Raw genomic sequence first — 56,444 nt, forward strand, 5'->3', positions numbered from 1 at the left:
AATCGTCTCATCCGACGCCGCCAGACCGTCCGCCAGACTCAACTGACCCAAAACACGATCCGCCATCCCGAATCTCCCTGCTCCAACCTTCACCACAGAATCACCGTTCGGCTTCTGTGCAAAGGTCTCACAAGGGGAGAAGGTGGCCGAGCGAAGCTCGGTCGGATGAGGGGTGTTCCAGGGAACGCGAACGCCTCATTCCTTCCAACACCCCTCAACCGTCTCGGCGCTGCGCGCCGATCCACCTTCTCCCACAAGGGGAGAAGGAAAAAAGGGGCGGTCATGGCAGCGTTTCGCCGTCGAGGATCCGGGCATAGAGATCGAGATAGCCCTTTGCGGTGCGGGAGATTGGAAATCGGTCGACGGCAGAGTCCCGGCAGCGCTGCGGGGAAAGGCCGGCGATCGCGTCGAGGGCCGCAGCAAATTCCTCATCGCTGTCGAAGAACCGTCCGGTGTCGTCGTCGACGATCTCGGGCATGGCGCCGCGCCGCGTTGTCAGCACCGGCGTTCCGCACAGCATGGCCTCGACCGGCGCCATGCCGAACGGCTCTTCCCAGGCGATCGGGTTGAGAAAGGCCTTTGCCGCGCCCAGCAGGCGCTGTTTTTCGTCGCCGTCGACGACCCCATGGAAGCGAAAGCGGCTGCCCAGGCTCTTGAAGAAAACGCCATCGCGCCGAACCTGGCTGCGTAGCAACAGCCGCCAGCGCGAGCCACCGGCGATATCGAGGGGAAAATCGAATTTTTTCGCGAGATCGACCGCACGGTTCAGATTCTTGCTGGCGCGCGAGATGCCGGCGAGAAACAGAAGGCGATCGTTCTTCGAACCGGCCAGGCGGTAGGTGTCAGTCGGAAAGCCATTGTAGACGAAGGTCTTCCTGCCGTGGTTGCGCGCGTGGCTGGCGCTGACGAAACTCCAGTTTGGCTGCGGCCTGGGCTTTTCCGGGGAAAAGCCGTGCGCGGTATTGAGGGTCGGGAAGGGAACGTCGAGAAACCAGCTGTGAAAGTGGACGATATCGGCGTCCGCGGGGATGGCGGCCCGGCATTGCGCTTCCGAAGACGCATGCCGCACCTCGCAAAGCGGGTGGCTCGAGTCGGGATCGACAATCAGCACGACACGATGGCCAAGCCGGGCAAGTTCCGACGCCAACCAGTCGACCTGGCGCTGGGTGCCGCCATAGCCCCTGGAGGGGATGGTTCCGGTCACCGCCAGTGCGATGCGCATCAGCTTGGCCCGCCAGTTTTTTGCTTGACCATGATCTTACCCAAAAACCGGTTTCCACTTTTTGGGATCATGGTCTGTCCGGCTCGACCTTCAGCGGCGAGCGCGGATGCAGCAGCAGCAGGATCGTCAACAGGCTGCAGACGATGCCGATCGCTGCGATGAGGACGGCATCAAGCGTCGTCCAGCCGGCGCCTTCGAGCGGCTTGGCGTTGAACAGGGCGAAGGAATTGTAGCTTTGCTGGTGCGAAATCAGCAGGAAGCCGGTCAGATTGTTGCCGAGATGAGCGCCGAAGGCCGCGCCGAGATTGCCGGTGACATAGACCACAAGCGTCAGGAGCAGCGCAAAAGCGGCGATCGCGGCCAGAACGCAGGCGTTGATGGCGGCCGTCGAGCTTGGGCTCCAATGCATCGAGGTGAACAGAAGTCCTGGCAGCAATGCCCAGATGAAGGGGTTTTTAAACCGGTTGGCCAGGCCCCTGAGGAGATAGCCGCGGAACAGCACTTCTTCGGACGAGGTCTGCAGCAGGGTCAGCGCAGCGATCGGGATCAGGAACAGCAGCCAGGACGACAGGCCGATCGCACCGCGCGCAATCTCGGGCTGCAAGAGATAGAGCAGGATTTCGGAGAGCAGCGATGTGGTCAGCACCGCGGCCAATCCCTTGAGGAATCCCGAGCGCGAAACGCGGCGGCTGGTGCCGATCAGCGCCATCAGCGGCTCGCGATGGACCCAGCGCATGGCAACCCACAGGCCGAGCCAGATTCCGGCAAAGGAAGCGAGCGCGGCGAGGATTCCGGCGGGTGAAGCCATGAAATTCTGCACCGCCCCTCCTTCTATCGGGGCCGATGATGCCTGCCAGATAACAAAAAGATAGGCGCCGCCGAACAGCACGGCGACGGTTGTCGCGACCCAGAACAGGATGACGATCGCCGTTCCGAGCAGCAGGCGCGGCAGGGTCGTCTTGGCGTTGGGAATATGCCGGTAACGCTCGAAAGCGGTTGGATCGATCGTCACGCGGGTTCCTTGCCTGATGCATCGGGTCGCATGATCTAGAGCATCGGACCCAAAAGTGGAACCGTTTTTGGGAAAATTCGGTGCTCAAAAAGCTGGAGCGGCAGCACGCCGCTCCAGCGCGAAGCTCTGGATGAAACGACAGCGACGGCCGCCGTTGGTTCTTGCCCGGCGGCCGGCTGGTTGCTTGGTTATGTCAGCGCTCGACGTACATGATGCGTCGGGTGCCCGGATCGACCAGCGCCGGCTGGCCGTTCACATAGACATAGCGGTAGTCGTAATCCGGAATCTCGCGCAACTCGACGGTATCGGGCAAGGTCGCGCCCGTAACCACCTCGCCCTCGAGATAGACCGGGTCGAGCCGGTTCGTATCAATATAGGTGCGGACCTCGGCCGGCGGTCGCCTGATCGGCTCGATCGGCTCGCCAGCGACGATCGCTCCGGTATAGGTATCGTCATAGTCCATGTCGGCGGGCGCTTCGACGATGGCGATGCCTGCGTCGGCCGGGCGCCGGGTCAGGACAACGTCGTTGCCGCCGAAATCGGCCGTCACGTAGTCGGAATAGATCCAGCCCTGGCCATTGGCCTCCGCAATGGTGCACCATTTGCTGTTTTGGATGCAGCCCTCGAGGGTTGCCGACTGACCGGCAGCGAGCGTGCCGATGACCGGGTATTGCGGGCCGGGGCCGGCGCGCACGTTGAGATCGGCGACAGCCGAGACGGCGGTATCGGCCAAGGCTGCGCCCGACATGGCGACAAGCGCTCCAGCGACAGCAGGAAGCAGTATGCGTTTCATGATTTCGCTCCGTTTTCGTAATCCCTCGCGAACGAAAACGAAACAAGGCCTCATGCGTTCCGGCTAAAATGCCTCGGCCGGCTCACGTTTTGTTCCAGTTTCTTTCGCTACACCGGTCAGGAGTTCATGGACGAAAGCCAGCTTCTGTGCGGTCACCTCGGAGATGACGAAGGGATAGAGGTCCGGCAGGCCCATGCAGCGGTTGATCGAGTTGGACGCTTCCGACAGCACCAGCCAGCGGGCCAGGATCTTTTCGAACGGTTCAGGAACGGCGGCGGGTTCCGACGGCGCCGGTTGCAGCTCGCCGCCGGTGTCGCCCCGCGACAGGTCGTTGGCCTCCACGGTTTCCAGCCGGCCGAGCGGGAAATTCAGCGCATGCACCATCTCCAGCGTGTCGGTGATGTGCAGATGGTGCGCCCATGTCTCGGCCCAGTCCTCCCAGGGATGGGACGTGGCATAGGCCGAAATGTGGCCCTGCTGCCAGTCGGGCACAGCACCATTGGCATGGTAGGCCTTCAGCGCCTGCTCGTAATCGACGCGGTCGTCGCCGAACAATGCGCGGAAGGCGCTGAGCCGTTGCGGGTCGTCGCGGATCAGGCGGTCCCAGTAGTAGTGGCCAAGCTCATGGCGGAAATGGCCGAGCAAAGTGCGGTAGTTCTCGCCCATCTCGACGCGCCGTCTTTCGCGCTCGGCCGAATCCGCCTCGGCGACATTGAGCGTGATCAGGCCGTTGCCATGGCCGGTCAGGATACGTCCGCCACCCGGACCGCCGCCGATCGGATCGGCGAGGAAGTCGAAGGCGAGGCCGACCTCGTCGCCGGCATTCCGCTTGGGTGCGACCGGCAGTCCGGCAGCGAGCAGTGAATAGATTGCCCGCTTCTTTGCCTCTTCGACGCGGATCCAGCGACGGCGGTTGCCATCGACCGAAAGGTCCGGGATCAACTGGTTCAGCATGCAGGCGCGACAGAAGGCATGACCTGGTTCCGCCATCCAGTTGCAAGCGCACTCGTCGGCATTGGTGCACTGGAAAACGCCGCCGGTGCCGGACAAGACGAAGCGCGCATGCCCGGGATCGTACAGCACGGAGCTGGCGCAGTTCAGGCACTGGGCGTTCTCGAAGTAGAGGCGGTGCCCGCAATGCGGACAATCGAAGAGCTTCATCCCAATCTCAAATCATCAGGTCTTAGATCGTCAGGCCCGGATATAGTGCGGAGCGGCATTTCGCCCAAACGCCCGTCAGCGGCCGGCGTTCCTGCCGATGCTATTTTGCCGCAAGCTGGGCGGCGACCATTCTCGCCACCGCCTCGCCCGATAGCCTGGCGCCGCCGCAGGTCTGCATCAGCGGGCCGGCCAGATGCTCGCCGGCGAAGAAGATTTTTTCGGCCACCGGCTGCATCAGCGTGGCGCGCGCCCGCGAACGGCCGGGCCGGGCCGCCGCATAGGCGCCGCGCACGAACCGCTCGCCGCCCCAATTGGTCATCATGGCGCGCCCGACATGTTTTCTGACGTCGCCGCCGAAAATGGCGCACAGCCGGTCGACGACGAAGTCGACGCCTGCCGCCTCGCCCGCCGCCGACATCTCCCAGGCGAAATCGCCGCCGACGAAGCCGACCATCAGGTCGAGGTCGAAGGGAAAGCAAAGGAAGTAGATGTCGTGCCGGGCCAGCCGCTCGATCAGCAGGTCATCGAACGGCTCAAGCCCGAGCCTTGTGCCCCTGATCTCCACAGGCAGCTTGGTCAGCATGCCCATCGGCAGGTCGAAGAAGGCAGCGAAATGCGTGTCGGGCAGCGCCGGCGCGAATTCGATCTCCTCGAAGGCGAGCACCGCCGGCGAGGCGGTGACGATGGCCGCCTTGGCGCGAATGGTGCCGCGATCGGTGACGCAGGCGACGCCAGGCACATCCCAGAGGATTTTCCGCACCGGCGTCGACAGCTCGACCGGCACGTCGGCGCCAAAACGGGCGACCAATGCGCCGAACCCCTCCTTGGTGAAATAGTTCGGCTCGAGATCGGCGGCGGCCTGAAAGTCGCGGATCGATATCTCGTCCTCGTCGGCGCCGAAATCCATTGGCCCGGCGAAGGTGGCGGCGGCGCGCGGCGCATGGCCCCTGGCCAGCAACGCCGAAAGGCGGTCGTCGTCGCCATCCCTGACCTCATGCGCCGCCAGCAGCTCGAACAGCCTGATATCGGCCGCCTTCATTGCGGCCTCTTCGTCCTCGCTCGCCTTTCGGTCGCGATAATAGAGATGATCGATATTCATGTCGTGATGGTGAAGCGTCCAGCGAGCAGCTTGCGCCTCGGGAAAGTAGGGATTGCGGTCGGCCGCATGCAGCCAGGCGCAGCCGATGTCGAAAGGGACGCCGAAATGCTGATCGCTGGTCCAGGCGCGGCCGCCGATCCGGTTCATCGCTTCGAACAGCTTGAAAGAAAGGCCGGCTGCACGCAGGGTCTTGGCGGCGGAAAGTCCCGCCGAGCCAGCGCCGATGACCACGACGTCAACGTCTTCCATGAATATTCCAGCCCCCGCCACAATAATTACTTGATCGTAAGCAAGTTCTCCGGCATTCGCCAGCGCTGCGGCGGGGATACGTAAACGACTTCTTAGCGCATCGGCCCGAAAATCAGGATCGATTTTCAGAAAGCACGATGCGCAGATTAGAGTGTCAGAGCGTACTGCGTCCAAGTGGACGAACGCCGCTCCAACAGTGACAAGCGAGCGTTTCGCTGGCAAATTCGTATTTGGGACGTGATCCAGGCAACCAGGAGAGCAACATGGCATTTCTTGCCAAGGGAAAGATTTACGCAGCGGCAGCATTGATGATGCTTGCGGCGGCAACAGGTGCGCAGGCCGCCCAATGCGGCAAGACGAGTGCGGGCTTCGAAGCGTGGAAGGCAGATTTCGCCGCGGAGGCTAGGGCCAACGGTGTAGGCTCGAAGGGTCTAGCCGCTCTGGCTCGCGCGACCTACGCAACAAAGACGATCGCCGTCGACCGCGCCCTTCATAAGGCTTTCAGCGGCTCGGTGGAAAGTTTCATGAAGCGCCGTGGCGGATCCGCGATCATTGCCAAGGGCCGTGCGCTGAAGAAGTCGAACGCGGCGCTGTTCGACAAGATCGAACGGACCTACGGCGTACCGCCGGGTGTGTTGCTCGCCATCTGGGGTATGGAAACTGGCTTCGGCGCCTCCATGGGCAAACAGAATACGGTCTCTGCCATTTTAACGCTTACCTATGATTGCCGCCGTCCGGAGTTCTTTTACCCGCATGGCGTTGCAGCCCTGAAGCTGGTTGATCGCGGAGCGTTGAGCGCCTCGTCGGTCGGTGCCGCTCATGGCGAGATTGGCCACACGCAGTTCCTCCCCGGAAACGTTTTGAAGTATGGAGTCGGCAACAAAAATCTGCGCGACAAGAGCACTGCGTTGGCTTCCACTGCCAACTTCCTCAAGGGTCATGGTTGGCAGGCCGGCGCGGGTTATCAGGCGAATATGGGCGCAATTGCTGGCTGGAATTCCGCGAGCGTCTATCAACAGGCCATCGCCCGCATGGCCACGGCGATCGATGGCGATTGATAGAAATCTCTATTCGACGGAAAGCCCGGCCATGGCCGGGCTTTTTTGTTGATGTTCTAAGGTTACGACTGCCGCCGCTCGGCGGCACCCGGGATGACGGCGCGAAGCAGAGGAGCTAATTCGGCGAGCCGAGCGCCTTGTCCATCGCTTCCATGACCTCGGCCGGCCACGTGGTCCGCGCCGGCCATGCGTCCGGCTCGGGCTTGTCGCCGCGGCGGGCGAAATAGAGCTTTTGGTTGGCCGGATCGACCGCCATGAAGCCGTCATTGCCGCCGCAATCGTGCGGCACGCAGCCGCTGGCATAAAAGGCGCCGCCCGAGGCGGTCTTCTCGGTGCCGCCGCCGACCAGCAGGCTGGTCGCCATGTCGGGCATGTCCTTGCCGAGCAGCTTTTCAGCCGCCTTGTAGACGGCCTCATTGCGGAAGGCGTCGATGATGTTGTCGTATTTCGCCGGATCGATATCCTTCCAGCCGGTGCCCGGTTCCGGCATGTAGGTGAGATTGCCCGAGGTCGACAATCCGCCCGTAGGCGACCATTGCAGCGTCGGTTTCGAAGCTCCCGGCAAGAGATAAGGCACGAAATAGATGGCGCTGTCGGACACCGCGGCCGGCGGCGCGCCGCATTCGTCCTGCTCGACCGTGATGCTCTGGATCATGCCGCCTTCCGGCTTCCACACGATCACCTTGGCCGGGCCGCATTGATTGCCGCCGTCGCCGACATCGACCAGCGCCACGTTGATGCCGCCGACCTCGACAATCCTGTCGAAGAAGACGTCGTAGTTGCTCGCCAGCTGCTTGCCGTCATAGGCCAGCACCTTCTCGCCATACTCTTCCTGCTGGGTGATGGTCAGCTGGCCGCCCTCGAACGGGACCGGTGCTTGGCTGTCATCTTCGGCTAGCGCCGCATTGCTCGACGCGCCCTGGTCGGCGGCCCCGCCGGACGAATCGTCAGCCGGCACGAGCACCATGTCGGTCTGTGCATGCGCGCCAGCCACCGGCGTCAGAATCCACGCCAGCGCGCAGGCGCCGGCAAGAAGCGAGCGTGTCATGACTGTCCCTCCGTTCAGCCGCCACAAACCCGGCCTGCCGCAGCCGGGGTCATCGTACCGTTCAGGCCCAGGGACGCAGCTCGGCGTTCTTCTTCTCGAACGAGGCGATGGCGTCGGCCTTCTCCATGGTCAGGCCGATGTCGTCGAGCCCGTTGAGCAGGCAGTGCCGCTTGAAGTCGTCGAGGTCGAACGTGACCACGCCGCCGTCCGGTCCGCGGATTTCCTTGGCTTCCAAGTCGACCGACACCGTAGCGTTAGAGCCGCGCGAAGCGTCGTCCATCAGCTTCTCCAGATCCTCCGGGCTGACGGTGATCGGCAGGATGCCGTTCTTGAAGCAGTTGTTGTAGAAAATGTCGGCGAACGAGGTCGAGATGACGCAGCGTATGCCGAAATCGAGCAGCGCCCACGGCGCATGCTCGCGCGAGGAGCCGCAGCCGAAATTGTCGCCGGCGACCAGGATCTGCGCCTTGCGATAGGCCGGCTTGTTGAGCACGAAGTCCGGGTTTTCCGAACCGTCGTCCTTGTAGCGCATTTCGGCGAACAGTCCGCTGCCGAGCCCGGTGCGCTTGATCGTCTTGAGATAATCCTTGGGGATGATCATGTCGGTATCGACATTGACGATCGGCATCGGCGCGGCGACGCCGGTGAGCTTGGTGAATTTTTCCATGGTCTTTGCCCGTCTTCTTTTCGCTGCGGGGGATGTGTTGGCGCCCGGTTTACACAAAGAGGCGGGCAAATAAAAGGCAGCTGTCTTCGCTCGTGGTCCGGAACACAAGATCGGCACCAAACAGCTTCAAAACCGCCGCCCTATGGTGCACTTTCACCGGCATGACAACGCGGTCCAAAATCCTCTACGCCAGAGAACCAGCCCTCGACGCTGCCGAGTTCCGCCGCGTGCTGGTGGAATCCGGCCTCGGCGCCACTCGGCCCATCGATGACGAAGCCCGTTTGAAGACGATGCTTGCCAGCGCGGATATGGTGTTGACGGCGCGCCTCGATGCGCCTGGCAAGCCGCTGATTGGCCTCGTCCGCGGCATCACCGATTTTTCGTGGGTGTGCTACATTTCCGAGCTCGCCGTTTGCAAATCGGCGCAAGGGCTCGGCATCGGCAAGGGCCTGCTCGACGAAGTGCGGCGGCAGCTCGGGCCGTCCGTCGCCATCTCGCTGATTTCCGTGCCCGACGCCGTCGGCTTCTACGAGCGGATCGGCATGAAGCGCATGCCCGACGCCTTCTGGTTCGGCCGCGAGGGTTGACGGCCTGGCTAGGCCTCTGCACCGCAGCATCGCCTGTCGCGATCCTTCGCGCCCCCCTCTGTCCCTCCAGCGGCAAAAAGGACCGTCGCGGCGCACCCGCCCTTCTTGCTAGATCACATTCAATTCCCGAAAAGCCCGCCCTTCGGCGACACGGCTGTATCCAAACGCCGTGCAATCCACCGTGCGGTAGCCGCCATGCACGATCAGCTCGGCCAGCGCCTTGCCGACGGCCGGCGCCTGCTGCAGGCCGTGACCGGAAAAACCGTTGGCGAACAGGAAATTCTTCACCTCAGGATGCGGGCCGATCACCGCGTTCTGGTCGAGCGTGTTGTAATCGTAATGGCCGGCCCAGGCGCGTGTCGGCTTGATCGCCTCGAAGGCGGGAATACGGGTGGCCAGCACCGGCCAGATCACCTCTTCGAACAGCGGCCAGTCGGGCTCGAAATCGCCAGGATCGGCAGGACCGTCGCCCTCTTCCGGTTCGGCGCCGCCGGTGATGTAGACCGAGCCCTCTGGCCGGACATAGATGCCTGAGGGATCGACCAGCAGCGGCATGTCGGCATATTTTTCGCGTGCCTCGAAGACGAACACATTGCGCTTGCGCGGCTCCACCGGCAGCGCCAGCCCGGCCATATCAGCCACCTGGCCGGCATTCGGCCCGGCGGCGTCGATGACTATGCCGGCCTCGAGCCGCTCGCCATTGCCGAGGCTGACGCTGGTGACACGATCGCCCTGGCGCTCGATGCCGGTCACATCAGCGGTGATGAAATCGATGTTTTTGCCCCGCAGCGCCTTGCGGAACAGCATCAGCATGGCATGCGCGTCGAACCAGCCTTCGCCGCTGCGGCCATAGGCGCCGGCGGTGATGCCCTCGGCCGACAGCCATGGGAAGCGACGCACCAACGCATCCGCATCCTCAAGCACGATGTCGGCGCCCTCGGCCATCTGCGCCTCGTGGTTGGCCCGCAGAATCGGCAGCCCGTTCTCGCCGGCAAGGATGAGATAGCCGCCTTCGCGAAAGCCGATATCGGCATCGGCTCCGAATTCTTCCGTCAGCCGTCTGAACAGCTTCAGCGTGAACTGAGACAGGCGGATGTTCTCGGGAATCGAAAACTGCTGGCGAATGGAAGCGCAGGACAGCGTCGTTGCCGCATGGGCGAATTGCGGGTCGCGCTCGACCAGCGCGATCGAGCCCGAAAATCCTTCCCCGCGCAGATAATAGGCAATCGAGGAGCCGACGATGGCTCCACCGATGATCACGACGTCGTAGCGCACTTTTTCGCTTCTCCAGTTCTAGAGCATGATCCCGAACGCCGGTTTTCGGAATCAGGCTCCAATTCATACAACCGGCAGGATGATCTCGAAGCGCGTGCCGCGCTCGGAGTCAACCAGCCGGATCGTGCCATCATGCGATTTCAGGAGGGCCAGCACGATGCCGAGGCCCATGCCGGTGCCGCCTGAATCGCGGCGCGTGGTGAAGAATGGCTCGAAGATGCGGGCCTGGTTGCTGGGCGAAATGCCGGCGCCATCGTCGCTCACCTGGATCGTTGCCTTGCCGTCCGCGCTCGCCGCTGTCATCGAAACCAGCGTCGCGCCATGCCGCGCCGAATTGTCGATGAGATTGGCCAGCACGATTGCCGCGTTCTCGGCCGAGATGCGCAGGCCGGTATCACCGCCCGCCTCGATACGAACCGCCAGCCTGTCTTCGGCCGGCAGCAGCGCCAGTGCGCCACCAAGCGACGTGCTTTCGCCGCTGGGGGCAAGATTTTCGGCGCGCGCCAGGTCGAGCAGGCGGCGCACCAGAAGGTTGAGCCGCACGGCATCGGTGACGATATTGTTCGAGAACCGCCGCCGCTCGGCCTCATCCATCGCGCTGCCCGAATCGCGCAGCAGCTCGGCCGCCCCCTGGATCGCCGTCAGCGGCGATTTGAGCTCGTGCGAGACATGCGTGGCGAAGGTCTGGATGCTGTCCGAGCGCGCATGCAGCTTTTCGGCCATGTCGAGAAAGGCGGCGGACAGCGCTGCCATCTCGCTTGTGCCGTGGTGGTCGAGCGGCCTGATCGCCTCGCGGTCACCTGCGGCGATGCGCTTCGTGCGTTCCATCAGCGCGTAGATCGGCCGGCTGACGGTGCGCAGGAAGACAAGCGCGATGAGCAGCGTGCCGCCGAGGATGGCGATCGCCGCCAGCACCACCTTGCCGCGCTCGCCATAGAGGTGCTTGACGATGTTGTTCGGCGTTCGCGACAGGTAGACCACGCCGGCGACCTTGCCGGCGACCGCGACCGGCAGGGCGACGAAAACGCGGACTCTCGTGCCGCGGCTCACCGAGTAGAGCGATGGCGGCGGCTCGTCGGAGATCCTCTGCCTGAGCGCGCTGGCGTAGCGGCCGACAAGTGCTGCGTGAACCTCCTCGACGGCGCTGAGCGACATGCCGACCTCTTCGCGTCCGGCGATGACGACGCCTTTTGCGTCGAGCAGCCGGAAGCCGGCAAGCGTGGTTTTCTGCGTCTCGGCAAGAATGCCCGACAGCCGTGCCCCTACCGCTGAGAAGGCGGGATCGACGATGGCGGCAGTGGCCACAGGCCGGGTCGGCTGAACGGAGTCAGAGGCAAGATCGAGGCGCGGCTCGATCGGCCGGTAGGGAGAGTTCGGATCGCTGGCACTGGCGGCAGGCACGGCCGCTCCGAGCTTCTCGGCCGGGATGCCGGCGTCGCGGACCTCTTGCGCATAGATGGCGGCAAGGGCGGCACCTTGCGCGATCAGCTCGGCCTCGGTCTGGCGGATCAGCTGGTTCTCGTAGAGCCGGAAGAAGAACAGGCCGACCAGCGGCAGCGCCATCACCATGATGAGGATGGCGACAACGATGGTGGCGAGGCGCGGCCGCCATTTGCTGCCAATCCATTTTTGGGCGCTCACGCGCCGCACCGGCCCAGCCGGAAGCCGACGCCATGCACGGTCTCGATCGCGTCCGTGCAGCCGGCCGCCGCCAGCTTGGCGCGGATGTTGCGGATATGGCTGTCGACGGTGCGATCGGCGACATGGATGTTGGCTGCATAGGCATTGGCCATCACCATGTCGCGGCCGAGCACATGCGCCGGTCGCGCCAGAAACCCTTTCAGGATCGCGAATTCGATTCCCGTCAGCACCAGCGGCCTGCCATCGAAGCTGGCGGCGTGGCTGGCCGGCACCAAAGCCAGCCTGCCATGCGAGAACTGCCTGTCGTCGGTCTGTTCCGCCTTTGTCGGACGGGCGCGTCGCAGGATGACATTGACGCGGGCGACCAGCTCGCGCGGGCTGAACGGCTTGGTGACATAGTCGTCGCCACCCATTTCGAGGCCGAGGATGCGGTCGATCTCTTCATCGCGCGCGGACAGGAACAGCACCGGCACGTCCGATGTGTGCCGCAGCCGCCGGCAGACCTCCAGCCCGTCCATCTCCGGCATGCCGATATCGAGCACGACAAGATCGGGGGCGCGGCGCTCGATCGCCAGCAGGGCGGCGGCGCCGTCGGACACGGCAACCGTCTTCATCCCGGCCTTTTCGAGCGCAAAGCAGATGATCTCGCGGATGTGCGGATCATCGTCGGCGACCAGAATGTGATGCGGCATGAATCAGCGGCCCGGCACGAAGGGTTCGGAGCCCTGAGGAACCACGAACGGGATACGTGTGTCGAGAGTGCGAAGCAGCCGCCAGTCGCGAAAGCTCCAGGCGCGCCAGTTTTCTTGGCGCGCGCGATAGTGGGCCTCGTCCTGCCCAAGCAACCGGACGAGTTCGCGGTAGGAGGAAACGCTGGCCGCATTCGTCTTGCCCTGATGCTCGAGGAAGCGATCGAGCGCCGGCCAGGCGCTGGGACCGAGCGAACGCAGATACCAGAAATCGAGCTCAGTGCCCTGGCCGGTCATTTCGAATGAGTGCTCGACATTGTAGTTGGCGATCAGCGCCGCGAAGTTGATGAAGCAGCAGGCATAGAGCGTCACCGAAAGCGTCAGAAGATTGGCGGAAAGCAGCCATTCGTTGGATTTCTCGAGCGCGATGCGGGCGATGATCAGGGCAAGGCCCGCCGCCACCAGCCCCATCCAAGCGAAGGCGGCGATGCGCCAGTAGGTCAGCGCATAGACCCCGATATAGAGGTCGAGCCGCAGGATCGACGAGACGACCAGCATGATGTTCTGCGCCACCCAGATATAGACCAGCCGGCGGATGAGCGGATCGCCGGAGGTCGTGCTGCCCGGCCGCAGCGCTGCCAGGACGAAGCCGGCGGCGAGCAGCGCCGTGACGATCAATGGATAGGCGCCGCGATGCGCATAGGCGGCGTAGGTCAGCCCGTCGGGAAGGGCGATGCCGCCCCACAGATAGGTGGCGTCGAGCGCGGTCTGCATCGCAAACAGGATGTTGAAGACGACCAGCGCGCGAAGAATGGCGGCCTTGCCGAAGATGATGTCCTCGATTGCCGTGACGGGTTTTGTCGTCGTCACCCGGCCGACAGGCACAGGCAACACCACACGCGGAATGCGACGGAGAACGCGCGGCAGGCGCGGACGCAAAAAGGCCCAGACACCGGCAAGCACCAACAACCAGAAGGCCAACCGCGGCAGCTGGATGAACTCGAGCAGTGCGAGGAGATCGATCAGCGACAGCCAGTATTCGACAACCGGATTGGCGGCGCCGAACAGCGCGAGAAACACGGCACCCAACGTCAACGGCATGACCCAGACGGCGATCGCCGCAAAGCGGATGCGCCGCCGGCCAAGCCGCCGCGCCGCCTTGCGCCAGCGAAGGAAATCGTGGACGAACCGCAATGGTGCCGCGAGCAGGAAGAGCGCGACCTGGCCGGCAATGCGGGCAAGCCCGTGCCGCAGCCGGCCGACCAGCGAAAGCGCAACGACGGCCATCGCCGCCAGCCCGATCGCGACAGACAGCGCGCTGACATTTTCAATGAGCGGCAGCAGCGCCACAAGCAAGGCGGCAAGTCCGAGCCACAGGCCGCGGGCGCTGAGCGCCGAAGGCTGGATGGCCGCGGCTGCGGCGGCAAGCGTAATGCCAAACAGGAAAAGCGTGATGCCGACGGGCTGGCCGTAGAAGAAGAAATCGGCCAGCGCGGCAAGCAGGACCGCAACGCCGAAGCGCGCGCAATAGCTCGGCGCGGCCGTGAGCAACGATGTCATGATCGGACTTTCTCAGCGGCTTTGATCCGGCCGGCATATCTGGGCAGAGATTTGGGGATGAAGGGGAAGAGGGTCGCCGAAGTGCCGGGTGGATCGACGAGCCACCAATCTTCGCTACGGAGCCGGTAAGGCAGCGACCAACGGGAATTTGTTTGCTCTTGCATGCCGCCCTTTTCGCCGGCCGAAATGCGGGCAGCGAGGCGGGATGCGAGGAGATTTTCGGGAGTTTTATGCAGTTTTTGTGCAGGCCAAGACGGCTTGCCTCGACCGGCCGCAGGCGGCATAGATCTGGTATGACGACCGAAACCTACCGCCCGCGCCGCTCGGTGCTCTACGTCCCGGCTTCGAACGACAAGGCACTGGCCAAGCTTCCGTCGCTGGCCTGCGATGCCGTCATCATCGACCTCGAAGATGCCGTCGCCCCGGCCGACAAGGTTTCCGCGCGCGAAAAACTGGCCGGCATCTTCGCCGATCGCCCCAGCCGCCGCTGCGAGATGGTCGTGCGCATCAATGCGCTTTCCAGCGAATGGGGCGCCGACGATTTGCTGGCTGCGGCACGCTGCGAGCCCGACGCCATCCTGCTGCCCAAGGTCGACACACCGCGCGATGTCCTCGAACCCGGCGACGTCCTCGACGACAATTTCGCACCGGACGCGGTGAAACTATGGGCGATGATCGAAACGCCCAAGGCACTGCTCAACATCGGACCGATTGCCGAGCTTGGCCGCGATCCGGCCTCGCGGCTGGTCTGTTTCGTTGCCGGAACGAACGATCTGGTCAAGGAAACCGGCATTCTCGCCACGCCCGACCGGCGCTATCTCACACCGTGGCTGATGCAGATGGTGCTCGCGGCGCGCGCCGGTGGCCTTGACCTGCTCGATGGTGTCTTCAATGATTTTCGCGACCTGGACGCTTTTGCGCGCGAATGCGGGGAGGCAGCCGCCATGGGGTTTGACGGCAAGTCGCTGATCCACCCGGCTCAGATCGAGGCGGCGAACCGGGCCTTTGCGCCATCTGCCGAGGCGGTGGCCGAGGCGCGCTCGGTGAAAGAGGCCTTCGCGCTTGCCGAAAATGCCGGCAGCCAAGTGATTGCGCTGAATGGAAAGATGGTCGAGCGGCTGCATCTGACACAGGCCGAAAAACTGCTGGCGAAGGCGGCCGCCATCGGGGCATGATTGGCAACTCACGACAGGAATGAAAAATGAAACTCTACCGCTTTCTGTCCGCTCCGGACGATTCCAGCTTCTGCCACAAGGTAACCGCGGCGCTGAACAAGGGCTGGCACCTGTTCGGCTCACCGACCTATTCCTACGACCAGGAGGCCAAGGCCATGCGCTGCGGCCAGGCCGTGGTGAAGGATATCGAGGGCCAGGAATACGGGCCCGACACCAAGCTCAGCGACTGGTAGGGCGCTGACATCGCTCGTCCTTCGTCATCCTAGTAAAACAAGCTTATCCTGCTGTCCGAGTGAACAGTTCTTGGCGAAAGCCGGAACGGCAGCCAACGGCGGCGCGCACGACCCGATCAGCGCCAAAAATGCAAGTCTGGCGCACTTTCCAATGCTAGTCGTCGCATCGCTGTCGGCCGCGAAAGGCGAAGCAAGCTCTATGACGGGCCGGCGTAGCTGTCCATTGTTTCCCTCGCGGTGCTATTAGTCGTGTTGCCGAGGGCGACCAATCACCGAAAGGCGTCTCCGACAGAAGCTGATCCCATGTCAGCTTGCTAAGTGAACAGTTTTAAAACTGTCCCCGGGTTTCCCTGACGGCGGAAGGCCCGGCATCAAATGCTACGATTCCGAAACCGAATCGAAATAATTTCGCGGCTATGAACGCCGATGGGCGCGCATTTGAGGGGTGGATTGCCATGAGGTTGAGGTTCGAATTGCGGTCGGCACTGGCCCGGATCGTCAGCGCCATGGCGACATCCTGCTATGGTCGTTTTGTCCATTCCCGCGCCGCGAACCTTTCCATCGTCATGGCGCTGAGCCTGCTGCCGTTGGTCGGGGCGATCGGGTTTGCGATCGACTATACCAACGTCCTCCGCGAAAAGAATGAGTTGCAGGCCCTTCTTGACGCCGCCCTGCTGGGGGGCGCGGCGCAGGGCGCCACCTCCGCCGAGGCCACGGCGACGTCCCTGTTCAGCGGGTTCATCGCCGGCAGCCCGGATTTCGCGGCCGACCCGGACCTGAAGGCCAACATGTCCATCAAGCTGGACAACAGTACGCTCTCGGGCAGCGCGACCTACAGCTACCCGCGCTTGTTCCCGTTTGTCTTGGGCGACCCGACCGTCAACGTTCGCGTCACGTCCGCCGTCAAGATGGCCACGTCGGCCGTCCCTTGCATCATCGTCCTTGCGAATAACCCGCAGGCGCTGCTGCTCAATAGTGGCGCCAACGTGGATGCCGAGTCCTGCGTGATCGACGTTCATTCTACCAGGGACCCGGCCTTCATCATGAATGCCGGCGTCACCATGAACATCAGCAAGCTCTGCGTGAAGGGCACGAAATACATCAAGAACGGCGGTACGCTGTCCAAGCTGGAGACGGCATGCGCCGTCACGGCGGATCCCTATGCCGGCGCCATTCCTGAGCCCGCCGTTCCCTCGGCCTGCACCACATCCGGCGCGCGTGACGGACAGACGCAGACCTTGAACCCGGGACTGCACTGCTGGGTGAACTTCAATGGCAGCCCTACCATCACGTTCAATCCGGGCCTTCATATCATCAAGGGACCGATGATCATCAATTCCGGCGCCAAGGTCATCGCCGAAGGCGTCACCTTCTACTTCCCGGATACCGACAGCATGATCCAGGCCAACGGCGCCCTCACAATCACGGCCTCGGCCCCGAGCAGCGGTGCCTACAAGGATATCCTGATGTTAGAAAAGACGAGCGATCCCGCCAACAACGCCAACAAGCGCCAGTATGTGTTCAACGGCTCGAACGGCGAGTCTCTGACTGGGATCATCTATCTGCCCAACCGGGACGTCACCTACAACTCGACCACGAACATCACCTCCAGCAAGATCTCGATGGTCGTGAACACCATGATCATCAACTCCGCCAACTGGAAATTCAGCGGCATCGCCGGCCAGTCGGCGAAGATCTATCTCTCACAGTGATGCGCGCCGGCGCAAATGACGCCGAACCGGAGCAGGATAGCGGCGACGAAGCGTGGGCCGTTACTCCGCCGCCTCTTCGATCCGCTCCATATCATCGTCCGACAGGCCGAAATGATGGCCGATCTCGTGGATCAGCACATGGGTGACGATGTCGCCCAGCGTCTCTTCGTTCTCGGCCCAGTAGTCGAGAATGGCGCGGCGGTAGAGCGTGACGCGGTTCGGCCCCTCGCCGGTCTGCGGATTCCAGCGTTCGGCGATCCCGCGCCCCTCGAACAGGCCGAGCAGGTCGAAGGGCGTTTCTAGCGACAGATCGTCCATGATCTCGTCGGTCGGGAATTCGGCGATCTGGATGACGATCTCGCCGGTCAGCTTGCGAAATTCCTCCGGCAGATGGGCGTAAGCCTCCAGCGCCAGGAACTCCATTTCCTCCATCGATGGCGAAAGCTGGTCGTGCCAGACACGGGTCTTGTAGATGCGGGCCATGCTTTGTCCTTCTGATCCCGGCATATAGGCTTTCGAGCCGAAATCGGCAAATGGCCGGGTTGCCGTCCACACGCGGACAGGAATAAATTCCCCATGACTCCGCTTGACTCTTCGGGCGCCCTCTGGAATCTATTAGAACATAACAGGAACAATTGTGAGTGGAAGCTGACCGTCATGGCGACAAGCGCCGTGGCGCGGGAGACTGTTTTTGCCCTGCGCCGCCAGATCGCGAAGATCGAGGGAACGCTGCCCGAGCGCCTGGAGGCGCCGGCCGGCGCAGCCCCCGTTGATGCGGATGTCACACCCCAGAATCCAACAGCGGATGTCACACCCCAGGGTCTAACAATCGTCCGCCGCGGCCTCGCCGTGGCGCCGCCCGATGCGTTTCTGCGCACCGGCGCCGAGGGTCTCGATACCGCGCTCAGCGGCGGCCTGCCGAAGGCGGCGCTGAGCGAGATCCATGGCGCCGCGACCCGTGATGCCGGGGCCGTCGCCGGCTTCGCCCTGTCGCTCGTCAGCCTGATTCTCAAACAGGGGCCGCGATTGCCGGTCCTGTGGATCGGCACCGCGGAAATCTTCCGGGAGGCGGGCTTCCCCTATGCCAGAGGGCTTCACGCCGTTTTCGGCATCGAGCCGGAGCAATTGCTGTTTTCCGAAGCGCCAAAACTCCTCGACGCGCTGTGGATCGCCGAGGAGGCCGCCCGGATGACGGCGCTCGCCGCCGTCATCCTCGAAATCCGCGGCAGCCCGCAGCGGCTGGATCTCACCGCGACGCGGCGGCTGCACGCCCGGGCGCAGAATGCCGGCCGGCCGGTCTTCCTGCTGCGCCAGGCCGGCGAGGCAGAGCCTACGGCGGCACCCGTTCGCCTCATCCTGTCGGCGGCGCCGTCGGCATCCCGCCAGACGATCGCCGGGCCACTTGCCGGCTCGATCGGCCGTCCCGCCTTCACCGTCAGCATCGGCAAGAGCCGCACGGCCTTGCCAGGACAATTCACACTGGAGTGGAACCCCGATGAACACAGTTTCGAAGAAAGACGGGGCGAGGAAAGAAGGGCAGCGAATTCTGTCCCTGTGGTTCCCGCACCTCGCCGCGGAAAGGGTCCTGCGGCAGCGTCTGGGGCGGTCCTGGCGTTCCCGGCCGTCGGATCACCTGCCGCTGGTGATCAGCCATCGCCAAGCGAACGCGCAGCGCATCGCCGCCCTCGACGAGCGGGCTGAGGCGCTTCACCTGAAGCGCGGCATGGGCATAGCCGACGCGCGCGCCATGCATCCGTCGATCGACGTGGTGGAAGCCGATCCCGAGGCCGACCGCCGCCTGCTCGAAAGTCTTGCCGACTGGTGCGACCGCTACACCCCGCTGGTGGCGCTCGACGCAGCCGATGGCCTGTTCCTCGACGTCACCGGCTGCACCCATCTTTTCGGCGGCGAACGCTCGATGCTCGACGACATCCTGTCGCGCTTTTTCTATCAGGGTTTTGATGTCCGCGCCGGCCTTGCTGCCACGCCAGGTGCTGCCTGGGCGGCAGCGCGGTTTGCCAGTGACCGCATCGTCCCCGGTGGCGAGGAGGAGGCGCTTCTCGCACCCTTGCCGCTGGCGGCGCTGCGCATCGAGCCTGATATCCGCGCCAGCCTGGAAAGCGTGGGCCTGCGCACGGCGGGCGCCGTCATGGCAGCCCCGCGCGCGCCGCTCGCCCGCCGCTTCGGTGTCTCGCTGCTTTTGCGTCTCGACCAGGCGCTCGGCCGCCTCGACGAGGCGGTGTCGCCGCGCCTGCCGGTCGCGCCGCTTTCGGTCGAACGCCACCTCGCAGAACCCATCATGCTGACCGACGAAATAGAGCGGCTGGTGAAAATGCTGGCGACGACTTTGAAGGTGGATCTCGAGCGCCACGGCGAAGGCGCAAGAAGGCTGGCGCTGCTGCTCTTCCGCGTCGACGGGGCCGTCAGCCGGATCGCCGTCGGCACGTCGCGGCCGCTGCGCGAGCCGCTGCTGATCCAAAAATTATTTCACGAAAGGCTAGCCGCGCTCGAACAGGACATCGATGCCGGCTATGGCTTCGATCTCGTGCGCCTCTCCGTCCTGTCGGCCGCCGCCTTCGACATGCAGCAGGCCGATCTCGCCGGCGAGACGCGCGATGACGGCGCCGATATTGCCCTTTTCGCCGATCGCATCCGCGCCCGGCTCGGCGACAGCGCGGTTTTGAAACCGGTTGCCGTCGAGAGCCATCTGCCCGAGCGCGCCGTCGCCACGCTTCCCTTCGCGGAGGCGCCGCAAAGGGTCTCTCCGCCGAAGAAGCCGGACAAGATACAAGACACTAAGCCTGGCTTCCGGCCGGAACGCCCCATCCGGCTGTTCCGTTCGCCCGAACCGATCGAGGTCCCGGCCACCGAAATGCCTGAGGGACCGCCCATGAACTTCCGCTGGCGGCGCGCGCTGTATCGGGTCGCGCGCGCCGAAGGGCCGGAACGCATCGCCCCGGAATGGTGGCGGGAGGCGGCGGGGCAGGAAGACGCGCCGACCCGGGATTATTTCCGCATCGAGGATAGCGACGGCCGCCGTTACTGGCTCTACCGCCAGGGTCTCTACGGCGCCTCTCAAGTCCCGCCGCGCTGGTTCATGCATGGGGTCTTCGCATGAACGCGCTGGCGGCCGTTCCCTATGCCGAATTCGGCATCCAGTCGAATTTCTCGTTCCTGCGCGGCGCCTCGAAACCGGAGGAGCTGGTGGTCGCGGCAAAGTTTTTGGGATTCTCGTCGATCGGGCTTGCCGACCGCAACACGGTGGCCGGTGTCGTGCGCGCCTGGCAGCAGGCCAAGGTGGAAGGCCTTTCCTATCATCCCGGCTGCCGCCTGGTTTTTTGCGACGGCACGCCCGACGTTCTCGCCTATCCGCAGGACCGCAAGGGCTGGGGCCATCTCTGCCGCATGCTGACGCAAGCCAATATGCGCGACGAAAGCGAAAAGGGCGCACCGCTTCTCTATCGCGACGACCTTTTCGAATGGGGCGATCTCATGTCGCTGGCGATCCTGCCGGATCTGTCGGCGCCAGATGATCTTAAAATGATTAGTCGGCTCAAGGATCGTTTTGGCAAGGCTTTGCGGCTTGCCGTTTCGCCGGATTATCACGGCAACGACCGCTTCCGCATCGAGCAGGCAGCTTCCATGGCTGAGGCATCGGGCATTCCGCTGATGGCGACCAACGACGTTCTTTACCATACGTCCGAACGACGCCGGTTGCAGGACGTGCTGACGGCGATCCGCCTCAACGTGCCTGTTGCCGAAGCGGGGCTGGAACTGGCGGCCAATGCCGAGCGCCATTTGAAGCCGCCAATGGAGGTGGCCCGGCTTTTCCGCAGACATCCGCAGGCACTGGCGGAAACGCTGCGCTTTGCCGGCGAATTGAGCTTCTCTCTCAGTGACCTCCAATACAACTATCCCGACGAACCGACGGAATCGGGCCTCGGGCCACAGGCCGAACTGGAAAGGCTGGCTCGAGAGGGAGCGGCGATACGGTACCCTTCAGGCGTTCCCTCCGATGTGACAAAGCGCATCCAGGAAGAGCTCGCTTTGATCGAGCGCCTGAATTACGCGCGCTATTTTCTGACCGTCTACGACATCGTCAAATTCGCCCGCAGCCAGGGCATACTCTGCCAGGGGCGCGGCTCCGCGGCCAACTCGGTGGTCTGTTATTGCATCGGCATCACCGAAGTGGGCCCCGAGCGGATCGACTCGCTTTTCGAGCGTTTCATTTCCGAGGAAAGAAACGAGCCACCTGACATCGATGTCGATTTCGAGCATGAAAAGCGCGAAGAGGTCATCCAGTACATCTACTCGAGATACAGCGCCAAGCGCACCGCACTTGCCGCGGCCGTCGTCAGCTACCGGGGCCGGTCGGCGATGCGCGAAGTGGCCAAGGCGATGGGCCTGTCGGACGATATCAGGAGCGCGCTGTCCAGTTCGATCTGGGGTTGGTCGACCTCGGAGCTCGGCGAAAAGGAGACCAGGGCCGGCGGCCTCGACCAGACCGATCCATCGACAAGGCATGTGATCGAATGCGCCAACGAGATCATGGGCTTTCCCCGTCATCTGTCGCAGCATGTCGGCGGCTTCGTCATCACCAGGGACCGGCTCGACGAGATCGTGCCCATCATCAAAACGGCGATGGACGAGCGCAAGATGGTCGAGTGGGACAAGGACGATCTCGACGCGGTGAAAATCCTTAAAGTCGACGTGTTGGCGCTCGGCATGCTGACCTGCCTGCAGCGCGCCTTCAAGCTCTTGGAAGACCATTATGATGATGCGCGGGATCCGTATGGCCGACCCTATGTGCTGGCCACCCTCCCTGCCGAGGACAAACATGTCTACGACATGATCTGCCGCGCCGACACGCTCGGCGTCTTCCAGATCGAATCCCGCGCCCAGATGTCGATGCTGCCGCGTCTCAGGCCGAGAACATTCTATGACCTCGTCATCGAAGTGGCGATCGTGCGGCCGGGCCCGATCCAGGGCGACATGGTCCATCCCTATCTGCGCCGCCGGCAAGGCAAGGAAAAACCTGAATATCCCAGGCCGGAACTGGAAGAGATACTCGGCAGGACGCTTGGCGTGCCACTGTTCCAGGAACAGGCGATGAAGATCGCCATCGTCGCCGGCGGCTTCAGGCCAGGCGAGGCCGATGAATTGCGCCGCGCCATGGCCACTTTCAAGCGCACCGGCACGATCGGCAATTATCGCAAGCGGATGGTCGACGGCATGGTTTTGCGGGGCTACGAGAGAGACTTCGCCGAGCGCTGCTTCAAGCAGATCGAGGGATTCGGCGAATACGGCTTTCCCGAAAGCCATGCCGCTTCCTTCGCCCTGTTGGTCTATGCCTCGTGCTGGTTCAAGACCTTCTATCCCGACGTGTTCTGCGCCGCGATCCTGAACTCCCAGCCGATGGGATTTTATCAGCCGGCTCAGCTTGTTCGCGACGCGCGCGATCATGGCGTCGAAATCCGCGACGTCGACGTCAATTTTTCCGGTTGGGATTGCGCGCTGGAGGAGGAGCCTTTCGATCAGGCCCGCATCCTCGAACGCCATGCCCAGATGCGTGGCGTCATCCGGACCAATCATGCCGTCCGGCTGGGTTTCCGCCAAGTCAAAGGTCTGTCGAAGGAGCGCATGGAGGTGTTTGTCGCCAGACGCAGCGATGGCTACGCATCCGTTCGCGATGTCTGGCTGCGTTCAGGCCTCTATGTCGATGAGATCGAGAAACTGGCGCAAGCCGACGCTTTCCGTTCGCTTGGTCTCGACCGCCGCGACGCCCTGTGGGCGGTCCGCGCCCTCGACGGCAGGAGTGCCGCCGAGACCCTGCCGCTGTTCGACCGGCCGGCGGTCCGTTTGCGCGACCTTGAACCCGAAACCAGGCTCCCGACAATGCCGCTCGGCGAGCACGTCGTCCACGACTACCGTTCGCTCGGCCTGTCGCTGAAGGCGCATCCGCTTGCCTTTCTGCGCCAGCGGCTGGATCGTTCCGGCGTCACGCCCAATGCGCGCCTCCCCTCCGTGCCGGATGGCAGGCGGGTCTCCGTCGCCGGCCTGGTGCTCGTGCGGCAGCGCCCAGGCACTGGCAAAGCGATTTTCCTGACGCTGGAAGACGAGCAGGCGGTCGCCAACGTCATCTTCTGGGAAAGAACCTTCAATCGCTACCGGCCCATTGTCATGGGGGCGCGGCTGGTCCGTATCACCGGCAAACTGCAGTCGGAATCGAACGTCATCCATATCGTCGCCGAAAAGGTCGAGGATCTGACGCCCTGGCTGTCCGTGCTTTTGGAGGAGAGGCCCGATGTACCTGTCGTGCAAAACGACCGGCAGGATATCGCGGCGCTATCGGGGAAGGCAGAAAAGGTCATGCCCAAGGGGCGCAATTTTCAATAGGGGATACCGGTGCGGCGGTGCACAATCTTGCGAAATGTCGGCGCGAAAGATCACTACAGTTCAGGACGGTCCGCCCAGGCGCGGCGGCGGCAATCCGTCGTCGAAGGGGAGCGAGCGCGCCTCCGAAGGCAGCATGATCGGGATGCCGTCACGCACCGGATAGGCAAGCCGCGCGAGCCTCGAGATGAGCTCGCCGCGCTCCGGATCCCAGGTAAGCGGGCCCTTGGTCAGCGGGCAGGCCAGCAACTCCAGCAGCTTGGGATCGACATTGGCCTTCTTTCCGTCACGCCCATCCACCATTCGGCCCGTCCTCTCACCAGCATTTAAGCTTCGCGCGGCTCTTCCTTCTCCCCTTGTGGGAGAAGGTGGCCGAGCGCAGCTCGGTCGGATGAGGGGTGTTCCAGCTTGGCACCGATAGCGCTCTGGCCAGCACCCCTCAACCGTCTTGGCGCTGCGCGCCAATCCACCTTCTCCCACAGGGGGAGAAGGAAGAGCCTCCTACTGCAGGCTCGACCCGAAATCCTCGTTTTCGCGCGCCAGCGCCATTTCGGTGATGGCGATCAGCGTTTCGGCGCGTGTCTTCAGGTCCGCCGCTTCGAGCAGCGCCTGTTTCTCGGCCGGCCCGTAGGGAGCCATCATCGACAGCGCATTGACCAGCATGGCATTTTCGGCGCGGCTGACGCTTTCCCAGTCGGCTTCGAGTTCGTTGGCCTGCAGATAGGCACGAAATGCCTTGAGCAACGCCGGCCGGTCGATCCCGGCCTCCGCCTGATCTTCATCGAGATCGGTGAGAAAGGGAGCAAACCGGCACTGGCGGAAGGGCGTCTTGACCGCGAGCTCCTGCACGATGCGGAACCGGCACACGCCTTGCAGCGAAATCAGGTAACGGCCGTCGCCACTCTCAGAAAGCGCAATGATGCGCCCGGCGCAGCCGACATTGCAGAGTTCAGGCTCGCCATCGGCGCGCCGCGCGCCGTCGAGGCTGGGCTGTATGATGCCGATCAGCCGCGATCCGGCGATCGCCTCATCCACCATCTCCAGATAGCGCGGCTCGAAGATGTTGAGCGGCATGCGGCCTCCCGGCAGCAGCAATGCGCCTTCAAGGGGGAAGATCGGTACCGTCGACGGCAAATCCGTATCGAGCCGGTAATGCGCGTTTCCCGCCTGCACTTCGGTCCTCCGCTCGCTTCGTCGAGAAGCGCATCAATCCGCCCGCCGATCGCAACCTGGCGTGTAAATCGTCAGGAAGCGAAAAACGGATCGGGTCTGGCCCCTAATCTGGCGCAGCCGCCGCCGACCGCAAGGCCGCCAGGCAAAAACAGCTTGATGCGCGCTCAGGAAAACAGCAGCGACGACAATTTGCGCCGTGCAGCCAGAGTTGCTTCGTCGGTCATCCCCCATGCCTCGAAGAATTGCAGCAATTGCGTCTTGGCGCCGTCGTCGTTCCACGAGCGGTCGGCCTTGACGATTGCCAGCAGATTGTCAGCCGCCGCCATGCGCTCGCCATTGGCGTTCTGGATCATGGCAAGATCGAACCGTGCCTGATGGTCCCCGGGGTTCTCGGCCAGCCGACGCTCGAATTCGGCCGGATTGCCAAGTGCTGCTGCCTGTGCGGCAAGCGCCATCTTGGCGCGCACCGCGGCCAGCGGCGGCGCATCCTTCTTTGCTTCCGGCGCCCGCGCCAGCACGGCTTCGGCGCCCTCGGCATCGCCGGCCTCGAACAGCAGATCGCCAAGCCCGGCAATGGCCTCGATCGTCTCCGGCGCCTGTTCCAGGACCGCGTCGTAGATGTCCGCCGCGGTCTGCACATCGCCGGCGTCGCGCGCCTCCGCGGCCGCGGCAAGCGCCTCGGCCACCTGCGGCGCACCATTGGTCTTGCCGCCGACCTTCTCGATAAACGCGGCGATCTGGCTCTCGGGGATGGCGCCCATGAAGCCGTCGACCGGCTGGCCGTCCTTAAAAGCGATGACCGCCGGGATCGACTGGATGCCGAGCTGTCCGGCGATCGAAGGATGGTCGTCGATATTCATCTTGACCAGCTTGACCTTGCCGCCAGCGGCCGTGACTGCCTTTTCCAGCAGCGGCGTCAGTTGCTTGCAGGGCCCGCACCAGGGCGCCCAGAAATCGACCAGCACCGGCTGACGGCGCGATTCCTGGATGACGTCGGCGGCAAAAGCGGCGGTCGTCGTGTCCTTGATGACGTCGACGGCGACGGGCGGCTCGCCAAGCGCGACTTTCGCGAGGGTGGCCTCGGTGCCGCCATACTGCACTGTGGTGGCATATTGCCCGCCATTGCTGCCAAACGGGCCGCCAAATTGATTGTTGTCGCTCATCTCGTCACCCTTTCGGTCGCGCCGCCGGCCCACCGGCCCGGCACAACGTCCATATCCTCACTCAGAAGTCGGTTTATCGTCATCCATGTGGCGATCATGCCGTGACTTTCAAGATAACAGCATCATGCCCGGTTGCCTCGACGAATTTGACGAGGTCGGCGGCAGCGATCGATGTCGTTGCCTCGTTGCTCAGCGGATGGGCGTTGATGATGGTATGGCCCATCAACTCCTGGTCGAGTACCACCTTCACTCTTCGCGCCGTGTCGTTGATCACGCCGAACACGGTGACCGCGCCCGGAACGACGCCGAGAAGCTCCATCAGCATCTCCGGCTTGCCGAAAGACACGCGCCCGGCAGCGCCGATCACATGGTGGATCTGCTTGAGGTCGACCACCGCCTCCTCGCCGACGCTGACCAGGAAGAAATTGTCTTTCTTGTCCTTGAGGAATAGGTTTTTGGTGTGCCCGCCAGCGATTTCTCCGCGCAACGCCTGCGAATCGGCGACCGTGAACAGCGGCGGATGACGTAGGGTCGAGACCTCGATCCCAAGATCGGCGAGAAAGGCAAAAAGCTCGGCTTCGGTTTTCGGCATGTTGTTTCTTGTCGGACTTGTTGTTGTCGCGGTTTAGATCACGCCGTTTACGGCCAATGACGCGGTCGAGACAAGACCGTCGCGCGGTGAGGCCGCCGATTCCGTTCCTGTCCTCGCTACGGAAGGCTTGTTTACGTCGCCGGCTGCGGACCAAAAAACCTGCGATTTCCCTGTTGCAATCGCCGCGCCCTTCAGCCATATAGGCGCGGCTTGCGGCCCAAAAAGCCGCGCGAGCGGGTGTAGCTCAGGGGTAGAGCACAACCTTGCCAAGGTTGGGGTCGAGCGTTCGAATCGCTTCACCCGCTCCAGTTTTCCCAAGGGAAATCAAGCAGTTAAGAAGCCGCCTAGTGCGGCTTTTTCTTTGTCGATAAAGGCCAGCTACCGCATAGCTACCAGCGTTCGGAAACCGCAAGCCACGCAAATCACTCCCTCTAAGCCTCGGCGCCAACTTCATTTGGTTTGGCTGGCGGGTGCGCCAACCCAACAGCATATTGCGAGAGGAACTATCGTGCAGGCTTCCCTAGATCTAACTGGCGCACGCCTTAAGGTCGCGCGGGCCAAAAAACACTTCGATGACCTGAGGCAAGCGGTCACGACCTACTTGGCCGAAGAACCATATCCGTACGCATGGGAGCCCGATTCGGAAATCGCCGGCTTTCGCGTCGTAGTCCGGGAAAAAACTCCCCCGCCGGCCGAACTGGCGCTGCTGGTTGGCGACACTATCCATAACGCGCGGGCCGCACTCGATCATCTCGCCGTCGCCATGGCGATCCGCAATGGAGCGAACGCAGTAGGGGTCAAGGAAACGTATTTTCCGATTACCGAATCTGATCAGCGTTTCAAAACGAGCGGCTTGGACAAAATAAAACATCTCTCCCCAGCCGACAGACAGCAGATCGCGGCGTCAAAGCCGTACCAGGGGGGAACGATTCGCTATGGCAGCTTCATAAACTCGACATTGCTGACAAACACGCCCTCATAGTCGCAGTCGCAGGGGCAGCAGTGAAGCCGCTGCACCACCTATCCGGTCATCTGCCTGAAGGGGGGACGTCCAGTTTTGTCGCTAAGCTCAATCCGGAGCGCTACCCTTTGCAAGATGGCCATATCCTCACATGGGTGAAAGAAATCAGCCATCCGGAACACCTGAGTTTTGAAGCCACCATCGACGTAGTGTTCGGCAAAGGGACCGTTGTGGAAGGAAAACCTATCGTCCCGACCCTCGATCAATTCATTGGCGCAGTGGAGCAGGTTCTCACTCGCTTCTAGCCAGGAGAGCCTCAAGGCTGCAAAGCGCCTCAAAGCAGCGTAATACCTCGCGGCAGTAGCCTGGCCTTGGAACGGGCATAGATAGCCGCCACCTCTGCCGCCGTCTTGGCGTTCGGGAAGACCATCATTTCGGCGTAGTCACCGCCGCCCGCGTAGGATGGCAGGGTGCCGCCAATACCGACCCGGTGGTTGGCGTCGACAATATCGAGCACCCCCGCCTTGGTGTAGCTCGCCCCGCCGCCCCAATCTACACGCCGCGACCCCGCCGCGTCATGCGTAATAGCAAGAAACAGCCAATCGCCAACGCTGCCGGCGGGGGGCGTTACAGCCTGCGGATCGGAGCCGAAATTGCCGCCTGCCGCCCGAGAGTAAGCCACATAGTCCGTAGCGCTGATCTGCACCATCCAAGCGGGATTTCTGGTGCCCCCCGGAGGCCACCAGCCTACAACCAGCGTCGTAGCGGCCAAGGCCTTGCGCTTGACCGCGAGGCAAACAGTCTGATTCCGCTTGATATCAAACGGCGTCTGATAGCCGTTGATCCGGTTCACCGTTGCATTCGCCAGTGTGAGGGAGCCGTCGTTCTGAGTCGGCGCCGGGGCGATACCTACGTTGAAGACCGTACCGGTTCCATCCCCGGTCACCGTCACGGCGCCGCCTGCGGTAGCGTCGGCCGAGCCAGGGTTGGTTTCGGTAAAGCCGTTCACCGCACCGCCCGACAGAGAGGCCGTCAAGGCTTGCGGGACACTCTGACCCGTGCCAGTTCTTGCCAAAACGGGCGGGGCTGTATGGCCGCTGCCGCCGGCCGTCAGAAGAGTCGAAAGCCTGGGTGTCATCAACTGCCCGGACAGCATGTCCGCCATGGTCGGGTTGTCATTGCCGAAAAGCCAATGCCCGTCCGCGTCCGCCTCGGCGATGCCTTCAAACATCGGCTGTAGCGTGACGGGATCGACCGAGTAGCCGGTGCCGGTCACGTCGAAGGGCAGAACAAGGCACGGCCAAAGTGGGTTTGCCATAGGTATTTTCCTTAAAGGTTCGAGACCATGAACGGCCTGATTTCAGAGCAGCCGAGGTTGTTTGGATGGGTGAGATCACCGGCGAGGCGGTCGCTGCTGTTCACCATCGACGCCTTGCCGTTGGCATAGGTAAGGTTCGGATCGCCCGAGGCCGTTACGATGGCCTGCATAACGTCGCGATAATCTTGCAACGGGAAGGAATGCGCCGTCTCATGCGCGGGGCAGTAGAAGGCGCTGCAGAACAGCAACGACGCAGTCGGGAGCTTGCTGCGGAAGCCGGCAAGATACCCCTCGACAGAGGTCTTGAACGCCACGGTAGGCACGCGATTGCTGATGCAATCGTTGATGCCGATGGAATAGACCGACTTCACGTCCGCGATGCCGGTATCAATGATGGCTTGCGCGACGACCGCGCCCTGGCCGGCGGCGGCGGTATTGCTGCCGTTCCCGGTGTTGAGAAGCTGGCGGCCGAGATCGACCGCCGTTCCATACGCCCACGACGTCAGTATCGAGCTTGCCGAATATCCGTGAGTCGTGCTGTCCCCATGCACATTAAGCAGCTTGGCGGGCCGAGCATCGGGGATAGCGATTGGCGCGTTTGCCGAAAACCGAGTCTGGCGCAACTCCATTCCGGCGCCGTAAGGCCAGAGGATTTCGACCTTTTTGAAAGCGGTTGATCCGAGGTCGAACGTGTAAGATTGCGCCCCCGGCGTACCGGGCGCGAAGCTGCTGGAAAACGAGGCGACCGGTGCGTCATCGACCAAGATCCACCCGATAGTATTATACGTTTCGACACGAGTGACGCGGTTGTTCCAATAGACGTCGATCTGCATGTATTGCGCCGTCGTCAAATAGCCCTCGCGGGCGCCAGGCGCGCAATGCTGATAGTTGTTCCCGTCCGTGACCGGGCGAATGAAGCGCAACGTTTGCGCCGATTTCTCGGCTATCGCCGCGTAGTCAGAAACACGACCGCGAGCGTCATTCGGGAAGAGCCCTTGATACTGCACTTCCGCTACGGATATGGCGCCGGTCACTTTTGGCGGGACAGAGGTTGTGTCGAGCCATACGAGGACGCCACCGTTTCGGCCGGCAATGATCGGCTTCCGGGTGTCGGCGCCCGTATAGTTGCGCATCCCTACACCTGGGATTGCGACGGCCCGATCAATGGCCTTTCGGATGCTGATATCTTCCGGGTCGATTTCTATGCTTTCGCTGGCAAGGGGCAGAACCGCCTTGCCATCTGATAGGCGAATGCCAAGGAACACGCCGCCGTTTCTGCCGGCGATCACTGGCTGCACCGCGCCTTGTTGCTGTATCCTTTGGAGTGAATTGGCGCGGTTGAACTGGCTTTGTATGGCCGGCTTGACCTTCCCTTGCTCCACATAGCCGGGACCAATGGCACCGCTCGAAATGGCGCCCTGGGTTGCCGGCTTCATGATGCGTTGCGTCTGACCAGGGACGATTGATGGGGCGCCGGAATTGTTGAGGTACAGTTGGTATTCCGTGCCGTCCGCAGAGGCCGCCCAATAGGTTTCGCCGCTGGTCGGCAGGAAATCCACGCTAAGCGCGACGGCGCCCCCTGTGAGCCCTACGGAGGCAGCAAAGGACGGCGTCGGCGCGGTCGGCGCGGCGCCGATATACCGGCCTCGGCCGGTGATCCGAACAGCGGTGACGACGCCGCCCGCAACATCGAACACGCCGGTAGGGTTAACCGCGAAGTTTCCGCCGGTCCACGCGAGCGCGAGGTCGGTTCCGGTGGTCCCACCTGCCCCGGGAGTGATCGTGCCGACCGTGTTGCTGATGCCTCGCGGAACGTTGGTAGCTGCGGCGTGTATGAAGTAGCCGACAGCACTCGCGGACAGGGCGGCGGCGTCCCGGTAGCCGGCGGTCGCAACGGCGTCCGCAGCGGTCAAAATAGCTTTGTTGGTAGCGATGTCCGCCTTCTCTACAGCGACGTCGCGAGCGCCTATTGCCTCATTCGTGGCGGCTTCCGCAATTTCGTTCACATAGAAATTAAGCCACTGAAGCTCGGTGCCAACAAAGCCATTGTCGACAGCAATTTGGTACGCGCTTTTCCCTTGCGGACCTGGCGCACCGGGGTCGCCATCTTCGCCTTTAGTGCCACGGTCGTCGGTCGCCTCCGCGATGTCCGTAACGAGGCCGAGAGGGCCAAGATAGCCACCGAGGTCCGGCTTGATGCCTTCGCCGCCTGTCCAGTCGACAACGCGCCTCACGCGCCGTTCACCGTCCGCAATAAGCGCTGTCACCATCGACCAGCCGTGGGCGCCGCGAAGGCCAGACGCGAGCGTTGGATCGACCTCTACGCCGCCGTCACCGTTTTCGTAAATTGCGTTAGGCATTTTTCGGTGCGCTCCTCTTTCGAAGTGCACCATGCGTCGGTAGCTCGGCCCATCGCTTCGCGATTGTGGGCCAGGTGAACCTTAACTGGCTCTCATCATCGCCCCGGCTCGTCGTCGCGCGTCTTGGTGCGCTCTTTCGAAGTCACAAAGTTTTCGATTGTCTCGGCCCGATAGAGAATCCGGCCTTGCTTCTTGACGTAGCCGGGGCCGGTTCCGAGCACCCGCCAGCGGGCAAGAGTGGGCTTGCTGACGTGCAGAACGCTTGCGACGTCATCGGCGGTTAGAAGCACCTCGCCGGTGGCCGCAAAGGCCACCGCGCTAAAGTCGTTCGCTCGCTCGGCCGCGTGTGACAACGCTTCCGCCTTCTCGGCAACATTCGAAATGGCGCGTTCGGCAATCGCAATCGCCCGGCGCGCTCCAGTGACAGCGATTCGAAGGTCGCGGATAGGATCAACACCGGACATTTCGCGTGCCCCCGCTCACGCCGCAGTTTCTAGGAGAAGGCGACAATCCCAGGCCGAGACGCAATCCATTTCGCTATCAGAGGTGACGCCAGACAGGATACAGCCGTAGCGGTCATAGGCGCCGACGCCATCCGCGAAAAACCACGCGGACCTCCCCACGGCGTCTGTGTGCTCGCCATCCTCTTCGTCGCGAAACGGCCGCAGCGGGCCAACAGTCACGCCGCCGCGCGTGCGATATGTGCCGCCAGTCATGATGCCAACCAATTCGCGGTCTTGACCGGCTTTAGCGAGTTTGGCGACGGCCAAGATCAACTTGCTGAATTCGGGCAGTTCTGTAGTTTGTAGAGGTGCCATTATCGAAGGTCCTTCTTCGGTTTCGGTTAGAGCCGGCGAGTGGGGAAACACTCTCCGGCTCACGCAACCTGCAACTAACTCTGTAGATATTGCAACAGAAATCGCACGCTGTGGCGCGGTGTATTAAACGATATCAGTCATATTTTTTCATGTTGTTTGCGTTACGCAAACGGAGTGGAAATTTCACCGAACACAGTTTGCGATATGCAAACGAAGACTTAGAATCAGCTGCGGCGAATGATCAGTGCAGATGCGTGCTCGTCGTACTCTGTATGCGCGGCTCGTCGCCCGATAGATGAATCGTGCCGGACAGCCAGAGCCTACCGGAAGCGTGCGGGTCTGCCGTGCGCACCGCCGTGATGCATAGCCGCCGCTTCATCGCCCAGGACTCGCGCACTATGGCGGCAACATCAGCGGGCAGTTGCCTGGCGAACAGATGGCCTAGGCATTTCTGTCCCGTATCGGAAAATGCCTCAAAGTCGACACCAGTGGCCATCACTTCGCCGCCTTGGCTGACAATGAGGGGAACCAGCGGAACGAGTATGTCGATGATGGCCAGCGTGCGCATGCACTGTAGATCGTTGCCAAAAATCAGGGATGCGTCGCCGCCGTCCGCTTCCATTTACATCAATCCGACAGACTGGATTGCAGATTAGCTGCATGCGTGGCTTGCGCCGCAGCCAAGGCGCGCGTGACCATGCCTTGCGCCTCGGCCGGCGTCATGCCTTGCACGTTGATGGTGATGCCGCCGACATTAAGCTGTGCATTCACCGCTTGCGGCTGGTGAACTATGATAGGCTCGGCGATGTCCACCCGTTGCGTGGTGACCGTCCCGGCCTCGACCTTGTCCGTCTTTTCGGTCGCCTTTCCGAGATCCCCTATCGGCTTCATGAGGTCGCGCCAGGCCGCCGTAAACCCGGCGGTCACGTCTTCCATGGGCTTGACGCTCGGGGTGAATGCCGGCGGCGCTGGCGGGCGCTGTTCCGCTGGCGGCTTCACCATCCCGCCAACCCTGGCGCCGGCATCGCCCGCCGCCGCGTTCGGCGCCACCGTGGTGAGGTCAAACCCGAGGGTTGACTTGATGCTTTCGGGAAGCCAGCCAATGAGGTCGGCAACGGCGCCTTTCAGCCACGACACCACCTCGCCCCATTTCGATTTCAGGCCTTGCCAGATGGAGTCCACCATTGCGGCGCCGACATCATAGAGCTTGCCGGGAATCGACTGGATATAGGCCACGGCGGACGAAAACAGGCCGGTGACATAATTCCAGAAGTCGCCGAAGAACTTCGCGATGGAATCCCAATTCGAATAGATCAGGTATGCGGCGCCAGCGATGGCCGCCACGGCGGCAAGGAACCATCCGACCGGGGTCGCCATGATGGTGATGCCAAGGGTCACAAAGGCGGCACCAACGGCCGTTAGAGCGGTGATGAGCGGTGCCGCCGTCCATGTGCCGAGCACGATGAGCGTCGCTTGCATCGGCCCGCCGAGGAAGTCCACAACGGGCTTGATGGCGGCAAGAAAGGCGGTGAACTTTTCAGCGATGCCGGCGATTTCCTGCCGGATATCCGACGCCGGATTCATGAGGTCACGAAGCACGCCCGCAAAGGTCTTGACCCAATCCGAGATAGTGGACCGAACCAAGGTTGCGTTCGCGTCAAACCACTTCGTGGTCGTTTCGATCAATTCGTTCATGGCCGGCAAAAGCTGGACGCCGAGAAACAGCTTTAGGCCATCCAAGCGAAGCCACAGACTGTCGAGATTATCGCCAAACTTATCCGCCGCCTTGGTTGCGCCGTCGCTCAAGATGATCCCGAGCCTGCGGGCCTCTTCGCGCATGTCTGCGAGCCCGTCCGCGCCATCCGAAAGCATCTTGACCATATCCACGCCGGACTTGCCGAAGAGCTTGAACGCGAGTTCGTTGCGGCGAAGCGGATCTTTGACACGGGCGAGCGCGGACAACGTGTCGTTAAGAATTTCCTCGGTCGAACGAAGCTGTTTGTTCGGCCCCTTGAGGACAACCCCGAGCGCCTTGAAGTCCTTCGCAAGCGCCTTGTTCCCGCGAGACGCGGCAGACGCGTTGATCCCGAGCTTTTGAATTCCCTTGGTCAGGGACTCCGATTCTATGCCACTCATTTTGGCGGCGAAGCGGTATTCCTGTAGCGCCTCGACGCCGACCCCGAGCTTGAACGCGGCTTCGCCGATCTCGCTGCCGAGGTCCGACGCGCTCTTCGCCAACGCGAAGGCACCTGCAACGGCGCCGGCACCGCCAAGGCCGAGGAGTCCAACGAAGGATGACAGCCGGGCGGTCGTTCGGGCCAGGCCATCGCCAAGGCCGCCTATGGCCCGCCCGAGGCGCCCCACGGATGCCCCGATGCGGTCGAAGCCCAAACGGGAGCTAAGGGCGACGAGGCGCGCCTGTAGCCGCTTAATCGGCCCGGAGATCCGGTCGATTAGCGATAGCCTTACGGCGGCTTCTGCTACTGGCTTCCCGGTCACGACGCGCCTCGATTCTCAGGCGTCAATTGTAGTCGAGCCGCCTTTGAAACCCGCCGGAAGTATGCCGCAATCTGATCTGGTAGCGTTGCTCCTTCGGACCATCAAGACGTCAAAACCAAGGGTTTGCGCGAGGGCGACCAGGCATCCGAGAGTTGGGTCGCGCTGGCCACCTCGCCAAGCCAGGAAGGTGTTTGCGGACACGCCGCTTAGAACCTCCATATCTACGAGGAGCAATTTTTGGTCCCGGCGTTCCCGCTCAAGCGCGGCCATGGCACCATGCCGGTCATTCAGATTGAATTCGTCCGGCCGTCTGGGATCTGCCGACAGGCGCATCAGCGTATGATCTCCTTAAAGGAAAAAGAGGTGGTGGGCGTATGTCGCACCCACCACCCAAGAGACGACCAGACGAGGACTAGGCGCCGGTCGTCGTGCCGCTGCAGCGGCATTTCGTATCACTTGCCAAGCGGCCGCATCGCGGCCTTCCATAGGCCCCGGCGATATGCCGCCTCCTTTTCGGCAACGACCTTTCGGCTCGCTGCGGCTGTCAGCGCCTTGGCTTTTCCGCCGCGCATCAACGCGACTTTCATCGCGGAAAAGCTCATTGGCTTCGCATCCGTCTCGACTGGATTGGTCATCTGGTTTCCCTTCTCAGCGACGCAGTGCGTCGCGCCAATGTGCGGCGTCGGCCGCGCGCTTCTGTTCGATGGCGTCACCATCAATCGGGTTTTGGAGATACGCTGTAGGCACCCTCGACATGAACGGCACCGGCTTCTCTCGACGCGCTAAGGCCGAGGGCCGCCGCTTCTGTTGAGCGGGCGCCGTGTTGGTCGGCTTCTCACTGCGCATCAACGCCGATGTCAGTGCAGCCAAAATCGGATTGAGAGCCATCACAGATCCTCCGCAAGAATGAATTCCATGTTTGCATCGGCGCGCCGTGCGACCGAGATTCCGGCTTCTTCGGCCAGTCGGCAGAGCTTTTCCTCGTCGCGCTCGGCTTCGCGGATTTCAGCGTCGATGCGAGCAAGTTCCTTGGCCCGTTCGTCCGCGCTGTAGGCACGGCCGCGCCCGGCAACTTCCTTGTTTGCGGCTGCTGTAAGGGCCTCGGTGATCTCTTCGCGAAAGCCAAGAACAATCATCATGCCGAGAGGCTTGGCCGCGAAGGCTTCCGCAAGACGCGCATCGGTAACGAATCCACTGTCGGGTGGTGTGATGAGCGCGTCAGGATGAAAAAATATGCGCGTCTCCGCTTCTGCAGCGGCCAAGGTCTCTTTGATCCGCGTTTGAACCTCGGCCGGCGATATCGGGGCGGCCTTGATCTCGCGACGCTTCTCATACAACGCCATGATCTCGACGCGCGGACCCTCAATTGCGTCGGAAATCTCCCGTGCCGCACTGCGCTGGCGCTCGAAGATGCCGGCGAGTTTGTCGATGATCTTTGCCATCAGTATTGATCCTTCATATCGGCAGGAAGTTCGATGCCGCTTGCTCTCGCGAATTCGATGGCGCGGGTTTTTATTCGCCCGGCGTGCTGCGTGGTTTCATGCTGACGCTCGACGGCGGCCTCGGCCTCGGCCAGGACTTCACGGGCCTTGCGATATTCGGCGGGCCACGTCCCCTTCGGTTCGCGGTCCCAATTTTTCGTTTCAAAGTTGCCGGCTTCGAGTTGCGGATTGATCCGTGCTTCGACAGCGCGAACGGCTGACTTGGCGTTGCGAAAATTTTCGGTCGCCTGGCGCGATGCTGCGTACGCGGCATTGGCTTCGGCAACAATCTTGCGCAGGCGGCCCATTGAAATTGATGTCGTCACGGTGCGCTCCTCTTTCGAAGAGCACCATGCGTCGGTAGCTCGGCCCATCGCTTCGCGATTGTGGGCCACCGGCTCGAAAGGTTAGTGGCAACTTGGCATGCGCGACACGTTCAAGTCGCTGAAATCCTTGATCGACAAGCGCCTGACGATATTCACTGCGAATAGAATAGGTATGCTTTCCTAGATTTCTGTCGCTAGCGAAAAGGTGCGATGCAGCGCTCCCCTCACCCTGGCACCGGCGCCGAAGTACCTTTTGTTTTTCATAACCGCTTGAAATCATTGAAGATCGCGGCGAATTGTATTTTCGCTCGGTATCTCGTCGCAAAGATCGATGATGCGTGCCACTGAAAGCCAGGGCTCAAAACGAGGCCGCCCCGTTAGCTTGTCATCATATTTGCTGCGGTGTTTCAGATAGTGATCGGCGTCAGCGAGGAACAAACGAACAAAGCCCCGGACTGTTCTGGTCTTCGCGGCGTAGTGCGGAGAGATTTTCAGGTAGCGCAGCCGAAGGCCGCGTTCACGTTGCTTCGTTGCTCCGCGCTCGGGTATGGCCTCAAGCTTCGATAGCTGGTTAGCGGCTACCTCCAAAGCGCGGCCGGCATCGGTGCCGGTGTAATGTTCCGCCACCTTGCGCATGACGGCTAGCGCCTCCTCGACACCGTTGCGATTGAGCGGAGGCGGAACAGGGTCGCCATAGGCAGGACGGTTCGTGCGATTAAGCATAGTTGCAGCCCCACCGCATTCTCTCGGAACGCCGGGCACCCCACCACCACCACCCCCACCTATAGGAAGGTGGGGTGGGGTGAGTTTGGCGCGCAGGATTTGCACCACTTCCCCACCTTTTCCCACCCCACGTTCTAAGGTGGGAAATCATTCGCGATCCGCCCATTTTCCGACCTCCAAGATCTTAACATCGCGGCCCTTTTGTGCGTCCTGAATGATCGCCTCTTCCAACGCGCCGCTGTTCACCCAGGCCCGGATCAGATCCTTGATTTTGGTCTTTTCCGGCTCGACGCGGCTATTGAGTGAAAGAACTTTTCCGACCGCATGCCCCACCCAATTTTTGGCTTGGACATTCTCGCGTAATTGCTTCCCATCGACCTCGCGTTGCACCGCCAAAAGATGATCAAGCGTTATTCCTGCCATTGCGTCGGGTGGTGTCCATAGTTCGCAAATAGCGACCCAATCGCCCTCTCGTCCTGGGGCGGTGTTGCCAAGTGAAACGCCGACAAGGTGGATCCATCGCGCCGCTCGGGTTGGTGCCAGATTGGCCTTAGCGTCATCGACGCGCACATAGCTCCGGCGGTCGGTGGCCGAAACATTGAAGCCCTTCGCAGCATCTGCCCCCATGACGTTGAGAACACGGGCGGCACGCACGGCAGCAGCGATTGCCGACCCTCCGCGAGCAGAGTCGATATCAGCGTCTTGGCCGTTGAGTTTTCGGGCATGGTGTACAAGATCAATCGCGCATCCCGTGTGGTCCGCGATTGATGCGAACGCCTTTACAGCGGCGTCCATCGCTTCATTGCCGTTCTCGGGAAGAGAGTGAGCAGACACAAACGGATCGATAATCAGCACGTCGATTCCAAGCCGCTTTATCTCCGCCTCAAGAGCGTCAACGACCGGCGCCGCGATTGCGATTGCACCGTTCTGCATCGAGCCAATCTTGATCGGAGTGGTGCGGCCGCTATCCAGAAAAAGCCGCCCCTCAAGTTCCGAAGGGTCGACTTCATGATGCAGCATCGCAGCGCTGACACGCCGTCGTAGCTCGTCCGCATCGTCCTCACCGTTCCAACACCAGACACGAAGCGGCCCGAACGGCTTGTCGTTTAGAAGCTGGCGCCCGGAGGCCATTGCGACGGCGTCCACCATGCCGAGCGTCGATTTTCCCACGCCGCCAGGCGCGATGGTCGCGCTCACATACTTCCGAACCAAATGCCGTCCATAAAGCCATTGACGATGCGGAAGTAGACTCGGCTCAACCCAAACGAATGGCGATGCTGACAGGGCAAGAGACTTGCCGGCTGCACCGCTGGCGGCGCGGCGTGAAGTTGGCGCCTTCTTCAATGCAGGCCTGTCCGACGAGTAGTCGTCGGGGGCCGGGCGATGGCCATCCATCACAATTCGCCGCGTCCAGCCGCCTTAAGCGCGGCGTACAGCGCGCGGCCAAGCCGCAAGCGCATCTTTCCCGGGCCATGCCCGCGAATGAACTGTGCGAGCGCCTGTCGCCGCGCGCCGTACGTCCGCTGCGGCTCGGGTAGGTCCAAGCCCTCCGCAATGATGCAAATCCGCTCTTCAAGAACCTTCGAACGCACAAGCGCAGCAAAAGCCGCCTCGCTGTTGGAGCGACGCCACCGCGTCGTGCGTCGATAGACCGCCAAGCTACGAAGTTCGGAAACGTCGGCCGCCAAATTGGCGTAGTTGGCCGGCTCACGTTCCACCGTTTCAAGCGCGATTTTGCAAAACGTCGCCAGATCGGCCGTAGGGGCCTTCATTTCAAAAACTATTTCGGCGGGCAAAACGTCTAGGATAGGCACGACGCGGACTAGGCCGGGTTTGCGGCGGCCGTGATGAAAGGGCGGGAACCCATCGCTGCACTCTGGCACTCTCAAGGGGTCTGCGCTTAGCCCGGTAAAATGCAGTCGCTTACAGAGGCTGCATTTCGTGATCCCGGTGATGTGGGTGTCGCCGGAACGAAGTATCTCGATAGCGGTGGGCCAAGCGTAGGTAACGGGGATGCCCGGATCTACCTGGGTGCCCTGCGAGCGGCGGATCGCCTTGATATGCTCGTCGGTAAGAACGACGCCGGACTCGGTGAGCCTGCCCAGCCCGCCAGGCGGATTGATGTCGGGTGTTTGCGTTTTGCAAACACTACGAACGTCGCCAGCCGCTTGCTTGCGAGACGCAATTTGGGTATGAAATGCCATTGGTTGCCTGCCCGAATGTAATTGAGAATGCGAACCTCGCCCTGCCCGGCGGGGTTTTGCGTTTCAGGCAGCTATGCTGATGCCAAGGAAGGTTCGAAGGTCGCCCGCAGTGTACAAGACGTATCTGCCGACCTTGCGGAATCTCGGCCCGTCCGAACGGAGACAGCGCCATTTCGCCAAAGTTTGTTCAGCAATAGGCATGCCGTTTGCAGTCAAGAATTCTGCGGTTTCTTCGGGGGTCAGGGAGGCATGATTCGGAATCGCGTCAGCCCCGGCAAGGCGATGTGCGATGCTGCCAAGTAGCGGGAAGTCGGTGTGCGTCTTGATTTCCATCGGATGATACCTTTTTCCTTCAATGGAAATGAATATCCGATAGTCGCTCTCGATGCGGCAACCCCACAAGACCGCAATCGCTAGACAGCGCAGGCGCGATCAGCCTTTCCCAAACTTGACGACTTCGCCGGCTAATTGTCCTGCCAGCGCCGTCGCAATTGAATTCGACGCTTTGTCGGCCGCGCGCTGTGCAGGGTCCTCGGCGATATGGGCGTAAATCGATGTGGAGCGCGCATTGCTGTGCCCCAGAAGGGCACCCACAATGAGCAATGCTTCACCTGACGACGCAGCTATGGAACCCAGGCTATGACGGAGGGTGTGAGGCGTCACGCCTGGCAATTTGGCTTTTCCTACGACCTTTGGCCATATCCGTTTCGTTCCCGAATAGAATCCGTCGCCGCGCTCCGCAGGGAAAACCCAGGGAGAGGCTTTGTCACGCAGCTGGAGGCGAGCCGCGAGCAGAATTCGGGCCGCTGTTCCAAGCGGCCTCAAGCTCTTCCCTGTCTTGGTATCCTCAAGCCTAAGGAAGCCCGATTGCAGATCGACCTCACTCCACTTCAAACCTGCAATTTCATTCCTTCGCGCGCCGGTGAGTGCCCATAGCCGGGATATGTCGAGTGCCTTCGAATTGATCCCTTCGCCTTCAAGTTCTTTAAAGGCCTCGCCGAGGCGTTTAATTTCGCCCAAGGAAAGGAAGCGTATCCGCCGATTGTCCGTTTTTCGAACGCTCGCGTTTTCGACCGGATTGTCACGAACGATCCCTCGGCGTTTCGCAAATGAGAAGACCGCCGACAAATCCCGGACAACCTTTCTAGCCGCTCCGTCGCCGCCGCGAATGATCACACGTCGCACCTTCCCGCTCGTATCCACGACCTTCTCATCCCGGCGTGTTTTGCCACCCGTTACATCCTTCACAAACCGCTCGACATCGCCTGCCGTGACCGCATCAGCCTTCAGAGCACCCAGGAGCGGGGTCACGTGATGCCGCAGACGTGCGACCGTGTACGCGGCGGTAATGGGCTTCATGGGCTCACCCTGCCGGATGCCTCGTTGAACGACCAAGCCCTCCAATGCATAGAGTTCGATCAGTTGAGCCATTGTTTCGGCTTTTCGTGCCGCCATTTTGGTTGCGGCGGGATCTTCCCCCTTTGCCACAGCGCCCAAGGCCTTGGATGCTTCCTTACGTGCCTCATCAAGAGTGGGGCCACCAACACGGCCGATAGTGAGCCAACGGGCACGGCCATCTCGATTCCGATATTTCAAGACGTAGGTTTTTGACCCGCCCGCCCACGCCCGCACCCCAAAGCCGCGAATGGTGGAATCCCAAACAGTCCCAGATCCGGCAGCGGGCGGCTTGATAGCAGCGATAAGCTCTTTTGTGATCTTAGGCATCGGAAATTCCTGGTAGCTCAAGCGGGCTTCTAGCTACCTCATAGCTACCAAATTATAGAAATCAAACGCAACCGAAATGCGCGCCAATCCTAACGACATCAAAAATTAGTAAACGATACCCGATAGATAGGTAATCAATGGGAATTGGTGGTAATCAATGGAAATCCGCAAGAAAGACTTAGAGCCAACCTTGCCAAGGTTGGGGTCGAGCGTTCGAATCGCTTCACCCGCTCCAGTTTCTCTCAGGGAATCAAGCGATTAAATCGGCCGCCTTCGGGCGGCCGATTTGCTTTGTGGCCCTGTGTCGCGACCATGTCGCCACGGTGAGCTTTTCGTGCCAAAATCGGCGACGTATCGTCATCCATCTTTTCGCCTGGACCAGTTCAATCATAGATTGCCTTCATCTGAAGATGGGCCGTCAGTCTCACGCGGTGGTACTTTTTCGTTGACAGCCCGGAACGCTGAAAGGCGACCGCACCGGACAGCACTCGATCCGCATTAATGACCAATTCCGTGTCTGCTTTCGGTGGGTAGACGGCAACGCCGAGGACGTTGAAATCGCCGATTGCCATTGACGACCAAGAGTGGGGACGACCAAGAGTTGGAGATCTGCAATGCTACACTTTACTTCGCCGATCCACCCTGGCGAAATCTTGCGGGAGGAGTTTCTTGCCCCTCTGGGTCTGAAGCCTTACACGCTCGCCAAAAAGCTCCATGTGCCACGGACCAGGATTGAGCGCCTTGTGGCCGAAGTGACGCCCGTCACTCCCGACACTGCGCTTCGCCTTGCCAAGTTCTTCAATACGACGCCTCAGTTCTGGATGAATATGCAGGCCGCGTTTGACCTCACTATGGAAGCTGACGCGAAAAAGGAAGAGATCGCAGCGATTGACAGCTACGCCGAAGCGCCGCTTGCAGCTTAGCAGCAGGCGGACATCTTCGGCCGCCATATACGCCATTGATGAGAACCCGCTCGCCAGCTTGGGAACCGCATCGGTAGTCGGTCATTATATCGAGGAGCCGGCGGCTCCCCCCGTTCGGATGGAGAAATCATGCTGCGGATACCGATTGCTTTGTCTTTTCTTCTTGCCTTCAGCGCGCCCTCGACCACCTTCGCGCAGGACCCTTCCAAGAGCATAGAGAGCCAAACAGGCCGCATTGCTGTCGAGACCTTTGCCGAAGGGCTCGAACATCCCTGGGGCGCGACCTACCTGCCCGACGGCACGCTGCTGGTCACCGAGCGTCCGGGGCGCCTGCGGCTCGTCTCGACCGACGGGGCCGTTTCCGATCCGATCGACGGTGTGCCGGACGTCCTCGCCGACGGACAAGGCGGCCTGCTGGATGTGGCGCTCGATCCGGACTTTGCCAACAACCGGACGGTTTATCTCTCCTATTCGGAGCAGCGGAGCGGCGGCGCGGCCACGTCCGTCGGCCGTGGACGCCTGAACGAGAACGGGAGCGCGCTTTCGGGCTTCGAAGTGATCTTCCGGCAGGAACCAACCGTCTCGAGCCAGCACCATTTCGGTTCCCGCCTGGTGTTCGCGCCGGACGGCAAGCTCTTCGTTACGCTCGGCGAGCGCGGCAAGGCGCAACAGGCGCAGGACGCGAGCAATCATCTCGGGACGGTCGTCCGCATCAATCCCGATGGTTCTGTGCCTGACGACAATCCCTTCGTCGGCAAGGACGGCGCCGACGAGATATGGTCCTACGGCCATCGCAATGTGCAAAGCGCAGCGATCCATCCCGAAACCGGCGTGCTCTGGACGGCGGAAATGGGGCCGCGCGGCGGCGATGAGCTAAACATTCCGGAAGCCGGCAGGAATTACGGCTGGCCCGTGGTCAGCTGGGGGCGGCACTATTCGGGCAAACGCATCCCCGATCCATCGACACGGCCGGAGTTTGCCGGCTCCATCCATAGCTGGACACCGGTCATCTCGCCTTCCGGCATGACCTTCTACACCGGCGACATGTTTGCCGATTGGCGAGGCGACCTCCTGATTGGCGGACTGTCCGCGGCAGGCATCGTTCGTGTCAGAATTGACGGCGAGCAGTTCGCCGGCGAGGAAGTCCTCGCTCTCGGCAGCCGCGTCCGAGACGTGGTGCAGGCTCCCGACGGCGCGGTAATGGCGTTGACCGACGAGCCAGCGGGAAGGATATTACGACTGGCGCCGGCAGCGTCGCAGTGATCCCATGCGGCGCGACAGGAGCGGCAGTTCGCGCGCCCAAGCCTTTTCCGCGTTCGCGGTCTTTTGCGGAGGTCGTCGGGTTCTAAAACGCAACAGGCGGCAAAGAACCGCCTATGGTTCCTACCTCTCGCGCCACGGCCATCGAAGGCAAGGACAGGCCGGCGCCGTTCGGTGGGAGGTTGCCTGAAAGGCGCCGGCCAGACGGGCCATCAGGTCCGCCGCGCTTTTAGCGATAGTTGAGTTGCAGCCGCGATGTGTATGGCGTGATCGCGGAGGATTGCGTCTACGCGCTCCCATCGATTTCGCTATCTCGCTTTGCTGGCTTGTGACCAGCAAGCGTTTGTTCGCCGCGCAATACGCCCCGGATAGAGTTAGGACTTTTGCTTTTCAACCTCGGACCAAGGTCCCTTGCGGACGGCTGTATTTAAACGAAACTGGCTAAATAGTGGACCTTCATATTAGAGAGTCCTCACATTTATGATCCAGAACCAACCTGGCGGGACGGCGATTCGTAAGGAGAAACCATGAAAACTCGAACCAGTCTGTTCGCAACGGTCGCCGCTCTCGCCCTTGTCGCGTCTCCGGTCTTCGCCGGGCCCGGCGGCAATGGCGGCGGGCACGGTAACGGCGGAAGCAACGGCAACGGCGGAAACTCTGGCGGGGCCGGATCGCAGGGACACGGAGCCGCAACTTCTGCGGCGGCTAAGGATAAGACGACGAGGGGAATTGCTCATGCAATGGGCGTCGTTTCGACGACGCCGGCCTCACCGCAGGCCACCCTGTCCTTGCAGGCAGCCTTGGACAAGTTCCTGGCAAGAGAGGCCGACCCGGCAGAGTCTTCCGACGACACATCCGGCGAAATTCCTGACGCAGCCGAATAAAATTGCAATGCGTGCGCTGCGGAGCGTCGCACCGCAGCATCGAGATTCTTGCATGGCTCCTTCATCTGTTTGGCCGATGCCTTGGGTCAAGGAAGAGCCGACATTGAGCCCAGATCCTCGGGGATCGCTGGACGGTCCTGCCCCTACAGACTGTCCAGAGAGCACCACCGGCTCCGGCCGGTGGTGCGTTTTTGCGTGGGCGCTCAACTGCACCAGCGGGGATCGACACGGCATCGACGCCCGACTTTCAAAGGCCGGCCCTCGATGCCAGATAGGGGGCCAAGGCAAGCGAATAGCTGGCCGTCAAATGGTGAAGGTCGCGCCAGACGATGATGTTGCCTGCGACTGCAGGACATAGGAGCGGGCCGCATATGGCATCGGTCATATCCACGAAGACCACATTCTTCTGCGACTTTGCTGCCAAGGCAAACGTGCTGTTCGATTCAACTTCACTGCGCTTGGTGAAGCATTTCGTTGGCGTAGTTCTCAAGCAATCGCCGGGGTCGAACCTGATATAGGGCGTGTTGCGGATCGCGACGATTTGCGAGCCTGTCTGCGTCAGTTTGCTCCAGAGGCTCCGTAACCCCTCAACCATCTGTTCTTGCGGAACGGCACTGTAGCCGGATTGACTGGTAAATGTCAGATACGGCCGCAGCTTGATGATCTCGGCGAGCACGTTCTCCCGCCATTCGGCACAAGACAGGTAGGGTTTGCCATAGGCGACGATCGGGACACGGCTGAATGGGCAGGCGGACTTCGTAAAGGTGATCAATCTGAATTTGCGGTCCTTGGCAATTTTGTCCAGCGCCGGAATCCATTGGGCGGCATGAGAATCTCCCACGAGGACGATGGCCCTCGCACCGGCCGGATCGCCGAGAGAGCATTTTGTCGGTTCTGCACCTTCCTCCTGGTGGCACTTCGACAGATAGGCGACCGGCAAGTCTCGCTTCAGCCTGGCGAGGGGAGGGAGCAGGTTCACATCGTCCGGAACGGGGGCGTGGCTGAGCAATGCCGCCGGGCCGGGATAGGAAGGCGTCCCAATCAAGGCCGTGTCGATGCTTTCGGTGCGTAGGGAATAGAGCAGGCCGCCGGAGACCGCCACGCAAGCAAGTATCGCAAAAGTGCCGTATCCCAGCGGTTTCCATTCGACACGGGCGCGAGCCTCTCGATATCGTTGTTCCACATATCGATAAGACAAGTCCGATAGTGCGGTGGTCAGCACAATCAGCCCAAGACCGTTGACCAGCGACACGGAGTAGCCCTGCGCCAGAAAGAAAATGATCAGTGGCCAGTGCCACAGATAGATCGAGTACGACCGGTCGCCGATGAAGCGAAGCATTTTCGAATCAAGCCCGCGAAACCGACCGCGTTCAACCTCGCCGGCCAGGATGACAAGAACGGTAGCGAGGGTCGGCAGCAAGGCGCTTGCGCCTGGGAAAGGCGTTGACGCGGAGAACAACAGGGCGGATGCGAGGATGCCTGCCACGCCCACCGCCGCCAATGACTGTCGTGCGAACGCTCCCGGTCGAAACCCGTGTCCGGTAAGGGCCAACAGCCCTCCCAGCGCCAATTCCCATATGCGCGTTTGGGTCACGAAATAAGCCTGGGCAGGGTCCGTCTCGGTCAAGATCACCGACGCGATCAGCGACCCGGTGAACACGAGCGACAATGCCCCAATCAATGAAAGTCTCAGCGGGAATCCCAGGCGACGCGCCAGCCAGATCGCCGCAACCATGAGAAGCGGCCAGACGATGTAGAACTGCTCTTCTATCGAGAGCGACCAGTAATGCTGTACCGGGCTCGGCAGGCTGTCGGCATCGAGATAGCTGACGGCGATCGAGGCCAGCCGCCAGTTCTGGACATAAAGGGCGCTGGCAACGATCTGGTTGGCTGTTTCCTCCCAGCGCGCCTTCGAGAGGAAGGCTAACGTCCCGCACAGCGTCACAAGCAGCACCAGGGTTGCTGCTGGCAGAAGCCGCCGGATTCGCCGAGAATAGAATTCGATCAGCGAGATCCGGCCATCGCGCATTGCTGTTCGCGCAAGCAAGCCTGTGATGAGATAGCCCGAAATGACGAAAAAGACGTCGACGCCGACATATCCGCCGGGAAGAACATCCGGCCACAGGTGAAAAACCACGACCAGAGCGACCGCGAGACCACGCAGCCCCTGTATATCCGGCCGAAACCGAGCTCCCTCGCGCACTGGCTGAAAACTGTCCCGCAATTCCGAACGGCCTGTCTCAAGAGAAATATCGGACCGCAAACGTCAGACCACATCACGGGTCGCTGGACGATATCAAAACCCGCTGGCAGCCACCATACCGCCACGCGCACCAATTCGGTCGCATTGCTGTGACGGCATCGAGATCGAAGGGCGGCTTCGCGAGGCGGCCCGTTCGGCGGAGGATACGCCGACGGCGCCCTGTGCCGCGATTGGCCTACCTCACCGAAAACGTGACGTGCTGGAAGGACCGGCGGCGCGTCAGTTCCGGGGAACCGCGAACATGTCGAAGTTCTTCTTCCTGCCGAGGTCGTTTTCGGTGAGCTTCGCACCGAACAGCGTTGTCGGCCCCACCAGGTGGACGTCGTAGTCCTTGTCGGCAAAGAACCGGTGCATCCGCACCCGCTCGCCCATCGAAAGATTGTGATTGACCTCGGACTTGATGTAGGGCCGGCATTCGTCGATCAGCGCGCCGATCGACATCAAAACCGACAGATCATGCGACTCTACATCGGTCTTGATGTAGCGCAGGTGCTTGATGCGCCGGCCGAGCCGGGCGCGGATCAACGGTTCGATCCGCCGTCCCTCGACCGGGATACTGAAAGCACTCCCGTGCTTCCACCGCGACACCCCGGTGTGGTCGCCGCCGTTCTCAAACCCCGGATTGCCGTAGTCGAAGACGAACGACCCATCTTCCGGTGTCGCCGCGTAGGGAATCGGGAAAATATTCAATCGGGAAGGGTTGAGCGCGGCATTGGCTCCGAGGATCGCGAAGGCAAAAGGGTTCGGCTCGAAAGCGAGGACCAGGCCTTGCGGTCCGCAGGCGAGGGCGATCGGTATCGTGCTGTCACCAACCTGGGCGCCAACGTCGATCGCGACGTCGCCATCGCTCAGGAACGTCCGGAGGTCATCGACCTCGCCCTGGGTGAGATCGAGATCTGCCCCGCGCGGGTTCTTCCAACGAGCGAATTCAATCTTCCCGTCTTTCGGGAGATCGACGACTTGTATCGAGTGGCCGTAAACGCGTGTTCTTGGCTTCAATCCAAGCAGATAGAAATATTCTTTTAGTCTCACCCCTTGCTGATAGCGCAAACCATGACGGTGTTTCAACCCCGGACTATCTGACGCCAGCGCCTCTGCGAAAATCCGACGGCGACATGCCGGCCAGCTTGCGGAACGACTTGTTGAAGGCGCTGAGCGAGCCGAAGCCGGAGTCCATGGCGACGCGCAGCACGTTGGCGTCCTGGTGCATCAGCAGCGCCTGCGCGTAGCTGAGCCGCAACAGGTTGACATATTCGTTGAGCGTCATGCCGGTCGATTTTTTGAAGATGCTCATGGCGTATTTGGGATGGATGTCGGCCGCCGCCGCGATGTCCACACAGTCGATCTCGTAGAGGAAATTCTCCGCGATGAAGTCGCACATGCGCCCGACATTGCGCAGGGATTGCTGATCGAAGGGATTGCCTGCTTCCTGCTCGATCGAGGTTTCGGGTGCGAGCCGGTAGGGCTCGAACCGCACCCGCTCCAGCCGCAGCAACAGCTCGTTCACGGCGTGCTCCGCCTTGGCTGGATCGCCTGACCGGACGTAGCGGTTCCAGCGCTCGAAATTGTCGCTGTCGGACCGGTCGGTGGCATTGGTCACCAATGTCGCGCCCGTCATCAGCCGGTTGCGGACGTCCGCGGGCAGGTGCAGCCGGAAGAAATGCACCAGCGGCAGATGCGCGCCGGCGAAGACGGCATCGTCCGACGCATCCACCATCTGATGCGGCAGGCCGCCCCAGAACAGGCACATGTCGCCGGCCGAAAGCGAGATCTCGTGATCGTTCATGCGGTAGTGGACAGTGCCGCACATGATGAAGTTCACCTCGACCTGGGCATGCCAATGCGGCTTGAGCATCACCAGGGGATGATTGTGAAACGTCTGCAGGAGCAGCGGCAGGCCTTCCACGCTGCTGGCGCCAGGCTGGTAAAACGGCCTTTCCGGCATCTTACTTTCCGCCAATTTTTTATTCCCTTTGTCCCGGACAAGCCTTCGCCAGTGCCTAGTCTAGCCATGCTCGCGAAGAGAGAGCAAATGAAATGGGAGGATTTCAATGCGCACCATACTGACTTGCGCCGCGTTCGCGCTTGCCCTGGGCTCAGCCCCGGCCTTTGCGCAGTCCGGCGAAATCACGATCTGGAGCTGGAATGTCGCCGCTTCGTCGCTGAAGGCCACCATAGAAGGCTTCAACAAGCAGTTCCCCGACGTCAAGGTCACGGTCCAGGATCTCGGCAACCAGCCGACCTACGACAAGTCGATCGCCGGCTGCGCGGCCGGCGGCGAGGGGTTGCCTGATGTCGTGACGATCGAGAACGGCGAGGCCGAGAACTACTGGAGCCAGTTCCCGGACTGCTTCGTCGACCTTCACACGCTGGGCTATACGGCCGAAGACCAGGCAAAATTCCCCGATTTCAAGCGCACCGAACTCGAAGTGGAAGACAAGGCCTATGCGATGCCATGGGATTCGGGCCCGGTGGCGATGTACTATCGCCGCGACTTCTACGAGAAGGCCGGCGTCGATCCCGCGTCGATCAAGACCTGGGATGATTTCATTGCCGCCGGCAAGAAGATCCAGGATGCCAATCCCGGCGTGACGATGACCAACGCCGATTTCAACGGCGACTCCGAATTCTTCCGCATGATCGCCAACGAGCAGGGCTGCGCCTATTTCGCCGCCGACGGGCAGTCGATCACCGTCAACCAGCCAGCCTGTGTGGCGTCGATGACCAAGATCAAGGAGATGAAGGACGCCGGCATCATCTCCTCGGCCGACTGGAGCACCAAGATCACCAACAACACCGCCGGCACCGTCGCCACCCAGATGTATGGCGGCTGGTATGAGGGCACCATACGCACCGAGTCGCCCGACGGCAGCGGCAAATGGGGCGTTTATCTGATGCCGAGCCTCACCGCAGATGGCCCGCGCGCCGCCAATCTCGGCGGTTCTTCGCTCGCCATCACCTCGGTGTCCAACAACAAGGAGGCCGCCTACGCCTACCTGAAATATTCGCTCGCGACCAATGAGGGCCAGATAGCGATGCTGAAGGGTTTTGGCCTCGTGCCGTCGCTGATCTCGGCGCTCGATGACCCCTATGTCTCCGAAGGCCAACCCTATTGGGGCGGCCAGGCGGTGTGGAAGGATATCCTCGGCACCTTGCCCAAGGTGGTCCCCAGCCGCGGCACCCCGTTCCAGAGCGACGCGGAAATCATCGTCCGCGCGGTGCAGACCAAATATCTGGGCGGTGGCTACCCCGACGCCAAGGCAGCGCTCGACGATGCCGCAAGCCAGATCGCCTCGGCGACCGGTCTCCCGGCCAAAGAGTGATCTACGCGGCTCTCCCTTCTCCCCCTGTGGGAGAAGGTGTCGCCGAAGGCGACGGATGAGGGGTGTTCCAGCTTGGCATGGAAGGCGCTCCGTCCAGCACCCCTCAACCGTCTTGGCGCTGCGCGCCAATCCACCTTCTCCCACAGGGGGAGAAGGAAACTCAGGCCGGTAAACCTAGAAGCGAGAAGGAGGCAACGATGCGCTATCAGAACGCCACGGCGTATCGCTTCCTCGCGCCCTACCTGCTGATCTTCTCGATCTTCTGGCTGTGGCCGATCATCGGCTCCTTCCTGATCTCCTTCCAAGCGACGCGCACCGTGCCATGGCGGTTCGCGCCCACCTTCAACTGGGGCCGCTTGATCGGCGATCCGGCCTTCTTCAACGCGTTGAAGAACACGCTGCTCATCCTCGTCATCCAGGTGCCGGTGATGATCACGCTGGCGATCGTCATGGCCGTGCTTTTGAACTCGCCGCTGCTCAAAGCGAGAGGCCTGTACCGCTTCGCCTTCTTCGCTCCGGTCGTGGTCGGCGAAGTCGCCTATTCGGCGGTGTTCCGGCTGATGTTCAATCTCGATTACGGCATCATCAACAAGCTGCTGAACAGCGTCGGCCTGCCCCGTATCGACTGGTTTTCCAACGTCACGCCGGCGATGGCGGTCATCATGATCGCGGTGACCTGGCGCTGGGCCGGCTACAACGCCATCATCCTGCTCGCCGGCCTGCAGTCCATCCCCCAGGATGTCTACGAGGCGGCGACGCTGGACCGCGTCAGCAAGCTCAAGCAGTTCTTCTACATCACCCTGCCGCTGCTCAAGCCGGTCATCGTGTTCTGCGCCGTGCTGTCGATCATCGGCACCATGCAGCTGTTCACCGAGCCGTTCCTGATCACCGAACGCGGCGGACCGGGCGGCGGCACCGAGACGCTCGGGCTGCTGCTTTACCGCCAGGGCTTCAGGTCGCTCAATTTCGGTTACGCCTCGGCCATCGCCTACACCATGGCCGGGCTGGCGATCGCCATTTCGCTGGTGCAACTGTGGCTGACGAGGGAACCGAAATGAGCTCGCGTTCCTCTTCCAAACTGGGACGCAGCATCGCGCTGCATCTCTTCCTGACGCCGCTGGCGCTGATCTGGCTGTTTCCGCTGTGGATGATGGTGATTTTCTCGACCATGCCCGACAGAGGCATCTTCAGCCCCAGCATCGAGCTTTTGCCGCACGGCAGTTTCCTCGACAATGTCAACAATTTGCAGCGCGACACCAATTTCATCGGCGCCATCGGCATCTCCGTCTCGGTGGCGGTGACCTACACGTTCCTGTCGGTGCTGCTCACCTCGATGGCCGGCTGGGCGCTGGCGCGCTACCAGTTCTTCGGCAAGGGTGTGGTCGTGGCGATCATCCTCGGCACCATCACGCTTCCCTACGCTGTCGTGCTGATCCCGCAATTCATCATGGTGGCGCGCGACTTTAAGCTCGCCAACACCTGGGTGGCGCTGATCGTGCCGCCGCTCTTCAACTCGCTTGGCGTGCTGTTCATGCGGCAAGCCTTCTCGATGATGCCGCATGAGCTGTTCGACGCCGCTCGGGTCGAGGGGGTCAAGGAGTGGCGGATATTCCTGTTCGTGGCGCTGCCGCTGGCGCGGCCGATGCTGGCTGCGCTCGCCATCATCCTGTTCCTTGCCTCGTGGAACAACTATCTCTGGCCGCTGCTGATCAATTCCAAGCCCGGCGCGATGACGGCGCCGGTGGCGCTCGGCACGCTGATCGGCCTCACCAAAGTGTCGTGGGGCGGCATCATGGCCGGTGCCGTGATGCTCACAGGACCGATGCTCGTCGTGTTCGTGCTCTTGCAGCGCCATTTCGTCGCCGGCATCGCCGCCGGCGCCATCAAATAGTCAGGGAGATTGCATGGCGGGTGTCTCGCTCAACAACGTCGTCAAGCGCTTTGGTGATTTCGAGATCATTCACGGCGCCAGCCTCGATATCGCCGACGGCGAGTTCGTCGTTTTCGTCGGCCCCTCGGGCTGCGGAAAGTCGACGCTGCTGAGGATGATCGCCGGGCTGGAGGACATCAGCGGCGGCGAGATCGCCATTGGCGGCAAGGCGGTGAACAATGTCGAGCCGGCCGACCGCGGCATCGCCATGGTGTTCCAGTCCTACGCGCTCTACCCGCATATGAGTGTCGAGCAGAATCTGAGCTTCGGACTGAGAATGAACGGCAATCCGAAGGCCGACACCGACCGGCGCGTCAGGAAAGCGGCCGAGATACTGCACATCACCGAGCTGATGGCGCGCCGCCCGCGACAGCTTTCCGGCGGCCAGCGCCAGCGTGTCGCCATTGGTCGCGCCATCGTGCGCGAACCGCAGGTGTTCCTGTTCGACGAGCCGCTCAGCAATCTTGATGCCGAGCTCAGGGTGCAGATGCGCGTCGAGATCTCGCGTCTTCACAAGGAACTCGGCACGACGATGATCTACGTCACGCACGACCAGGTCGAGGCGATGACGCTCGCAGACAGGATCGTGGTGCTGCGCGGCGGCCATGTGGAGCAGATCGGCAGGCCGCTCGATCTTTACAGTGACCCCGACAATCAGTTCGTCGCGGGCTTTGTCGGTTCGCCGAAGATGAACTTCATCAAAGCTCGGATCCTGGAGCACAGCGCCTCCGGTGTGACGGTCGAATTGGCAGGCGGGACGCGTCTTACACAGCCGTTGAACGGGCCGGCGACCGAACCGGGAAGCAAGGTAGTGGTGGGCGTTCGCCCAGAACATTTCGGTCATGCCGGAAAGGGCGATGCCGACCTTTCTGTGACCGTCGACGTGGTCGAGCACCTGGGTGGCACGAGCTTTCTCTACACCCGTACTGCGGCTGGCGACGATATCGTCATCCAGCGCGACGCGGCCGAGCTATCCGACGCCCCAGAGATCACCGTTTCCATCCGCAAATCTTACTTATTCGACGACAACGGACGGCGGCTGCGCTGACGGCCAGCTCGTCTCAAATCCCAGGAGGAATGACAATGACTTCAATCGCGCCCATCCGCTGGGGCATTCTCGGGCCCGGCGCCATCGCCAAGGCCTTTGCCGGCGGCGTGGCACATTCGCGCACCGGCACATTGGTTGCCATTGCCGCGCGCAATCCCGGCAAATCAGGCCTCGCCGAGAACTTCCCCGGCGCCCGCATCCTCGACGGCTACGAGGCTTTGCTCGCGGACCCGAACGTCGATGCGATCTACATTTCGACGCCGCATCCCAGCCACGCCGAATGGGCGATCAAGGCGGCCGAGGCCGGGAAGCATGTGCTTTGCGAAAAGCCGATGGGGCTGACCGCCTTCGAGGCCGATGCGATGATCCATGCGGCGCGCAAGGCCAGCACCTTTCTCGGCGAAGCCTTCATGTACCGGCTGCATCCGCAGACGGCAAAGCTGGTCGAGCTGATCAGGTCCGGCGCGATCGGCGAGGTGCGCATGGTGAAGTCGAGCTTCGGCTTCGCCATGCCTGATTTCATGCCGGAGCACCGGCTCTACGCCAACGACCTCGCTGGCGGCGGCATTCTGGACGTCGGCGGCTACCCCGTTTCGATGGCGCGGCTGATTGCCGGGGCGGCGGTCGGAACGCCCTTCGCCGAGCCGGACAAGGTGGTCGGCGCTGCGCATCTCGGCCAGTCCGGCGTCGACGAATGGGCCTCGGCGCTCCTGCATTTTCCCAGTGGCATCGTCGCCGAAGTTTCCTGCGGCATCTCGCTGGCGCAGGACAATGTCCTGCGCATCGTCGGCACCAAGGGTCGCATCGAGGTCGCGGATTTCTGGTATGCGAGCGGCAGGGAAGGCGGCACTGGCGAAATCCGCATCATCCGGCCGGGCGGGGAGGAGGTGGTCGAGGTCAGGGAAGACCGCTGGCTCTACGCTTTCGAGGTCGACGCCGCCGGCGAGGCCATCCTGGCCGGGAAGCAGGAGTTTGCCTGGCCGGGCATGGGCTGGGCCGACAGTCTCGGCAATCTGCGCGTGCTCGACAAATGGCGCGCCGCGATCGGCCTCGAATACGAGATCGAGAAGCCCGAAAAACGCCTCAACACCATCTCCGGTCGGCGGCTGCGTTCCGGCGGCACCGCGATCCCGAAGCGCGAAATTCCGGGCCTGCCGCGGCCGGCCTCGTGCCTGGCGCTCGGCTTCGAGGATTTTCGCACGTTCTCCTCGGGCATGATCCTGCTCGATGCCTATTTCGAAGCCGGCGGCAACGTCTTCGACACCGCCTATATCTATGGCAGCGGCTACACCGAAACGCTGCTCGGCCAGTGGCTGACGAACCGCGGCGTGCGTGAGCAAGCGGTGGTCATCGGCAAGGGCGCGCACACCCCGCTCTGCTATCCCGATGTGATCGGCAAGCAGCTCACCCAGTCGCTCGACCGGCTGCAGACCAATCATGTCGATGTCTACTTCATGCACCGCGACGATCCGGACGTGCCGGTCGACGAGTTCGTCGACGCGATGGACAGGGAGGTGAGGGCTGGCCGCATTCGCGGTCCGTTCGGCGGCTCGAACTGGACAAGGGAACGCATGGACGAGGCTATTGCCTATGCCGAGCGGACCGGTAAGCAAAAGCCTGGCGCGCTTTCGAACAATTTTTCGCTGGCCGAAATGCTGGTGCCGATCTGGCCAGGTTGCGTCACATCGTCGAGCGATGAATGGAAGGCCTGGCTGACCGCCCGGCAGATGCCGAACTTTGCCTGGTCGAGCCAAGGGCGAGGTTTCTTCACCAACCGCGCCGGGCGCGACCAGCGTGACAATGAAGAGCTGGTCCGGGTCTGGTACTCGGAGAAGAATTTCGGCCGCCGCGACCGGGCGATCGAGCTCGCCAACAGACTGGGCAAGAGCCCGATCCATGTCGCGCTCGCCTATGTCCTGGCCCAGCCGTTCCCGTCCGTCCCGCTGATCGGACCGCGCACGCTCGACGAACTGGAGGACAGTCTGCAGGCGCTCGATATTGCGCTTTCGCCGGACGACATCGCATGGCTGGATGGCGGTTCGGATCGGCAGCGCGCGCGAGGCACGGGCTGACCGACCTCGCCTTCTCCCCTTGTGGGAGAAGGTGGATTGGCGCGCAGCGGCAAGACGGATGAGGGGTGCTGGACGGAGTGGCGGCGTTGAGTTTCTTCCAACACCCCTCATCCGACCGAGCTTCGCTCGGCCACCTTCTCCCACAGGGGGAGAAGGGGAGCCGCGCGAGGCGCAACGCCACGGTCTCTGCCCTACCTACCCGCTCACCTCGGCCGCCGATGCTTCCACGGCATCTCCCGTTCCAGCTGCGCAGAGACGGCGAGCACGGTCGCTTCGTCGCCATACCGACCGATCAGTTGCACGCCGATCGGTACGCCGCCGGCTGACCAGCCAAGCGGCAGCGAGATCGCTGGTTGTCCGGAGATGTTGAAGGGAAAGGCGAAGACGGCGTCCGTCCACTTCGCATTGTAGCGATCGATGTCCGGTTCCGACATGTCGTAAAAGCCCAAAGGCCTCGGCAGCTGAGTGAGTGTCGGCGTGATGAAGAGATCGTAGCGCGAGAGATCACCGACAATGTCGCGGCCGACCTGCCGGATCGTCTCGACGTCGGAGATGTGGCGGATGCCGCTCGTCGCGCGGCCGCGCTCGATGATTGCCCAGGTTACCGGCTCGACGTCGCTTGGCGTCACCGGCCTGCCGATCACCGTTTCATGATAGCCGAAGGTTGCCGCCGTCTGCACGCAGGTCATGTTGGTGTAGGTTTTCCACACCGCATTGGCGTCGAGCGGCATGTCGTGCTCCTCGACATCGTGCCCAAGGCGCTCGAGCGCAGCGACCGTCGCCAGCACCGTGGCCTTGACCTCTGGGTCGATGGCCGTGCCGTTTGGCGGCGTGACGGTAAAGCCGACGCGCAGTTTCTTCGGTGCACGCGACGAGAGGCTGAGCCAGCTGCCGCCCGGCACCGGCGGCGTATAGGGATCGCCCGGCAGCGCGCCGGCCACGGCATCGAGATAGGCCGCGGTGTCGCGCACCGTCCTGGAGCAGCACAGGAAATAGGCGCCGCCATACCAATAGTCGCCGAAGGGCGCCAGGCTGACGCGTCCGCGCGACGGTTTCAGGCCGACGATGCCGCAGCAGGAGGCCGGGATGCGGATCGAGCCGGCGCCATCGCTGGCCTCGGCGATCGGCACCATGCGCGAGGCGATGGCTGCGGCCGCGCCGCCGCTCGAGCCGCCCGGCGTGATGCCGTGCTTCCAAGGGTTTTTCGTCGCGCCGTAAAGCTTGGGTTCTGTGCTGATCGACCAGCCATTCTCGGGCGCATTGGATTTGCCGACAAGCACCAGGCCCGCCGCCTTCATGCGGCGCACGACCTCGGTGTCGAAATCGGCGACGACATCTCTCAGGAAGGAACAGGAGTTTGTGTTGGGCGCTCCGGTCCAGGACGAGCCCAGTTCCTTGAGCAGGAATGGTACGCCGGCAAAGGGCGCGCTTCTATCGACCGTCTCAGCCGAAGCCCGCGCCATCTCGTACAGGCGGTGGATCACCGCGTTCAGCGCCGGGTTGAGTCGCTCGATCATGGTGATCGCCGCCTCGACAAGCTCGGCCGGCGAGACTTCGCCGCGCTTCACCAGCTCGGCCAGATCCAGCGCGTCGGATTCGGCGTAGGTTTCCAGGAAGCTGTCGGTGATTTCGGCCATGTTTCTCTCCCTCGTTCTGCCATGCTCAAACGGCGCTCCTTCTTCCTTCTCCCCTTGTGAGACCTTTGCACAGAAGCCGAACGGTGATTCTGTGGTGAAGGTTGGAGCAGGGAGATTCGGGATGGCGGATCGTGTTTTGGGTCAGTTGAGTCTGGCGGACGGTCTGGCGGCGTCGGATGAGACGATT

At 62.2% G+C, this 56,444-nt stretch carries 54 protein-coding genes, 1 tRNA gene and 1 pseudogene; 20 read left to right on the forward strand and 36 right to left on the reverse strand.

The genetic code is table 11. From position 1 onward, the window contains the following. Positions 1 to 280: 280 nt before the first annotated feature. The 5 genes from EN885_RS30115 to EN885_RS30135 form a co-directional block, all read right to left on the reverse strand. Positions 281 to 1,222, reverse strand: coding sequence for a glycosyltransferase (locus EN885_RS30115; RefSeq protein ID WP_128243418.1), 942 nt, complete (start codon positions 1,220 to 1,222; stop codon positions 281 to 283). A 67-nt stretch (positions 1,223 to 1,289) separates the two neighbouring features. Beyond that, positions 1,290 to 2,234, reverse strand: coding sequence for a type II CAAX endopeptidase family protein (locus tag EN885_RS30120; protein ID WP_128243419.1), 945 nt, complete (start codon positions 2,232 to 2,234; stop codon positions 1,290 to 1,292). Positions 2,235 to 2,427: 193 nt separating this feature from the next. After that, positions 2,428 to 3,027 carry a DUF1236 domain-containing protein gene (locus tag EN885_RS30125; RefSeq protein ID WP_095484839.1) on the reverse strand — a complete coding sequence of 200 codons (600 nt, stop codon included), beginning with the start codon at positions 3,025 to 3,027 and terminating at the stop codon, positions 2,428 to 2,430. Between the two features lie 63 nt (positions 3,028 to 3,090). Further along, complete coding sequence (locus tag EN885_RS30130) at positions 3,091 to 4,188, reverse strand: putative zinc-binding metallopeptidase (protein WP_128243420.1); 1,098 nt, start codon at positions 4,186 to 4,188, stop codon at positions 3,091 to 3,093. Between the two features lie 100 nt (positions 4,189 to 4,288). Beyond that, positions 4,289 to 5,536 (reverse strand): NAD(P)/FAD-dependent oxidoreductase, encoded by a 1,248-nt coding sequence (locus tag EN885_RS30135; protein WP_095484837.1) that lies wholly within the window; start codon positions 5,534 to 5,536, stop codon positions 4,289 to 4,291. 263 nt (positions 5,537 to 5,799) lie between these two features. On the opposite strand from EN885_RS30135, the gene EN885_RS30140 reads away from it, so the two are divergent. Beyond that, positions 5,800 to 6,594 carry a lytic transglycosylase domain-containing protein gene (locus tag EN885_RS30140; protein ID WP_095484836.1) on the forward strand — a complete coding sequence of 265 codons (795 nt, stop codon included), beginning with the start codon at positions 5,800 to 5,802 and terminating at the stop codon, positions 6,592 to 6,594. 115 nt (positions 6,595 to 6,709) lie between these two features. Here EN885_RS30140 and EN885_RS30145 read toward each other — a convergent pair whose 3' ends face one another. Both EN885_RS30145 and leuD read right to left on the reverse strand, forming a co-directional pair. Then, the gene (locus EN885_RS30145; protein WP_095484835.1) at positions 6,710 to 7,642 is read right to left on the reverse strand and encodes a hypothetical protein; all 933 of its coding nucleotides are present in this window, start codon (positions 7,640 to 7,642) and stop codon (positions 6,710 to 6,712) included. Between the two features lie 61 nt (positions 7,643 to 7,703). Beyond that, complete coding sequence (leuD, locus tag EN885_RS30150) at positions 7,704 to 8,309, reverse strand: 3-isopropylmalate dehydratase small subunit (RefSeq protein ID WP_095484834.1); 606 nt, start codon at positions 8,307 to 8,309, stop codon at positions 7,704 to 7,706. A 161-nt stretch (positions 8,310 to 8,470) separates the two neighbouring features. Here leuD and EN885_RS30155 point away from each other — a divergent pair, with 161 nt between their 5' ends. Next, complete coding sequence (locus EN885_RS30155) at positions 8,471 to 8,896, forward strand: GNAT family N-acetyltransferase (RefSeq protein ID WP_095484833.1); 426 nt, start codon at positions 8,471 to 8,473, stop codon at positions 8,894 to 8,896. Positions 8,897 to 9,004: 108 nt separating this feature from the next. Here EN885_RS30155 and EN885_RS30160 read toward each other — a convergent pair whose 3' ends face one another. The 4 genes from EN885_RS30160 to EN885_RS30175 all read right to left on the reverse strand — a co-directional run bounded on the left by EN885_RS30160 (position 9,005) and on the right by EN885_RS30175 (position 14,061). Beyond that, positions 9,005 to 10,171, reverse strand: a complete 1,167-nt coding sequence (locus EN885_RS30160) for an FAD-binding oxidoreductase (RefSeq protein WP_095484832.1) — start codon at positions 10,169 to 10,171, stop codon at positions 9,005 to 9,007. 63 nt (positions 10,172 to 10,234) lie between these two features. Continuing rightward, on the reverse strand, positions 10,235 to 11,821 hold the full coding sequence (locus EN885_RS30165; protein WP_095484831.1) for a HAMP domain-containing sensor histidine kinase: 1,587 nt from the start codon (positions 11,819 to 11,821) through the stop codon (positions 10,235 to 10,237). Further along, complete coding sequence (locus EN885_RS30170; protein WP_095484830.1) at positions 11,809 to 12,504, reverse strand: response regulator transcription factor; 696 nt, start codon at positions 12,502 to 12,504, stop codon at positions 11,809 to 11,811. Before EN885_RS30170 ends, EN885_RS30165 begins: the two co-directional genes overlap by 13 nt. 3 nt (positions 12,505 to 12,507) lie before the next feature. Then, a complete protein-coding gene (locus EN885_RS30175) occupies positions 12,508 to 14,061 on the reverse strand; it encodes a DUF4173 domain-containing protein (RefSeq protein WP_128243421.1) in 1,554 nt (517 codons plus the stop codon). A 293-nt stretch (positions 14,062 to 14,354) separates the two neighbouring features. Here EN885_RS30175 and EN885_RS30180 point away from each other — a divergent pair, with 293 nt between their 5' ends. Then, positions 14,355 to 15,236, forward strand: coding sequence for a CoA ester lyase (locus EN885_RS30180; protein WP_164897543.1), 882 nt, complete (start codon positions 14,355 to 14,357; stop codon positions 15,234 to 15,236). 26 nt (positions 15,237 to 15,262) lie between these two features. Continuing rightward, positions 15,263 to 15,469: a DUF1737 domain-containing protein gene (locus EN885_RS30185; protein WP_095484827.1), complete on the forward strand. Its 207-nt coding sequence runs from the start codon at positions 15,263 to 15,265 to the stop codon at positions 15,467 to 15,469. Positions 15,470 to 15,797: 328 nt separating this feature from the next. On the opposite strand, the gene EN885_RS33725 is transcribed toward EN885_RS30185, so the two are convergent. Then, a complete protein-coding gene (locus tag EN885_RS33725; RefSeq protein WP_158302546.1) occupies positions 15,798 to 15,977 on the reverse strand; it encodes a hypothetical protein in 180 nt (59 codons plus the stop codon). Between EN885_RS33725 and EN885_RS30190 the strand changes: the two genes are divergently transcribed. Continuing rightward, the gene (locus EN885_RS30190) at positions 15,976 to 17,181 is read left to right on the forward strand and encodes a pilus assembly protein TadG-related protein (RefSeq protein ID WP_158302545.1); all 1,206 of its coding nucleotides are present in this window, start codon (positions 15,976 to 15,978) and stop codon (positions 17,179 to 17,181) included. The two genes, EN885_RS33725 and EN885_RS30190, sit on opposite strands and share 2 nt — an antisense overlap. Positions 17,182 to 17,241: 60 nt before the next feature. Here the strand turns inward: EN885_RS30190 and EN885_RS30195 are convergent, their stop codons facing one another. After that, entirely contained in the window at positions 17,242 to 17,664 is a 423-nt protein-coding gene (locus tag EN885_RS30195) for a metallopeptidase family protein (protein WP_095485111.1), read from the reverse strand. A gap of 174 nt (positions 17,665 to 17,838) precedes the next feature. Between EN885_RS30195 and EN885_RS34435 the strand changes: the two genes are divergently transcribed. The 3 genes from EN885_RS34435 to EN885_RS30210 are packed head-to-tail and all read left to right on the forward strand — an operon-like array spanning position 17,839 to position 23,577. Beyond that, positions 17,839 to 18,882, forward strand: a complete 1,044-nt coding sequence (locus EN885_RS34435) for a hypothetical protein (RefSeq protein WP_095484825.1) — start codon at positions 17,839 to 17,841, stop codon at positions 18,880 to 18,882. Then, positions 18,824 to 20,299: a DUF6504 family protein gene (locus EN885_RS30205; protein ID WP_128243422.1), complete on the forward strand. Its 1,476-nt coding sequence runs from the start codon at positions 18,824 to 18,826 to the stop codon at positions 20,297 to 20,299. The genes EN885_RS34435 and EN885_RS30205 overlap by 59 nt, the downstream gene beginning before the upstream one ends. Next, positions 20,296 to 23,577, forward strand: coding sequence for an error-prone DNA polymerase (locus tag EN885_RS30210; protein WP_095484823.1), 3,282 nt, complete (start codon positions 20,296 to 20,298; stop codon positions 23,575 to 23,577). Before EN885_RS30205 ends, EN885_RS30210 begins: the two co-directional genes overlap by 4 nt. A gap of 60 nt (positions 23,578 to 23,637) precedes the next feature. Here the strand turns inward: EN885_RS30210 and EN885_RS30215 are convergent, their stop codons facing one another. The 4 genes from EN885_RS30215 to EN885_RS30230 form a co-directional block, all read right to left on the reverse strand. After that, a complete protein-coding gene (locus tag EN885_RS30215; protein ID WP_095484822.1) occupies positions 23,638 to 23,877 on the reverse strand; it encodes a Trm112 family protein in 240 nt (79 codons plus the stop codon). 198 nt (positions 23,878 to 24,075) lie between these two features. Further along, positions 24,076 to 24,747, reverse strand: coding sequence for an LON peptidase substrate-binding domain-containing protein (locus EN885_RS30220; protein ID WP_095484821.1), 672 nt, complete (start codon positions 24,745 to 24,747; stop codon positions 24,076 to 24,078). A 164-nt stretch (positions 24,748 to 24,911) separates the two neighbouring features. Next, positions 24,912 to 25,910, reverse strand: a complete 999-nt coding sequence (trxA, locus tag EN885_RS30225; RefSeq protein ID WP_128243423.1) for a thioredoxin — start codon at positions 25,908 to 25,910, stop codon at positions 24,912 to 24,914. Between the two features lie 94 nt (positions 25,911 to 26,004). Continuing rightward, the gene (locus tag EN885_RS30230) at positions 26,005 to 26,502 is read right to left on the reverse strand and encodes a prolyl-tRNA synthetase associated domain-containing protein (protein WP_095484820.1); all 498 of its coding nucleotides are present in this window, start codon (positions 26,500 to 26,502) and stop codon (positions 26,005 to 26,007) included. A 233-nt stretch (positions 26,503 to 26,735) separates the two neighbouring features. On the opposite strand from EN885_RS30230, the gene EN885_RS30235 reads away from it, so the two are divergent. From EN885_RS30235 to EN885_RS30245, 3 genes are all read left to right on the forward strand, one after another. Further along, positions 26,736 to 26,810: transfer RNA gene (locus EN885_RS30235), tRNA-Gly, on the forward strand. Positions 26,811 to 27,010: 200 nt separating this feature from the next. Continuing rightward, positions 27,011 to 27,484, forward strand: coding sequence for a hypothetical protein (locus EN885_RS30240; RefSeq protein ID WP_128243424.1), 474 nt, complete (start codon positions 27,011 to 27,013; stop codon positions 27,482 to 27,484). 20 nt (positions 27,485 to 27,504) lie between these two features. Further along, positions 27,505 to 27,768, forward strand: a complete 264-nt coding sequence (locus EN885_RS30245; RefSeq protein WP_128243425.1) for a hypothetical protein — start codon at positions 27,505 to 27,507, stop codon at positions 27,766 to 27,768. A 29-nt stretch (positions 27,769 to 27,797) separates the two neighbouring features. Here EN885_RS30245 and EN885_RS30250 read toward each other — a convergent pair whose 3' ends face one another. From EN885_RS30250 to EN885_RS30320, 15 genes are all read right to left on the reverse strand, one after another. Next, positions 27,798 to 28,781 carry a hypothetical protein gene (locus tag EN885_RS30250; RefSeq protein WP_128335244.1) on the reverse strand — a complete coding sequence of 328 codons (984 nt, stop codon included), beginning with the start codon at positions 28,779 to 28,781 and terminating at the stop codon, positions 27,798 to 27,800. An 11-nt stretch (positions 28,782 to 28,792) separates the two neighbouring features. After that, entirely contained in the window at positions 28,793 to 31,141 is a 2,349-nt protein-coding gene (locus EN885_RS30255) for a hypothetical protein (protein WP_128244224.1), read from the reverse strand. Positions 31,142 to 31,236: 95 nt separating this feature from the next. After that, on the reverse strand, positions 31,237 to 31,605 hold the full coding sequence (locus tag EN885_RS33915) for a helix-turn-helix domain-containing protein (protein ID WP_206616862.1): 369 nt from the start codon (positions 31,603 to 31,605) through the stop codon (positions 31,237 to 31,239). A 15-nt stretch (positions 31,606 to 31,620) separates the two neighbouring features. Beyond that, positions 31,621 to 31,911, reverse strand: coding sequence for a hypothetical protein (locus tag EN885_RS30265; RefSeq protein WP_128244223.1), 291 nt, complete (start codon positions 31,909 to 31,911; stop codon positions 31,621 to 31,623). Between the two features lie 289 nt (positions 31,912 to 32,200). Beyond that, entirely contained in the window at positions 32,201 to 32,581 is a 381-nt protein-coding gene (locus tag EN885_RS30270; RefSeq protein ID WP_128244222.1) for a hypothetical protein, read from the reverse strand. A gap of 5 nt (positions 32,582 to 32,586) precedes the next feature. After that, positions 32,587 to 34,458 carry a hypothetical protein gene (locus tag EN885_RS30275; protein ID WP_128244221.1) on the reverse strand — a complete coding sequence of 624 codons (1,872 nt, stop codon included), beginning with the start codon at positions 34,456 to 34,458 and terminating at the stop codon, positions 32,587 to 32,589. Positions 34,459 to 34,910: 452 nt separating this feature from the next. Then, positions 34,911 to 35,093 carry a hypothetical protein gene (locus EN885_RS30280; protein ID WP_128244220.1) on the reverse strand — a complete coding sequence of 61 codons (183 nt, stop codon included), beginning with the start codon at positions 35,091 to 35,093 and terminating at the stop codon, positions 34,911 to 34,913. A 13-nt stretch (positions 35,094 to 35,106) separates the two neighbouring features. Further along, complete coding sequence (locus EN885_RS30285) at positions 35,107 to 35,346, reverse strand: hypothetical protein (RefSeq protein WP_128244219.1); 240 nt, start codon at positions 35,344 to 35,346, stop codon at positions 35,107 to 35,109. Next, positions 35,346 to 35,900, reverse strand: a complete 555-nt coding sequence (locus EN885_RS30290; protein WP_128244218.1) for a hypothetical protein — start codon at positions 35,898 to 35,900, stop codon at positions 35,346 to 35,348. Before EN885_RS30290 ends, EN885_RS30285 begins: the two co-directional genes overlap by 1 nt. Beyond that, complete coding sequence (locus tag EN885_RS30295; RefSeq protein ID WP_128244217.1) at positions 35,900 to 36,265, reverse strand: hypothetical protein; 366 nt, start codon at positions 36,263 to 36,265, stop codon at positions 35,900 to 35,902. The genes EN885_RS30290 and EN885_RS30295 overlap by 1 nt, the downstream gene beginning before the upstream one ends. A 276-nt stretch (positions 36,266 to 36,541) precedes the next feature. Then, entirely contained in the window at positions 36,542 to 36,988 is a 447-nt protein-coding gene (locus EN885_RS30300) for a hypothetical protein (protein WP_128244216.1), read from the reverse strand. 147 nt (positions 36,989 to 37,135) lie between these two features. Beyond that, a complete protein-coding gene (locus EN885_RS30305; protein WP_128244215.1) occupies positions 37,136 to 38,383 on the reverse strand; it encodes an AAA family ATPase in 1,248 nt (415 codons plus the stop codon). Then, positions 38,383 to 39,192, reverse strand: a complete 810-nt coding sequence (locus EN885_RS30310; protein WP_128244214.1) for a hypothetical protein — start codon at positions 39,190 to 39,192, stop codon at positions 38,383 to 38,385. The genes EN885_RS30305 and EN885_RS30310 overlap by 1 nt, the downstream gene beginning before the upstream one ends. 63 nt (positions 39,193 to 39,255) lie before the next feature. Beyond that, a complete protein-coding gene (locus tag EN885_RS30315; protein ID WP_128244213.1) occupies positions 39,256 to 39,525 on the reverse strand; it encodes a hypothetical protein in 270 nt (89 codons plus the stop codon). Between the two features lie 99 nt (positions 39,526 to 39,624). Further along, positions 39,625 to 40,917, reverse strand: a complete 1,293-nt coding sequence (locus EN885_RS30320) for a site-specific integrase (protein ID WP_128244212.1) — start codon at positions 40,915 to 40,917, stop codon at positions 39,625 to 39,627. Between the two features lie 461 nt (positions 40,918 to 41,378). Between EN885_RS30320 and EN885_RS30325 the strand changes: the two are divergent. The 3 genes and pseudogenes from EN885_RS30325 to EN885_RS30335 form a co-directional block, all read left to right on the forward strand. Beyond that, positions 41,379 to 41,492: pseudogene (locus EN885_RS30325) on the forward strand (type II toxin-antitoxin system RelE/ParE family toxin); the annotation flags it as partial. A gap of 39 nt (positions 41,493 to 41,531) precedes the next feature. Then, positions 41,532 to 41,840, forward strand: coding sequence for a HigA family addiction module antitoxin (locus tag EN885_RS30330; RefSeq protein WP_095484819.1), 309 nt, complete (start codon positions 41,532 to 41,534; stop codon positions 41,838 to 41,840). A gap of 129 nt (positions 41,841 to 41,969) precedes the next feature. After that, positions 41,970 to 43,103 carry a PQQ-dependent sugar dehydrogenase gene (locus EN885_RS30335; RefSeq protein ID WP_095484818.1) on the forward strand — a complete coding sequence of 378 codons (1,134 nt, stop codon included), beginning with the start codon at positions 41,970 to 41,972 and terminating at the stop codon, positions 43,101 to 43,103. A gap of 1,128 nt (positions 43,104 to 44,231) precedes the next feature. On the opposite strand, the gene EN885_RS30345 is transcribed toward EN885_RS30335, so the two are convergent. From EN885_RS30345 to EN885_RS30355, 3 genes are all read right to left on the reverse strand, one after another. Continuing rightward, positions 44,232 to 46,187, reverse strand: coding sequence for an acyltransferase family protein (locus EN885_RS30345; protein ID WP_164897945.1), 1,956 nt, complete (start codon positions 46,185 to 46,187; stop codon positions 44,232 to 44,234). 279 nt (positions 46,188 to 46,466) lie between these two features. After that, the gene (locus tag EN885_RS30350; RefSeq protein ID WP_164897946.1) at positions 46,467 to 47,279 is read right to left on the reverse strand and encodes an FkbM family methyltransferase; all 813 of its coding nucleotides are present in this window, start codon (positions 47,277 to 47,279) and stop codon (positions 46,467 to 46,469) included. Positions 47,280 to 47,322: 43 nt separating this feature from the next. Next, positions 47,323 to 48,192: a helix-turn-helix domain-containing protein gene (locus EN885_RS30355; RefSeq protein ID WP_128244209.1), complete on the reverse strand. Its 870-nt coding sequence runs from the start codon at positions 48,190 to 48,192 to the stop codon at positions 47,323 to 47,325. Positions 48,193 to 48,298: 106 nt separating this feature from the next. Between EN885_RS30355 and EN885_RS30360 the strand changes: the two genes are divergently transcribed. The 5 genes from EN885_RS30360 (at position 48,299) to EN885_RS30380 (ending at position 54,620) form a co-directional block, all read left to right on the forward strand. After that, positions 48,299 to 49,570: an ABC transporter substrate-binding protein gene (locus tag EN885_RS30360; protein WP_128244208.1), complete on the forward strand. Its 1,272-nt coding sequence runs from the start codon at positions 48,299 to 48,301 to the stop codon at positions 49,568 to 49,570. Between the two features lie 197 nt (positions 49,571 to 49,767). After that, on the forward strand, positions 49,768 to 50,628 hold the full coding sequence (locus tag EN885_RS30365; RefSeq protein ID WP_128244207.1) for a sugar ABC transporter permease: 861 nt from the start codon (positions 49,768 to 49,770) through the stop codon (positions 50,626 to 50,628). Further along, complete coding sequence (locus EN885_RS30370; protein WP_128244206.1) at positions 50,625 to 51,461, forward strand: carbohydrate ABC transporter permease; 837 nt, start codon at positions 50,625 to 50,627, stop codon at positions 51,459 to 51,461. The genes EN885_RS30365 and EN885_RS30370 overlap by 4 nt, the downstream gene beginning before the upstream one ends. Before the next feature lie 13 nt (positions 51,462 to 51,474). Continuing rightward, positions 51,475 to 52,548, forward strand: a complete 1,074-nt coding sequence (ugpC, locus tag EN885_RS30375) for a sn-glycerol-3-phosphate ABC transporter ATP-binding protein UgpC (RefSeq protein ID WP_128244205.1) — start codon at positions 51,475 to 51,477, stop codon at positions 52,546 to 52,548. 35 nt (positions 52,549 to 52,583) lie between these two features. Further along, complete coding sequence (locus EN885_RS30380) at positions 52,584 to 54,620, forward strand: aldo/keto reductase (protein ID WP_128244204.1); 2,037 nt, start codon at positions 52,584 to 52,586, stop codon at positions 54,618 to 54,620. Positions 54,621 to 54,823: 203 nt separating this feature from the next. Here the strand turns inward: EN885_RS30380 and EN885_RS30385 are convergent, their stop codons facing one another. Then, entirely contained in the window at positions 54,824 to 56,257 is a 1,434-nt protein-coding gene (locus tag EN885_RS30385) for an amidase (RefSeq protein ID WP_128244393.1), read from the reverse strand. On the opposite strand from EN885_RS30385, the gene EN885_RS33920 reads away from it, so the two are divergent. Continuing rightward, a partial coding sequence (locus EN885_RS33920) for a hypothetical protein (RefSeq protein WP_206616863.1) occupies positions 56,244 to 56,444 on the forward strand: 201 nt, incomplete at its 3' end. The two genes, EN885_RS30385 and EN885_RS33920, sit on opposite strands and share 14 nt — an antisense overlap.

The sequence above is a fragment of the Mesorhizobium sp. M6A.T.Cr.TU.014.01.1.1 genome, from assembly GCF_004022765.1.
Lineage (GTDB): Bacteria > Pseudomonadota > Alphaproteobacteria > Rhizobiales > Rhizobiaceae > Mesorhizobium > Mesorhizobium mediterraneum.

What these genes read in the sequence shown, in the direction of transcription:
- EN885_RS30115 (WP_128243418.1), bottom strand. Translation starts at nt 1,222, where the DNA reads ATGCGCATCGCACTGGCGGTGACCGGAACCATCCCCTCCAGGGGCTAT.
- EN885_RS30125 (WP_095484839.1), bottom strand. Translation starts at nt 3,027, where the DNA reads ATGAAACGCATACTGCTTCCTGCTGTCGCTGGAGCGCTTGTCGCCATG.
- EN885_RS30130 (WP_128243420.1), bottom strand. Translation starts at nt 4,188, where the DNA reads ATGAAGCTCTTCGATTGTCCGCATTGCGGGCACCGCCTCTACTTCGAG.
- EN885_RS30135 (WP_095484837.1), bottom strand. Translation starts at nt 5,536, where the DNA reads ATGGAAGACGTTGACGTCGTGGTCATCGGCGCTGGCTCGGCGGGACTT.
- EN885_RS30140 (WP_095484836.1), top strand. Translation starts at nt 5,800, where the DNA reads ATGGCATTTCTTGCCAAGGGAAAGATTTACGCAGCGGCAGCATTGATG.
- EN885_RS30145 (WP_095484835.1), bottom strand. Translation starts at nt 7,642, where the DNA reads ATGACACGCTCGCTTCTTGCCGGCGCCTGCGCGCTGGCGTGGATTCTG.
- leuD (WP_095484834.1), bottom strand. Translation starts at nt 8,309, where the DNA reads ATGGAAAAATTCACCAAGCTCACCGGCGTCGCCGCGCCGATGCCGATC.
- EN885_RS30155 (WP_095484833.1), top strand. Translation starts at nt 8,471, where the DNA reads ATGACAACGCGGTCCAAAATCCTCTACGCCAGAGAACCAGCCCTCGAC.
- EN885_RS30170 (WP_095484830.1), bottom strand. Translation starts at nt 12,504, where the DNA reads ATGCCGCATCACATTCTGGTCGCCGACGATGATCCGCACATCCGCGAG.
- EN885_RS30175 (WP_128243421.1), bottom strand. Translation starts at nt 14,061, where the DNA reads ATGACATCGTTGCTCACGGCCGCGCCGAGCTATTGCGCGCGCTTCGGC.
- EN885_RS30180 (WP_164897543.1), top strand. Translation starts at nt 14,355, where the DNA reads ATGACGACCGAAACCTACCGCCCGCGCCGCTCGGTGCTCTACGTCCCG.
- EN885_RS30185 (WP_095484827.1), top strand. Translation starts at nt 15,263, where the DNA reads ATGAAACTCTACCGCTTTCTGTCCGCTCCGGACGATTCCAGCTTCTGC.
- EN885_RS30190 (WP_158302545.1), top strand. Translation starts at nt 15,976, where the DNA reads ATGGCGACATCCTGCTATGGTCGTTTTGTCCATTCCCGCGCCGCGAAC.
- EN885_RS33725 (WP_158302546.1), bottom strand. Translation starts at nt 15,977, where the DNA reads ATGGCGCTGACGATCCGGGCCAGTGCCGACCGCAATTCGAACCTCAAC.
- EN885_RS30195 (WP_095485111.1), bottom strand. Translation starts at nt 17,664, where the DNA reads ATGGCCCGCATCTACAAGACCCGTGTCTGGCACGACCAGCTTTCGCCA.
- EN885_RS34435 (WP_095484825.1), top strand. Translation starts at nt 17,839, where the DNA reads ATGGCGACAAGCGCCGTGGCGCGGGAGACTGTTTTTGCCCTGCGCCGC.
- EN885_RS30210 (WP_095484823.1), top strand. Translation starts at nt 20,296, where the DNA reads ATGAACGCGCTGGCGGCCGTTCCCTATGCCGAATTCGGCATCCAGTCG.
- EN885_RS30215 (WP_095484822.1), bottom strand. Translation starts at nt 23,877, where the DNA reads ATGGTGGATGGGCGTGACGGAAAGAAGGCCAATGTCGATCCCAAGCTG.
- trxA (WP_128243423.1), bottom strand. Translation starts at nt 25,910, where the DNA reads ATGAGCGACAACAATCAATTTGGCGGCCCGTTTGGCAGCAATGGCGGG.
- EN885_RS30230 (WP_095484820.1), bottom strand. Translation starts at nt 26,502, where the DNA reads ATGCCGAAAACCGAAGCCGAGCTTTTTGCCTTTCTCGCCGATCTTGGG.
- EN885_RS30250 (WP_128335244.1), bottom strand. Translation starts at nt 28,781, where the DNA reads ATGGCAAACCCACTTTGGCCGTGCCTTGTTCTGCCCTTCGACGTGACC.
- EN885_RS30255 (WP_128244224.1), bottom strand. Translation starts at nt 31,141, where the DNA reads ATGCCTAACGCAATTTACGAAAACGGTGACGGCGGCGTAGAGGTCGAT.
- EN885_RS33915 (WP_206616862.1), bottom strand. Translation starts at nt 31,605, where the DNA reads ATGTCCGGTGTTGATCCTATCCGCGACCTTCGAATCGCTGTCACTGGA.
- EN885_RS30270 (WP_128244222.1), bottom strand. Translation starts at nt 32,581, where the DNA reads ATGGAAGCGGACGGCGGCGACGCATCCCTGATTTTTGGCAACGATCTA.
- EN885_RS30280 (WP_128244220.1), bottom strand. Translation starts at nt 35,093, where the DNA reads ATGACCAATCCAGTCGAGACGGATGCGAAGCCAATGAGCTTTTCCGCG.
- EN885_RS30285 (WP_128244219.1), bottom strand. Translation starts at nt 35,346, where the DNA reads ATGGCTCTCAATCCGATTTTGGCTGCACTGACATCGGCGTTGATGCGC.
- EN885_RS30290 (WP_128244218.1), bottom strand. Translation starts at nt 35,900, where the DNA reads ATGGCAAAGATCATCGACAAACTCGCCGGCATCTTCGAGCGCCAGCGC.
- EN885_RS30300 (WP_128244216.1), bottom strand. Translation starts at nt 36,988, where the DNA reads ATGCTTAATCGCACGAACCGTCCTGCCTATGGCGACCCTGTTCCGCCT.
- EN885_RS30305 (WP_128244215.1), bottom strand. Translation starts at nt 38,383, where the DNA reads ATGGATGGCCATCGCCCGGCCCCCGACGACTACTCGTCGGACAGGCCT.
- EN885_RS30310 (WP_128244214.1), bottom strand. Translation starts at nt 39,192, where the DNA reads ATGGCATTTCATACCCAAATTGCGTCTCGCAAGCAAGCGGCTGGCGAC.
- EN885_RS30315 (WP_128244213.1), bottom strand. Translation starts at nt 39,525, where the DNA reads ATGGAAATCAAGACGCACACCGACTTCCCGCTACTTGGCAGCATCGCA.
- EN885_RS30320 (WP_128244212.1), bottom strand. Translation starts at nt 40,917, where the DNA reads ATGCCTAAGATCACAAAAGAGCTTATCGCTGCTATCAAGCCGCCCGCT.
- EN885_RS30330 (WP_095484819.1), top strand. Translation starts at nt 41,532, where the DNA reads ATGCTACACTTTACTTCGCCGATCCACCCTGGCGAAATCTTGCGGGAG.
- EN885_RS30335 (WP_095484818.1), top strand. Translation starts at nt 41,970, where the DNA reads ATGCTGCGGATACCGATTGCTTTGTCTTTTCTTCTTGCCTTCAGCGCG.
- EN885_RS30355 (WP_128244209.1), bottom strand. Translation starts at nt 48,192, where the DNA reads ATGCCGGAAAGGCCGTTTTACCAGCCTGGCGCCAGCAGCGTGGAAGGC.
- EN885_RS30360 (WP_128244208.1), top strand. Translation starts at nt 48,299, where the DNA reads ATGCGCACCATACTGACTTGCGCCGCGTTCGCGCTTGCCCTGGGCTCA.
- EN885_RS30365 (WP_128244207.1), top strand. Translation starts at nt 49,768, where the DNA reads ATGCGCTATCAGAACGCCACGGCGTATCGCTTCCTCGCGCCCTACCTG.
- EN885_RS30370 (WP_128244206.1), top strand. Translation starts at nt 50,625, where the DNA reads ATGAGCTCGCGTTCCTCTTCCAAACTGGGACGCAGCATCGCGCTGCAT.
- ugpC (WP_128244205.1), top strand. Translation starts at nt 51,475, where the DNA reads ATGGCGGGTGTCTCGCTCAACAACGTCGTCAAGCGCTTTGGTGATTTC.
- EN885_RS30380 (WP_128244204.1), top strand. Translation starts at nt 52,584, where the DNA reads ATGACTTCAATCGCGCCCATCCGCTGGGGCATTCTCGGGCCCGGCGCC.
- EN885_RS30385 (WP_128244393.1), bottom strand. Translation starts at nt 56,257, where the DNA reads ATGGCCGAAATCACCGACAGCTTCCTGGAAACCTACGCCGAATCCGAC.